The 57,671-nt window shown below is 42.4% G+C and carries 44 protein-coding genes, 1 pseudogene and 1 riboswitch (1 of these 46 only partly in view); of the genes and pseudogenes, 26 read left to right on the forward strand and 19 right to left on the reverse strand.

The annotated features are described in order from the left end of the window. Positions 1 to 1,879: the 3' portion of a COR domain-containing protein gene (locus tag ACEYW6_RS18330; protein WP_412980851.1), read on the forward strand. Its footprint begins 1,085 nt before the window's first position; 1,879 of the gene's 2,964 nt are visible here — the last part of the coding sequence; the start codon falls outside the window, past its left edge; its stop codon occupies positions 1,877 to 1,879. A gap of 357 nt (positions 1,880 to 2,236) precedes the next feature. On the opposite strand, the gene ACEYW6_RS18335 is transcribed toward ACEYW6_RS18330, so the two are convergent. After that, positions 2,237 to 4,528 carry a glycoside hydrolase family 65 protein gene (locus ACEYW6_RS18335; RefSeq protein WP_412980852.1) on the reverse strand — a complete coding sequence of 764 codons (2,292 nt, stop codon included), beginning with the start codon at positions 4,526 to 4,528 and terminating at the stop codon, positions 2,237 to 2,239. A 695-nt stretch (positions 4,529 to 5,223) separates the two neighbouring features. Here ACEYW6_RS18335 and ACEYW6_RS18340 point away from each other — a divergent pair. From ACEYW6_RS18340 to ACEYW6_RS18350, 3 genes are all read left to right on the forward strand, one after another. After that, positions 5,224 to 5,403: a hypothetical protein gene (locus ACEYW6_RS18340; protein ID WP_412980853.1), complete on the forward strand. Its 180-nt coding sequence runs from the start codon at positions 5,224 to 5,226 to the stop codon at positions 5,401 to 5,403. A 169-nt stretch (positions 5,404 to 5,572) separates the two neighbouring features. Further along, the gene (purH, locus tag ACEYW6_RS18345) at positions 5,573 to 7,093 is read left to right on the forward strand and encodes a bifunctional phosphoribosylaminoimidazolecarboxamide formyltransferase/IMP cyclohydrolase (protein ID WP_412980854.1); all 1,521 of its coding nucleotides are present in this window, start codon (positions 5,573 to 5,575) and stop codon (positions 7,091 to 7,093) included. A 700-nt stretch (positions 7,094 to 7,793) separates the two neighbouring features. After that, a complete protein-coding gene (locus tag ACEYW6_RS18350) occupies positions 7,794 to 8,408 on the forward strand; it encodes an HD domain-containing protein (protein ID WP_412980888.1) in 615 nt (204 codons plus the stop codon). A 3-nt stretch (positions 8,409 to 8,411) separates the two neighbouring features. Here the strand turns inward: ACEYW6_RS18350 and ACEYW6_RS18355 are convergent. Continuing rightward, positions 8,412 to 8,812: pseudogene (locus ACEYW6_RS18355) on the reverse strand (biotin/lipoate A/B protein ligase family protein); the annotation flags it as partial. A gap of 86 nt (positions 8,813 to 8,898) precedes the next feature. After that, positions 8,899 to 9,378 (reverse strand): YbjN domain-containing protein, encoded by a 480-nt coding sequence (locus tag ACEYW6_RS18360; RefSeq protein WP_196511289.1) that lies wholly within the window; start codon positions 9,376 to 9,378, stop codon positions 8,899 to 8,901. A 529-nt stretch (positions 9,379 to 9,907) separates the two neighbouring features. Next, positions 9,908 to 9,993: riboswitch (Fluoride riboswitch) on the forward strand. 85 nt (positions 9,994 to 10,078) lie between these two features. Between ACEYW6_RS18360 and ACEYW6_RS18365 the strand changes: the two genes are divergently transcribed. Then, positions 10,079 to 11,710, forward strand: coding sequence for a cation:proton antiporter (locus ACEYW6_RS18365; protein WP_412980855.1), 1,632 nt, complete (start codon positions 10,079 to 10,081; stop codon positions 11,708 to 11,710). A 54-nt stretch (positions 11,711 to 11,764) separates the two neighbouring features. Further along, positions 11,765 to 12,178 (forward strand): fluoride efflux transporter CrcB, encoded by a 414-nt coding sequence (crcB, locus tag ACEYW6_RS18370; RefSeq protein ID WP_412980856.1) that lies wholly within the window; start codon positions 11,765 to 11,767, stop codon positions 12,176 to 12,178. A gap of 76 nt (positions 12,179 to 12,254) precedes the next feature. On the opposite strand, the gene ACEYW6_RS18375 is transcribed toward crcB (ACEYW6_RS18370), so the two are convergent. The 5 genes from ACEYW6_RS18375 to dpdE all read right to left on the reverse strand — a co-directional run bounded on the left by ACEYW6_RS18375 (position 12,255) and on the right by dpdE (position 18,814). Then, complete coding sequence (locus ACEYW6_RS18375) at positions 12,255 to 12,593, reverse strand: DUF190 domain-containing protein (RefSeq protein ID WP_412980857.1); 339 nt, start codon at positions 12,591 to 12,593, stop codon at positions 12,255 to 12,257. Between the two features lie 159 nt (positions 12,594 to 12,752). After that, positions 12,753 to 13,136 (reverse strand): fluoride efflux transporter CrcB, encoded by a 384-nt coding sequence (gene crcB / locus ACEYW6_RS18380; RefSeq protein ID WP_412980858.1) that lies wholly within the window; start codon positions 13,134 to 13,136, stop codon positions 12,753 to 12,755. A gap of 64 nt (positions 13,137 to 13,200) precedes the next feature. Next, positions 13,201 to 14,151, reverse strand: coding sequence for an AAA family ATPase (locus ACEYW6_RS18385; RefSeq protein WP_412980859.1), 951 nt, complete (start codon positions 14,149 to 14,151; stop codon positions 13,201 to 13,203). A 62-nt stretch (positions 14,152 to 14,213) separates the two neighbouring features. Further along, entirely contained in the window at positions 14,214 to 15,308 is a 1,095-nt protein-coding gene (locus tag ACEYW6_RS18390; RefSeq protein WP_412980860.1) for a DUF4350 domain-containing protein, read from the reverse strand. 194 nt (positions 15,309 to 15,502) lie between these two features. Continuing rightward, the gene (gene dpdE / locus ACEYW6_RS18395; RefSeq protein WP_412980861.1) at positions 15,503 to 18,814 is read right to left on the reverse strand and encodes a protein DpdE; all 3,312 of its coding nucleotides are present in this window, start codon (positions 18,812 to 18,814) and stop codon (positions 15,503 to 15,505) included. Between the two features lie 383 nt (positions 18,815 to 19,197). Between dpdE and ACEYW6_RS18400 the strand changes: the two genes are divergently transcribed. Both ACEYW6_RS18400 and arfB read left to right on the forward strand, forming a co-directional pair. Further along, entirely contained in the window at positions 19,198 to 19,452 is a 255-nt protein-coding gene (locus tag ACEYW6_RS18400) for an RNA-binding S4 domain-containing protein (RefSeq protein ID WP_190895528.1), read from the forward strand. A gap of 46 nt (positions 19,453 to 19,498) precedes the next feature. Beyond that, on the forward strand, positions 19,499 to 19,915 hold the full coding sequence (gene arfB / locus ACEYW6_RS18405) for an alternative ribosome rescue aminoacyl-tRNA hydrolase ArfB (protein ID WP_196511281.1): 417 nt from the start codon (positions 19,499 to 19,501) through the stop codon (positions 19,913 to 19,915). A 331-nt stretch (positions 19,916 to 20,246) separates the two neighbouring features. On the opposite strand, the gene ACEYW6_RS18410 is transcribed toward arfB, so the two are convergent. Next, a complete protein-coding gene (locus tag ACEYW6_RS18410; protein WP_196511294.1) occupies positions 20,247 to 20,801 on the reverse strand; it encodes a pyridoxamine 5'-phosphate oxidase family protein in 555 nt (184 codons plus the stop codon). Between the two features lie 134 nt (positions 20,802 to 20,935). Continuing rightward, positions 20,936 to 21,460, reverse strand: a complete 525-nt coding sequence (locus tag ACEYW6_RS18415) for a DUF937 domain-containing protein (RefSeq protein WP_412980862.1) — start codon at positions 21,458 to 21,460, stop codon at positions 20,936 to 20,938. A 292-nt stretch (positions 21,461 to 21,752) separates the two neighbouring features. Here ACEYW6_RS18415 and ACEYW6_RS18420 point away from each other — a divergent pair, with 292 nt between their 5' ends. Next, entirely contained in the window at positions 21,753 to 23,306 is a 1,554-nt protein-coding gene (locus tag ACEYW6_RS18420; protein ID WP_196511279.1) for a YcjF family protein, read from the forward strand. A 192-nt stretch (positions 23,307 to 23,498) separates the two neighbouring features. Continuing rightward, a complete protein-coding gene (locus ACEYW6_RS18425) occupies positions 23,499 to 25,265 on the forward strand; it encodes a protein kinase domain-containing protein (RefSeq protein ID WP_412980863.1) in 1,767 nt (588 codons plus the stop codon). Positions 25,266 to 25,394: 129 nt separating this feature from the next. Here the strand turns inward: ACEYW6_RS18425 and ACEYW6_RS18430 are convergent, their stop codons facing one another. Continuing rightward, entirely contained in the window at positions 25,395 to 27,524 is a 2,130-nt protein-coding gene (locus ACEYW6_RS18430; protein ID WP_412980864.1) for a tetratricopeptide repeat protein, read from the reverse strand. 194 nt (positions 27,525 to 27,718) lie between these two features. Here ACEYW6_RS18430 and ACEYW6_RS18435 point away from each other — a divergent pair, with 194 nt between their 5' ends. The 5 genes from ACEYW6_RS18435 (at position 27,719) to ACEYW6_RS18455 (ending at position 33,417) form a co-directional block, all read left to right on the forward strand. Then, positions 27,719 to 28,420 (forward strand): rhomboid family intramembrane serine protease, encoded by a 702-nt coding sequence (locus tag ACEYW6_RS18435; RefSeq protein WP_412980865.1) that lies wholly within the window; start codon positions 27,719 to 27,721, stop codon positions 28,418 to 28,420. A 197-nt stretch (positions 28,421 to 28,617) separates the two neighbouring features. Continuing rightward, positions 28,618 to 31,266, forward strand: coding sequence for a PAS domain S-box protein (locus tag ACEYW6_RS18440; protein WP_412980866.1), 2,649 nt, complete (start codon positions 28,618 to 28,620; stop codon positions 31,264 to 31,266). A gap of 120 nt (positions 31,267 to 31,386) precedes the next feature. Beyond that, a complete protein-coding gene (locus ACEYW6_RS18445) occupies positions 31,387 to 31,659 on the forward strand; it encodes a hypothetical protein (protein ID WP_412980867.1) in 273 nt (90 codons plus the stop codon). 104 nt (positions 31,660 to 31,763) lie between these two features. Then, positions 31,764 to 33,098, forward strand: coding sequence for a GTPase family protein (locus ACEYW6_RS18450; protein WP_412980868.1), 1,335 nt, complete (start codon positions 31,764 to 31,766; stop codon positions 33,096 to 33,098). Positions 33,099 to 33,210: 112 nt separating this feature from the next. Next, on the forward strand, positions 33,211 to 33,417 hold the full coding sequence (locus ACEYW6_RS18455; protein ID WP_412980869.1) for a hypothetical protein: 207 nt from the start codon (positions 33,211 to 33,213) through the stop codon (positions 33,415 to 33,417). A gap of 101 nt (positions 33,418 to 33,518) precedes the next feature. On the opposite strand, the gene ACEYW6_RS18460 is transcribed toward ACEYW6_RS18455, so the two are convergent. Continuing rightward, a complete protein-coding gene (locus ACEYW6_RS18460) occupies positions 33,519 to 34,751 on the reverse strand; it encodes a DUF4336 domain-containing protein (protein WP_412980870.1) in 1,233 nt (410 codons plus the stop codon). Between the two features lie 153 nt (positions 34,752 to 34,904). Here ACEYW6_RS18460 and ACEYW6_RS18465 point away from each other — a divergent pair, with 153 nt between their 5' ends. From ACEYW6_RS18465 to ACEYW6_RS18475, 3 genes are all read left to right on the forward strand, one after another. Next, positions 34,905 to 35,381, forward strand: coding sequence for a hypothetical protein (locus ACEYW6_RS18465; protein WP_412980871.1), 477 nt, complete (start codon positions 34,905 to 34,907; stop codon positions 35,379 to 35,381). 174 nt (positions 35,382 to 35,555) lie between these two features. After that, positions 35,556 to 36,521, forward strand: a complete 966-nt coding sequence (locus ACEYW6_RS18470) for an acetamidase/formamidase family protein (protein WP_412980872.1) — start codon at positions 35,556 to 35,558, stop codon at positions 36,519 to 36,521. A gap of 64 nt (positions 36,522 to 36,585) precedes the next feature. Then, a complete protein-coding gene (locus tag ACEYW6_RS18475; RefSeq protein WP_190895513.1) occupies positions 36,586 to 37,206 on the forward strand; it encodes an rRNA large subunit pseudouridine synthase E in 621 nt (206 codons plus the stop codon). A gap of 46 nt (positions 37,207 to 37,252) precedes the next feature. Here the strand turns inward: ACEYW6_RS18475 and ACEYW6_RS18480 are convergent, their stop codons facing one another. Next, positions 37,253 to 38,014 (reverse strand): hypothetical protein, encoded by a 762-nt coding sequence (locus ACEYW6_RS18480; RefSeq protein WP_412980873.1) that lies wholly within the window; start codon positions 38,012 to 38,014, stop codon positions 37,253 to 37,255. Positions 38,015 to 38,093: 79 nt separating this feature from the next. Here ACEYW6_RS18480 and ACEYW6_RS18485 point away from each other — a divergent pair, with 79 nt between their 5' ends. Continuing rightward, positions 38,094 to 38,354 carry a hypothetical protein gene (locus tag ACEYW6_RS18485; RefSeq protein WP_230966159.1) on the forward strand — a complete coding sequence of 87 codons (261 nt, stop codon included), beginning with the start codon at positions 38,094 to 38,096 and terminating at the stop codon, positions 38,352 to 38,354. Positions 38,355 to 38,550: 196 nt separating this feature from the next. Here the strand turns inward: ACEYW6_RS18485 and ACEYW6_RS18490 are convergent, their stop codons facing one another. From ACEYW6_RS18490 to ACEYW6_RS18500, 3 genes are all read right to left on the reverse strand, one after another. After that, positions 38,551 to 39,783, reverse strand: a complete 1,233-nt coding sequence (locus ACEYW6_RS18490) for a diaminopimelate decarboxylase family protein (RefSeq protein ID WP_412980874.1) — start codon at positions 39,781 to 39,783, stop codon at positions 38,551 to 38,553. A gap of 69 nt (positions 39,784 to 39,852) precedes the next feature. After that, positions 39,853 to 41,658 carry an asparagine synthetase B family protein gene (locus ACEYW6_RS18495; protein WP_412980875.1) on the reverse strand — a complete coding sequence of 602 codons (1,806 nt, stop codon included), beginning with the start codon at positions 41,656 to 41,658 and terminating at the stop codon, positions 39,853 to 39,855. Positions 41,659 to 41,663: 5 nt separating this feature from the next. Beyond that, on the reverse strand, positions 41,664 to 42,287 hold the full coding sequence (locus ACEYW6_RS18500; protein WP_412980876.1) for a DUF3859 domain-containing protein: 624 nt from the start codon (positions 42,285 to 42,287) through the stop codon (positions 41,664 to 41,666). Positions 42,288 to 42,521: 234 nt separating this feature from the next. On the opposite strand from ACEYW6_RS18500, the gene ACEYW6_RS18505 reads away from it, so the two are divergent. The 5 genes from ACEYW6_RS18505 (at position 42,522) to ACEYW6_RS18525 (ending at position 48,105) form a co-directional block, all read left to right on the forward strand. Next, entirely contained in the window at positions 42,522 to 43,553 is a 1,032-nt protein-coding gene (locus tag ACEYW6_RS18505; protein ID WP_412980877.1) for a VOC family protein, read from the forward strand. 198 nt (positions 43,554 to 43,751) lie between these two features. Then, a complete protein-coding gene (locus ACEYW6_RS18510) occupies positions 43,752 to 44,429 on the forward strand; it encodes a hypothetical protein (RefSeq protein ID WP_412980878.1) in 678 nt (225 codons plus the stop codon). An 82-nt stretch (positions 44,430 to 44,511) separates the two neighbouring features. Then, positions 44,512 to 44,721 carry a hypothetical protein gene (locus ACEYW6_RS18515; protein WP_412980879.1) on the forward strand — a complete coding sequence of 70 codons (210 nt, stop codon included), beginning with the start codon at positions 44,512 to 44,514 and terminating at the stop codon, positions 44,719 to 44,721. Between the two features lie 64 nt (positions 44,722 to 44,785). After that, positions 44,786 to 46,450 carry an FAD-dependent oxidoreductase gene (locus ACEYW6_RS18520; protein WP_412980880.1) on the forward strand — a complete coding sequence of 555 codons (1,665 nt, stop codon included), beginning with the start codon at positions 44,786 to 44,788 and terminating at the stop codon, positions 46,448 to 46,450. Positions 46,451 to 46,707: 257 nt separating this feature from the next. Continuing rightward, positions 46,708 to 48,105 (forward strand): sensor histidine kinase, encoded by a 1,398-nt coding sequence (locus ACEYW6_RS18525; RefSeq protein ID WP_412980881.1) that lies wholly within the window; start codon positions 46,708 to 46,710, stop codon positions 48,103 to 48,105. Positions 48,106 to 48,128: 23 nt separating this feature from the next. On the opposite strand, the gene ACEYW6_RS18530 is transcribed toward ACEYW6_RS18525, so the two are convergent. After that, complete coding sequence (locus ACEYW6_RS18530; RefSeq protein WP_412980882.1) at positions 48,129 to 49,559, reverse strand: hypothetical protein; 1,431 nt, start codon at positions 49,557 to 49,559, stop codon at positions 48,129 to 48,131. A 623-nt stretch (positions 49,560 to 50,182) separates the two neighbouring features. On the opposite strand from ACEYW6_RS18530, the gene ACEYW6_RS18535 reads away from it, so the two are divergent. Next, the gene (locus ACEYW6_RS18535; RefSeq protein WP_412980883.1) at positions 50,183 to 51,049 is read left to right on the forward strand and encodes a GNAT family N-acetyltransferase; all 867 of its coding nucleotides are present in this window, start codon (positions 50,183 to 50,185) and stop codon (positions 51,047 to 51,049) included. 175 nt (positions 51,050 to 51,224) lie between these two features. On the opposite strand, the gene mfd is transcribed toward ACEYW6_RS18535, so the two are convergent. Then, positions 51,225 to 54,758: a transcription-repair coupling factor gene (mfd, locus tag ACEYW6_RS18540; protein ID WP_412980884.1), complete on the reverse strand. Its 3,534-nt coding sequence runs from the start codon at positions 54,756 to 54,758 to the stop codon at positions 51,225 to 51,227. A gap of 240 nt (positions 54,759 to 54,998) precedes the next feature. Here mfd and ACEYW6_RS18545 point away from each other — a divergent pair, with 240 nt between their 5' ends. After that, the gene (locus tag ACEYW6_RS18545) at positions 54,999 to 56,327 is read left to right on the forward strand and encodes a hemolysin family protein (protein WP_412980885.1); all 1,329 of its coding nucleotides are present in this window, start codon (positions 54,999 to 55,001) and stop codon (positions 56,325 to 56,327) included. Positions 56,328 to 56,381: 54 nt separating this feature from the next. On the opposite strand, the gene ACEYW6_RS18550 is transcribed toward ACEYW6_RS18545, so the two are convergent. After that, a complete protein-coding gene (locus tag ACEYW6_RS18550) occupies positions 56,382 to 57,563 on the reverse strand; it encodes an aldo/keto reductase (protein ID WP_412980886.1) in 1,182 nt (393 codons plus the stop codon). Positions 57,564 to 57,671 lie beyond the last annotated feature (108 nt).

Below are 57,671 nucleotides of genomic sequence, written 5' to 3' on the forward strand. Positions count from 1 at the left end.
ACTGATTGTGGGAGAAGGTGGTGCAGGTAAAACTACCCTAGCCAAAAAAATTCAAGACCAAAAATATACATTACGGCAAGATGAAATTTCCACCGAAGGGATTGATGTTATTCAATGGAAGTTCTTGCTCGACAATGACAGAGAATTTCGGGTCAATATTTGGGACTTTGGTGGTCAAGAAATTTACCATGCGACCCACCAATTTTTCCTCACGAAACGCTCTCTTTACGCCTTAGTTGCTGATACCCGCACAGAAGACACAGATTTTTACTATTGGCTAAATGTGGTTGAATTGTTGAGCGGGAATAGTCCTTTGCTAATTATAAAAAATGAAAAGCAGGAGCGCAAACGAGAAATAAACGAGCGAGAGTTCCGGCGCGAATTCACTAATTTTAAAGAAACACTGACTACAAACCTTGCCACTAATCGCGGTCTGCTAGAAATCCTAAAAAAAATTAAGCATTATATTAGCAACCTACCGCATGTAGGAACAGAACTTCCCAAAACCTGGGTCAAGGTGCGGGAAGCCTTAGAACACGACTCCCGCGAATATATTAGCTTGGAAGAATATTTGAGCATCTGTCAGAAACATGGTTTTACTAGACAAGAGGACAAACTCCAACTCAGTGACTATCTGCATGATTTAGGTGTATGCCTTCACTTTCAAGACGATGACTTTTTAAGAAAAACCGTGATTCTCAAGCCCACTTGGGGTACAGATGCCGTTTACAAAGTCTTAGATAATCCACAAGTCATTGAAAAACTGGGTCATTTTGATCGCAATGATTTAAAAAACATTTGGCATGAAGACAAATATGCCGATATGCAACCAGAGCTATTGCGGCTAATGATGAAATTTAAACTGTGTTACGAAATTCCTAGTCGTCCTGGCACTTATATTGCACCTCAATTACTCTCTGTCAACCAACCTGATTTCTATTGGGATGAATCGAACAACCTAATCCTGCGCTATAAATATGACTTCATGCCGAAAGGTATTCTCACCCGCTTTATCGTTGAAATGCATTCTTTGATTGAACAACAAACCCTCGTTTGGAAAACAGGTGTTGTTCTCAGCAAAGATAAAACCCGTGCCGAAGTGATTGAATATTACCATCAACGAGAAATTAAAGTCCGTGTAGCAGGAAACCGCAAGAAAGAACTGTTAGCAGTTATCACCCATGAACTGGAAAAAATCCATAAGTCTTACGAACGTCTGCAATATCAAACACTTGTTCCCTGCAACTGTGAAAGCTGTAAGGGTATTCAAATGCCTCATTCTTATCCTTTAAATGTGTTGTACAAATCCCTGAACTCGCAAAATTATCAAATCCAGTGCCAGGACAGTTTTTGTATGGTAAATGTCCTAAGACTGATTGACGATGTTTTAATAACACCACCAAATGTACAAATCCCCATGTCTAAAACTGTAACCAGAAATCAAGTTTTCATCAGCTATAGTCATCAAGATCAGGAGTGGCTTACTAAACTCCAGAAACACCTCAAACCAATGATTCGCAACCAAAATCTGGTTGTGTGGGACGATACCAAAATTCAAGCTGGTGCTAAGTGGCGTGAAGCAATTGAAAATGCTTTGGTAGCAGCAAAAGTGGCAGTATTGTTAGTCAGCCCCGACTTTTTAGCATCAGATTTTATTGCTGATAATGAGTTACCCCCATTATTAGATGCAGCTGAAGCCGAAGGACTTACGATTATTTGGATACCGTTGAGTTTTAGCAGCTATGACGAAACAGAAATTGAAAAGTATCAGTCAGCGCACCCTCCCAATCAACCTTTAGACAGCCTGAACCCAGCACAAGAGAATAAAGCTTTGGTGGATATTTGTAAGAAGATCAAATTAGCAGCAGTCCCTCAGTAGAAAATAGCTACGGTGTACGCACAAGTCGAAAAATCTTCTACCCACATTTTTATCAGAGTCCACTCGTAGGGGCACTGCCCATACGTGTCAACTTAAGGTGAAACCCATCCTAGAAGCAGCTTTTAGATATTGTCTCGTTGTCTTGTTCCCAGTCTCCGACTGGGAATGCCGTCCTAGAGGCTCCGCCTCCTTTGCTGGCGGCAGAGCCGCTTTTGAGTTGCATTTCCAGCCCAGAGGCTGGAAACGAGATTTGAAAAGGCTTTTAGCTTAAGTTGACACGTATGGGGCACTGCCGTGCCCCTACGGGTGTACCTCACGTAAACGAGAACCGCTATATCGCTTCTACTAGTGAAACTCTTAGCTATCGATGAAAACTTCATCTAACTCGAAGATAACCTCACTAATTTTCGAGTGTGTATCTGCCAAGACGGGAACTTTAACTTCTGCTTCAGCTTGTAAGTCGAAGTCATACCACTCGTTACGCCATTGCAGGCGAAACTTCAAACGCGTCCAGTTAGGTGGTAGGTTGGCACAGGCAACGGGGCCAAACTGAGTCATCCGAATCCCGCCAAATCCGAAAACTACTGCTTGCCAAACTCCTCCTGCACTGGCGGCGTGAATTCCTTCGGCGGCGTTGAGTCTCACATCCTCTAAGTCTACCAAGGCCGATCGCAGAAAGTGTGTATAAGCTTCGGTTGGTTGATTGAGGTCGCAAGCTAAAATAGCGTGAATGGCTGGGCCTAGTGAAGAACCATAGCTGTGGTCGGTGCGCTGGTTGTAATAGTCCCAGTTGGTGGCGAGGGTGTTATAGTCGTAGCGATCGCGCAATAAATACAAAAGCATCAATACATCTGGCTGCTTGAGAATCTGCTTTTGGCTTGTAGCTTCAATTCCTAACAAACCTTGCAATGATTTGCTGCGCGGTTCGTAATCAGCAAGGTTAACGTCTTCTAACTGGAAAAAGCCTTCAAATTGCTCAATTAAACCCGTTTGGGCATCTTCATTGACAAATAGACGCTCTTGGATTTCCGCCCATCGGTGCAGACGCTCTGTGGTTAAATTGAGTTGTTGTACCAGTTCTGCTGAGGTTTCAGGGTAAGCTTGTTTGAGCCAGTCCCACAGCGCCAAAGCTGACTGCAAATGCCACCGTACCATCAAATTGGTGAAGGCATTATTATCGACGCGATCGTGATTTTCATCAGGGCCAATCACATCTAGGATGTCATAACTGTGCCGTTCTTGGTTCCACTGCACCCGACTTTCCCAGAAAACAGCCGTATCAAGAAGAATTTCTGCGCCATAATCGCGCATCCAGTCATCATCGTTAGTAGTTTGCCAGTAGTGTAAAACGGCATAGGCGACATCTGCGGTGATATGCACTTCAATGTCACCGCACCAGATGCGGATTAATTCACCGTTGGGAGCTGGTACCCAACGAGGAGTTACTTCATCGCCAGTAGTAGCACTTTCCCAAGCAAACATGGCTCCTTGATAACCTGCTTCTTGAGCTTTGCGTCTAGCTCCTGCTAAGGTGTGGTAGCGGTAGGTGAGCAAGTTCCGCGCTAGGGCTGGTTGAGTTAAGGTGAGGAAGGGGAGGATGAATATTTCCGTATCCCAAAAGATGTGTCCGCTATAGGCAAAACCAGAGAGGGTTTTGGGAGGGATACTCACCCGACTATCGTGGCGCGGTGTTACAGCTAATAATTGGAAGAGATTGTAACGGACGCTCAATTGAGCCAAGCGATCGCCTTCTATAATAATGTCACTGTCTTGCCACACTTGATCCCATGCAGCAATGTGAGCTGCCAATAGGGTAGTATATCTGGGTTCATCAGCGAGTCTTTGTAAGGCAGCAGCAATGGGGATTTCTGTTTCCCGTGAAGTAAACAGGGTAACAATCTTTTCGACAGTCACCGTTTTTCCTGGGTATAACTCCAAGGTAGTTGTCAAAGTGGGAGAACTAGAAGCATTTTCGATGCATACGGGTGTAGTTTCGTCACCATCTACCACTAACTTAGCAGCCATACCAAGTTGAATACCTGAGTGGATAGTTTGACTATTGAGCCAGATAATCTGATCTATGCCACCTTGGTTTAAGGTTTGCCAATGTTTAACACCTTGGGTATCTGGTTCACTGTCAAATTCTGCTTCGACAGTAATTTCACCCTCAAAGTCTACGGATGTAATTTGAGTGCGAATCGCCAAAACATGTTGATCTGCTAAACTGGTGAAACGCTGGAAGTGAAAATCTAGGGTATGACCATGAGGACTACGCCACCTCACATCACGGCTAACTAAACCCAAACGCAGATCAAGCCGACGTTCGTAGTTGAGAATCTCGCCACTTTCCATGCTAAAGCGAACGCCTGCTACTTTCACCACCAATGGCAGCCAGTTGGGACAATTTACCAGTGCAGTATGAGTAATTGCCACATCATCATAAACACCGTGGATGAGTGTGGCTGGGAAATCCTGGGAATACCCTTCCTCAAAAGTACCCCGCACTCCTAACAACCCATTACCAAGAGTGAAGACGGTTTCTTTATGATGTAACTGCGTCGGGTCAAACTCCGTTTCAATAACGTTCCAGTCAGTATTGTCAATTAATTGCTGATTGTGCTGAGAATTTTGAGTGGAGACGTTGAGCATGAGTAATAAAACCTATGTCTAGGGGCTGGCTGTGGGCAGGATGCAGTACAATTAGGAGAAATCTTTAAGTGATTAACTCTTTTTCTCTAGCGCCTAGACTTGAATTTAGCCTAAACACAAAAAGAAGACATTCCTATTAACACTAACGTTTCATTTTTCATCTGTCTACAGTTAGATTTATTGAAGAATGCCAGTTAGAACTCATAAATCTCAATTAACTAGGAATTGATTCAGCTTTTCATCAATTTCTTTTATATTTATCAGCTTTACAATACAATCCATCGCGCTGATAAACAGGCAATGTTCGCTTAAATTATTTTGTTTGTTATTTTTAATTAAAATTCCCGAAAAGTGAATTAGTCATTAGTCATCAGTCAATGGTCATTGGTACTAATGACTGATGACTAATCACTGTCCGTTCGCTCATTTTGAGAAGAGGAGAGGAATTAATGCCATAAGGGGAAAGGAATAGAGCAAAATTAGCAACCCAATGGTACTAATAACGCCATTTCCCGATAGTCTGGAGGACATCTTCGGGAGATGGGTGCAAAAGATGAGCAATGAAAAAGCACAAATAAGTTTGGAGTGGATTGATGATATTCCAGTGATAGTGGAGTGGCTTGTTCAGATGGAGATTTCCAAACTGATTGACCAAAAACTGAACAAGCCACATGGAAATCATCAAGGATTAAGCCATGGGCAACTCATTCACCCAAGCAGATCATCGTTTGTGTGCAGTGGAAGCCTGGGTGAAGGCACATCAAAAGATTTTGGAGTTGAGTACAGGATGGTTGATAAGAGAAAAAGATGCCAGTGATGACCGCTTGGCACGAGCAGATACCAGTAGTTTTAGTTTAGGCGATCGCAAATATTAGAGACTAAGCCTACTTAGTCCTTATTTCCAGCATTTTTGACAGTGCTGATGGAGGATGTAAGCATATAAATTACACGAGTCAATATTATTCCTCATGGTCTTGAAGTGAAGCAAGGCTTATGTAAAACTTGAGATCCTTCGCTTTCAGCCTACTTTTAAGGAATTGATCAATGGCGCGTCTAGCCCTGCTGAGTGTATCTAACAAAACTGGTTTAATTGACCTCGCCCGTAGCTTGGTTGAAGAATTCGACTTTGATTTAATCAGCAGTGGGGGAACAGCCCAAGCACTCAAAGATGCGGGACTCCCTGTTACGAAGGTTGCAGATTACACAGGTTCACCAGAGATTTTAGGTGGTCGAGTCAAAACCCTACATCCCCGAATTCATGGCGGAATTTTAGCGCGGCGAGATGTTCCCCAAGATATTACAGATTTAGAAAATAACCAAATTCGCCCGATTGATTTAGTGGTGGTGAATCTTTATCCTTTTGAGGAAACGATCGCTAAACCAGGGGTAACATTAGCTGAAGCTGTTGAACAGATTGATATCGGTGGGCCAGCAATGTTGCGGGCATCATCGAAAAACTTTGCTCATCTCACTGTATTATGCGACCCAGCACAGTATGACGAGTATTTGGAGGAATTGCGCCAAAATAACGGCGTAGCATCCCTAGAGTTTCGGCAAAAGGCGGCATTAAGAGGATTTTCGCACACTGCTAGTTATGATCGCGCGATCACATCTTACCTCGCAGATGCACAGCAATACACTCTTAGCGGCACACAATTACAATCTCTGCGTTACGGCGAGAATCCCCATCAACCCGCTACCTGGTATCAAACTGGCACTACCCCAACAGGATGGGCAGCTGCGACAAAACTCCAAGGCAAAGAACTTAGTTACAATAACTTAGTTGATTTAGAAGCAGCACGCCGAATCATTGCTGAATTCACTGATACCCCAGCAGCTACAATTATCAAACACACAAATCCGTGTGGTACGGCACTAGGCAAAACGATTGTGGAAGCATATCAAAAAGCCTTCAATGCTGATTCTACTTCTGCCTTTGGTGGAATTGTCGCACTCAATCGCCCGATTGATGCGGCTACAGCCAGCGAGTTAACCAAAACATTTTTAGAATGCGTGGTTGCACCAAGTTGCGAAGCCGAAGCTCAAGAAATCCTGGCTAAGAAATCTAACGTGCGGGTTTTGACTCTAGCTGATTTGAGCAGTGGCCCTAAGGATACAGTGAAAGCGATCGCAGGTGGTTTCCTTGTCCAAACCGCCGATGATATTGTTGCTGATACCAGTCAATGGCAAGTTGTCACTGAACGTCAACCCACACCAGACGAATTAGCCGAATTGCTGTTTGCGTGGAAAATTTGCAAACACGTTAAATCTAATGCCATTGTTGTAACAAGCGATCGCACTACACTAGGAGTAGGTGCTGGTCAAATGAACCGCGTCGGCTCAGTTAAAATTGCCCTCGAACAAGCTGGAGAAAAAGCTAAAGGTGCAATTCTCGCCAGCGATGGATTCTTCCCCTTCGATGATTCTGTGAAAACAGCCGCAGCCGCAGGAATTACAGCCATCGTCCAACCAGGGGGAAGTTTGCGCGATAAAGATTCCATCAAAGCTGCTAACGAACTCGGTTTGGTGATGGTCTTAACTGGTGTACGTCACTTTTTACACTAAATTATTGCCCATTATGTGTGCAGTTCACAAATTGTCACATAGTTTACTTGCTTTTTGATTTAATTAGTGATATGTTTTAGTCGTGTGTGAGGAGCAAGTTAAAAATAAAAAGCGCCTGGAGTGGAAACACGGCAACACTCCCAGGCGCTTTTTAATTTGTCAAAAATTGGATTGTTTGTGCAATTTTAGAAATGTCACTCAATATACTTGCCATTTGATAGAAGTAGTGATATTCTCTATTTGTGTGTGAGGAGCAAGTTAAGAATAAAAAATGCCTGGGGTGGAAACACGGCAACACTCCCAGGCATTTTTTAATTTGCATACAGAAATTGGATTCCTTGCCATATCGATTAGAAAAATTTTGGCAATAAATAAATCGGCCATAGAGACGTACAAATGTAGCCCAATACTAATGTATTTGTAGCAGCAATTAGTGTGAAATGGGATCAGAAAGGAGACTGTCGGTGCAGTTTTGAAAGTGTCACTCAATATACTCGCCTTTTGATAGAAGCAGTGATACTATTTATTTGTGTGAGGAGCAAGTTAAAAATAAAAAGCGTCTGGGGTGGAAACACGGCAACACTCCCAGGCGCTTTTTAATTGGTATGCAGGAAAAATTCCTTGCAGATTTGCTGGAGTTTTTGAGATAATCAGCTACAGTCCAAAATCCAGTCAACCTCACCCACAATCAGAAATTCAGGTGCAAATCAATCGGCTGACTCAACAAATTCAGTTCATCATCGAAATTGATCGATTGAAACAGGTGATGCGCCAAACTCTACTTATTGATGGGTCACGCCGGGAAAATAGTGCAGAACATTCTTGGCATTTAGCGGTGATGGCAAGTGTATTAGCAGAATATGCTCCAGAGGGTGTTGCTATATTTCATGCCATCAAAATGCTGCTAATTCACGATTTGGTAGAAATTGATGCAGGTGACACCTTCTGCTACGATATGCAGGGTAATGACAGCAAAGCAGAACGAGAAGCACAAGCAGCATTACGCTTATTTGGACTTTTGCCAGCAGATCAAGGTAGCGAGTTGCGTTTGCTTTGGGATGAGTTTGAAGCAGGTGAAACACCCACCGCTAAATTTGCCGCAGCCTTAGACCGTATACAACCCTTGGTGCATAATCAGCAAACTCAAGGCGGAACTTGGCGCATTCATGGCATTAGGCGCGATCAGGTGATGAAACGGGTAGCGCCAGTAGAAACGGGTGCGCCGGAATTGTGGCCTTTTGTCCTGCAATTGATTGATGATTGTGTGATAGCAGGATACCTAAAAGAGACTTCTAACCTCAAGATTCAGGGCTGATACGCTAGGGTTGTGGATGTAACCTCGCCCAGCCGTACCCGTAATATAATTCTACGCCAAGCGATCGCCACCCTTGAATCAAAAACTCACAAATTTTTTCGTACACCTGAAGGCGACTATACAGCGTAAGTTAAATCACCTTGGTGTAGCATCGCCCGTCCACCAGTAGAACGCCGTACTAAATACAGTTTTTGCCCTTGCCAAGTTAAATATTGCCAAGATTCAGGGAATTGACGTTGATGATAGCCGAGAGAAATGACAGGTGGCGACCAAGTATAAAAGCGCAGAGTTGGCGGATGCTTTCCCGAATAATGCTGTTCTAGCAACCAGCGGTCAATCGCCATCTGCACATTGCCAGTCGCCTCTAGCAAAGGAATTGGTCGCCAAACCTGCTTGCTATGCATCCGATGCAGCAAAAGCCCAATCTAAAATCCAAAAGCGTTCGACTGAGCGCTCACGCCGAAGTCTAAAATCCAAAATCCAAAATTCCTTAAGTTGCACCAAATTCAGATTGTAAAGCTTCATCGTTATTATCAGCGATCGTTGCCACAACGGTAATCAGCCGAGACACTTCGCCAGGAGATAACTCCGCTAAGGTGCGTGTTGATATCACAACCACCCGGTTTTCAATAATACCGAAACGCGCTTCAAAAGTACTAGAGCAGTTTAACTCCAAAAGATACCGCATCAACTTAGGTTCATCTTTGGCAGGTAAATTTAGCACCGCAGACCAAACCGTTATGGTGTCTTCATCGGTTGTCCCGTTGAGTTGGACAAATACTTGCACACTTCCATACTTAAACTTCCAGAGGTAACCACCCTCTGGAGTGTGGCTAACCATCGCACTATCATCTTGTTCCAAAGAGTCAATGACATTTTCAATTACCTCCACATGGTTAATGCTTGTCGTCTCGGCGATTAGCTCATTAATGGATTCGTTACTAGTTAGGGTTTCTTGGTAGCTTGTCATACAGATTTTTTTCTCAAGATACTTGCTGTTTTATCTACACATACTTTATAACTTGTGGACGCAGTTAGTTTGAGCTTCCTTTTGGTCTACTTTCCAAATGCCTAAAGCATGGATCTGCGATCGCGATCGTGAACTTGCGATCCAAAAGCCTATTTCCAGTGGATTTCAGGTAACTCTGGGACACCATTTTTGTTTGTAGAGGCAATTGCTGAATCATCTATAACGATGTACTTCATTTACCCAAATCTTCCCCACCTCTGCCTAATCCCATTCTAGAATAGCTGAAGACTAATCAAGCTAATCAGCATCACATATCATGCGAGAGTGGCACTAGGAGAGAAAATATGCAGGCGATAGCCTTTCCGTCCTTCAAAACTAGCAGCGCAAATCAGTGAAGCATTGGGCTGGGGCTGATAATTAAATAGATAGTTAACAACCGCATCATTCGTATTTCTGTATGAAATTAGATCAGTATTAAGTTATTACTAGATATTGCATGACTTTCCAATAAAACAGTTTGGATGTAAAGTAATCACAAGGCGATGGAGCTCGCCACAACCGCCTTCTGGTTTTTACTTAATATTTGATCAAAAGGCTAATGGCTCCTACTTTTCCGGCTTGCTACGGAAGGGTAGAGCTATTAGCCTTAAGCTTCCGTCAGCAAGTCACGCTTGTCCATTCATGATTCTGAAGCTGCGTGATGTTAGAAAGTTTTCTTTTAATCTTGCTGATCGGCTTTTTCGTGGGACAAATTGCCCGACGGCTGAAAGTCCCTGCCTTAGTAGGTATGATTTTGGTTGGAATTATACTGGGGCCTCAAGTTGCTGACCTAATCAGCCCTAATGTACTGGCAGCGTCTGCTCCTTTGCGAACGATCGCTGTAATGGTAATTTTGATGAAGGCAGGCTTAGGTTTAGACCGGGAAAAACTTGTACAACAAGGAACAGTAGCACTGCGATTAGGATTTATGCCTGCGGCGTGCGAAGCCGTAGTCATTGCCATAGCTGCCATCTGGATTTTCCAGTTCGACTTTCCCACCGGGCTATTGCTGGGTTGTATCATTGGAGCGGAGTCGCCGGCTGTAATAGTACCGGGAATGCTGCGACTGAAAAGTTTGGGTTGGGGAGTTACTAAGGGTATACCCGATGCCATCCTCACTGGTAGTGCCCTGTCAGATGTGTTACTACTACTAGTATTTAGTTTGTTACTGAACTTTTTGGCACAAGGAGCAACTTCCAGGGTAACATTGCCTTTTGGCATCACCTTGAGTGCAGTTCAACTCCTTCCTCTTCAAATTATTTGCCAAATTGTTCTGGGAGTATTGCTGGGTTTAGTGACAGCACGACTCTTGGTGTTATTGCTAGCGAAGCAGAACTGGACTCAAAATGCGGTGCAGGATAGCCTAGTTGCAGCGAGTTTAGCGTTGTTGTTGGTAGTGCTGGCAGAGAAATTCCCCTTCTTCTCTGGCTATCTAGCAGTGATGGCAACAGGATTTTTCTTGATTGAGTTGGATGCTCCTTTAGCACGACGCTTGCGTTCTGGCTTCGATAGCCTCTGGGTTGTAGCAGAAATCGTTTTGTTTGTGTTACTAGGGGCAAGTATTCAACTACAAGTTTTAGAAAAAACTTTGCTATCAGGACTGGTGATTCTAGCAATTGGCACTCTGATTGGACGCGCTCTCGGATGGTATTTGTCCACATTAGGGAGTAACTGGAAATGGCGAGAGCGACTATTTTTGCTGCCAGGAAACTCTGCTAAAGCCACTGTTCAAGCGGCAATCGGGGCGATTCCCTTAGCACAGGGAATTCAGGGTGGAGAAACAATTTTGGCGATCGCTGCTTTATCTATCCTAGTTACTGCACCTTTGGGAGCCTGGGCAATTCCTACCTTTGCACCTAAATTGCTAGAGCGGGGCGAGGTTGATCCTACAAAGGTAGCGATCGCCCGTCGTATTGTCATACTAGCTGCCGTTGATACCTCCCCTTTGGCTAGTCAGGTATTGACTAAAGCTGCCGATCTTGCTCGTCGGAGTGATGGCGAGGTGATTGTATTGCACGTCATCCGCAAAACCAATCCCCAAGAAGTAGAGCATCTGCAAGAAAAATCACAACGAATTTTAGCAGATATCCGCCATAAGTTCATTACCGTTGCAGGTTCAGTACCGGGAGAAATTATCCGTGTTGCTCAGGACTATCGAGTTGCTGATATTGTCATGGGCAAGCGAGGACATCAGCCTTGGGATGAAGTTTTGGTGGGTTCTGTCTCCCAGGCAGTACTAGAATCCAGCCCCATTCCCGTCATTCTAGTTGAAGATGAACGTATCCATAAATAACTTAATCTGCTGAAATATGGTTATTACGAATTACGCGAAACGGTACTAGCGATCATGCTGCAAAATCCTGCGATTCGTACCCCTGTTGGTATCAGTCTCGGTGCAATTGCTGGCGCACTCTCGCGCTATTATCTCGGTTTGTGGTTAACTCAACTTTTTGGTACAGAGTTTCCCTATAGCACGCTGATCATTAATGTCAGTGGATGTTTTATCATGGGGTTTTTTACGACGCTGGCATTGGGACGATTAATAGCAATTCATCCTGATATTCGGCTATTAGTGACCACAGGTTTTTTAGGGTCTTATACCACTTTCTCAACTTATGAGTTAGATGCAGCTAAGTTGTTGCAACAACGCAGCTTAGAAATTGATTTGGTTTACTGGCTTAGTAGTGCTGTTTTAGCAATTTTTAGCCTCCTATTAGGGAATGCTCTAGCTGAATTTATTCGGATCAAAGAGGAATCGTGACTAATCAAAATCAATGGAAACAACTCAATATTTACTTTTATCTATTTAGTTAGTATATTCTCAAATTAATGAAGCTCTAGGCTTTAGAAATAGTTATAGGTGCGTGATGAACCACTTTCACTGTATCCTGAATGACTATACCCCCAGTTACCATTTGTTGTACAGTTGGTAAAATGGAGTCAATCGCCTCTGCTGTATCGATAATTGTCACCACCATTGGTAAATCAGAGGATAACTCAAAAATTCTGGCAGTATGCAGCTGTTGATTTTTTCCAAAACCTGCTACTCCGCCAGTTACAGTAGCTCCAGCCATTCCTCTACGTCGGGCTTCCTCTACTAAAGCAATATAAACGGGCTTTCCATGCCAGTGATCCGACTCACCAACATAAATTGTTAAACGCTCTAGGGTATTCATACACTCCCCCTTGCTAAGATTATGTTAAATTCTTGTCAAACCTAATCTAAACTTTTTATTCTCAGCTTTTTGTCTAGAAAATAAGACTTTACTTTCAAACTTGGAGAAAAATTCTGACCAAAATTTTAAGTTTTAACATAAATTAATAAACCACGAACTTCATAGCATCTTTGCTATGATAATTCCCATTTCTATACTAATAAATCCCAAGACTGGAGTACCAGACCAGTAAAGTAGTGCAGCTTTATAGTCTCTAGTTCGTAACAGGTTTGAGGTATCTAAAGCATAGGCTGAAAATGTAGTATAAGAGCCTAAAAATCCTACTGCAACTAACAAATATAGACTAGGATAAATTGCTAGCTTTGAAATGAGGGTAGCAAAAAAGCCCATCACAAAAGTCCCTGTAAGATTAATAAATAAGGTTCCATAGGGAAATGCTGTCCCAAACCAACGCCCAAAAAATAAAGTTAGGTAATAACGACTTAGGGCACCTGGAACTGCTCCCAAGCTAATTGCAAGAGGAACATCAATTGCAGAGTTCATAGAGGTCAATAATCCCACAAACCTATCTTACTAAGAATATTTTATTAATCTTACAAATAATTTTTCACCTTGGGACTGATACTTGATTAATTACCGATGCAATTACTGCATCCATTTGTAAACCATCCAGCATTGCTTCTGGTTTCAAAATCAGGCGATGACGTAACAGTGGCGATGCAACTGCTTTAACATCATCTGGTGTGACAAAATCCCTTCCAGTTAACCACGCTAAGGCTTGAGATGTCTGCAACCAAGCACCGGCGGCGCGAGGTGATGCACCCAAAGTTAAATCAGGATATTGACGCGATGTTCTAACCAACGCCAACAAATAATCAACGATCGCTTCTGATACTTTAACTTCTTTGACTGCTTGTCGTGCTTGCAAAATGTCGGCTACTGTTGCAATTGGTTTCAAACGGCTAATATCCAAACGCCGGGCTGCAAAACCCGCCTGACGATTCAGTAACATTTGCTTTTCAGCAGCTTGATCGGGGTAATCTACCACTAACTTAAATAAAAATCTGTCTAACTGCGCCTCTGGTAAGGGATAAGTCCCCTCAAATTCCAGGGGATTTTGGGTTGCTATCACCCAAAATAAATCTGGTAAAGGCAAACTTTCACCATCCAGCGTTACCTGCATCTCTTCCATCGCTTCCAGTAACGCCGCTTGTGTCTTCGGAGGAGTACGGTTGATTTCGTCAGCTAGCAGCACTTCGGTAAATATTGGCCCTTTTTTCAAAGTGAAATTGCGGCTATTCAAATCAAAAATATTTGTGCCAGTAATATCTGAAGGTAAAACATCTGGTGTTAGTTGAATCCGGCGAAAATCTCCTTGGATTAACTGCGCCAACACTTTTACTAAAAGGGTTTTCCCTGTTCCCGGTACTCCTTCCAAAATTACATGTCCACCGGCTAGCAGTGCTACTAAGAGTTGCTGTATGAGGCTAGATTGTCCAACAATTACTTGATTAAGACCTTGACCAAGACCAATTAAGATAGGATGTGTTTCGCTCATATTTTTATTGATAAATAACTAAAGCAGAGTACAATTCCAAAACAATAATTACGAATTACGAATTACGAATTACGAATTAATCTAATGGTTCGCCATTTCCCCAACCAGCTTAACAGTTCTCGTTCACTGATGGGTTGTTTGCGAGATTGTAGCTTTAAAACTGCATCTAATTCTGCTGCACTTGCGCCTGTTTTTTCTATCCAGAAATTAATTAAGGCTTGGCGTTCTAAAAGTACTTGCCCTAATCCCAAAGCTTTTTGGAGTTGTAGTTGTTCTTGTTTACCCACCATCTCTACAACAAAGTTGGTGGTATCAGCTTTCTGCAACACTCCCGCTAAAGCTTGGATGTATGCTTCGTTGTTATCTGCAACTGGTCTATCTAACGCTACAGGCTTACCAAAGCGGCGATTCTGCGCCCAAATTAGCACTAATAGTAAGATACTTACCTGTATCAATATTGGAAATAAAGGAGTTTTGGCAAAAAAACTAAATAAATTTCCTTCGCTTTCTTTCTTTCTGACATCGGCATCTTTATAGCCGTGGATGTATTCATCGACTAATACTGTGTTGCCTTTTTCAGTTACTAAACTGGCTAGATACTTGAAATTACTTAAATAATCTTGGTAGGCGTTGGCGGCTAAATAAGGAGTGGTAGAAAAAATCACCTTTCCCTGTTTGTAATTTTCTTCCCAGACAACAGCACCAAAGCGATCGCCTAAATCAACTTGCTGGGAGTTAGCTTTTTTATATCGTCTACGTGTATCAATTTTAATGTCACCTTGGGGAGATTTTTGCATAGTGCTAAACTCCGCTTCTGTAACCCGCCCCCCAGCCCCCAAAATTACCAAAGTATTCCCTTTTTCTACCCATTCACGCTCTTGATTATCCAGTGTCGTCTCCCTTGGATAGCCGCCTACCTGTAGGAAGGTAACAGGGTTTTTCTCTGGCTGAATATCACTAAAAGGCTTTTGCCAGCGCTTGATAGAAATTCCCTGCTGTTGCATAAAAGCATACCAAGCACCATAGCCATCGGAGGCGCGGTTATAAGTAGAGCCAGTGTTAATTTTAGTATTATTGGGAGCTGCAAACAAACTCAGTAAAACGATCGCAGCGAGTGCGATCGCTCCCATCCAAGCAAGGCGATTTGAACGTTTCATTTTCGATCACTATAATGACTTCGTTTCAGTATCACTAGTGCTAATACTTACTTATTTTTCCGATAAAGTCAAAAATATAGTTAATTTTTTTACACCAGTTTTCATTGTAAGTTCCAAAAAACCCCACCCTCTGTAAAGAGTGGGGTTTATACGGTAACTAAGGCTATTTAACCGCACATAAATAATATCAGATATCACTCAAATTGCATAAGCGATCGCCCCGATACAACAATAAAACCAACAGAATCAAGCCTAATCTGGGGCTGGCGAATTCCTTGCAGAATGGCTGCATTTAAAGCAGTTTCTATCTTCAATTCTTCAGCTAATGCATTATCCCAACTTTGCTGGTTCAGACGCAGGCGTAATTGTTCTACTCTATTGGCTAATTTCTTTTCGGCGACCTTAGCACAACTTTGGCACAATTCAATAAAATCGGGACGATTGGAGAGCAATTCGGAAGAAGTGTTACGCACTTGATAGCAAAAATTTTGCCATTTACTAGGGTCAACAAAATCGTCAATAATTCCTAAGCGCTCTTTTGCTAGATTGTAATCTCGTCCTTGATTATTGTTTTTATCTTTATATGGACGTTGCAAAATACTTAAGAGAGCTTTATCTTCAACAACACGTATTGGCTCATTGCGACCATCAACATAGATTGTTTCTATAATTGGTGGAAATAGAGCATCAACACGCCGCTGCAAGTTTTTGAATTGAGAATTATCTAATTTGTTATCTAGTAAAACTTGTTTGGCTATTCTTAAATTTGCCTCGACTACATAATTGCATTGAAAACCGAACCACTCCTTCCCTTCTTTCGCGTCCCAAGATGCATCAGTGCGCCACAGAGCAAAAGCTTCACCTCGGTCATCCCAGTTTATATAGTTCCAGAGTGCTTCGACAAATCCTTCCCCAACTCGAAAGAGTTTAACACCAGGATTCTGGTTTGCCACTCTGCGATTATAAGTACCAAATTGGTCTAGATAACTATCAGCAAAACGGTTTTTTAACTCATTTATGGGAACCAATGTCCGCGTTGTGGGTTGATAACGTCGCATCTCTGGTGAGTCGGGATTATTGAGTCCTCTGAATCCCAGCGCGTCACAAATCCAGCCTTCAATGGCTCGTTTCATTTCTAGATGACAAGCATCGTAATTATCTAGCTCTTGAAAATACTCGGTGGCAATTTCATCGTTAGCGTCAATTTCATCTAGAGCATTTTGTTCGCTAATTTTTGCTATTTCAGCTTCAATTTGCTCTTGAATTGACGGCATCATCTCTAACAATCCAGCCGCGCTTGATTGAAACAAAACTGTTTCTAATTCTGCAAGTTTTTCATCCACATAAAACTGTAAACTTGCAATTGATTGTTGGAAAATACCAAACCCATTTTTTAATACTTGATACCAAGCATTATGAGGGCTATCTTCCAAATAGGGGCCAATCAATGCACAGGATTGGACACCAATTTTGCTGCCAATGCGGTCAAGTCTGCCAATTCTCTGTTCTAATTGATTAGGCGACCAAGGAAGGTCAAAATGAATTAACCAATCGGCAAACTGGAGGTTACGCCCTTCTTCTCCAGAGCGATCGCATACTAAAATAAAGCAGTTTGGGTTATCCTTGAACCTATTTAAGCCTTCTTCAACCTTGTCGGGTGGTTCTCCAAATTGATGTTTGGCTACTGTCTCTGCACCAAAGGTATCAGACAAATACCGGACAATTTCGCCACAAGTTTGCACAAAACTGGTAAATACAATAAATTTGGGCAGAATATCACCAGTAATTGGTCTCTTGATTCTCTGCTGTATCCTTGTGATGAATTCCTTTTGATTCTTCCGAACGTTTGCGGGAATTTTGAAGTATGTACCTAGCTGATTCAGCAGCACAGTTTTCAAATTTTCCGTCCGTTCTCCGTCCTCTTGAGGTTGACGAATAACTTTTAGGAAGGATTGCAGAATCTCTTCTTCCCCTGAGAATTTTGGGGTTGTAGTTAAGATGCGAATATCATCTTCTTTAAACTCCTGGATGAGTTTAGCATGAGGTTTACCAGTTAAACGGGCGGTAATTACCTGCTCTAAAATGCCTAACCAAGTACCAGAAGCTAGGAATAACAGTAGAAAAATTCGCTGATATTGCTTGTCACTAGGAGCAACACTACGCCATTGATTGAGCAGTTCGTGAATATCAAGCGATCGCTCGTCCAAATCATACTCTTCTTTCGGCGTAAAATTGCGGTCAAAGATCACATCTTCCACCGCAGCGCGACGGTTGCGAAGCATTCGGCGGTGTAGTCGATAGGTATCGCTGACGTGGACACGAATTGCTTGGACGATTTGCTCTTGCTCAGTAGAATTTGCTTGTAAGCAATTTTCTAAATCATCCGCCAGCTTCAGTAAATACTCATCCTCAGCAAAGAGGTTTCGTAGTTGCTGCAAGTTGTTTTTGAGAACCAGAGGTTCCGCACCTTCTTTAAAAGAAAGGAGAACTTTACCAACTTGCTGACGGCTTTCCACTTTGGCGCGAAAACCTTCTAAATCACCAATTTTATAGGTTGTTGGGTCAAGCAAGTGCAACATTGCCAGAAAATCCTGCTCATGATTGAGCACAGGAGTGGCGGATAATAAAAGTAAGCGATCGCTTTTATGAGCAAGTTCTTTGCAAGTCTGAAAACGCTGGCGCACTGTTGCATCCTTTGAGATCGCCATTGCTGCGATATGATGGGCTTCATCTAAAATTAAGCAGCCTATCTTCGCTTTCAGGTTGATTTTATGGATATCTTCAACCGCCAGCACCGCTACCCGTTTGCCAAAATGGGAGATGTAAAACTTATTTTCTAACTCAAGCCGCCATTGTTTGAGCAAATATTGCGGAACTAATACCACCGCATTTTTTTTCGGTTCATCGAGAAGGAATTGACGCAGAATCGCCCCCGCTTCGATAGTTTTTCCCAGTCCCACCTCGTCTGCTAACAAGTAGCGCTGAATTGGGTCTTCCAGTACCCGCCTGACTACTTCAACTTGGTGAGGATAAAGATTAATATTTGCCGAAATCAGTCCTGTCATCCCGCGGCTGACAGCGCGTTGCTTAATCAAGGATTTGACGAAAGCCAATCTTTTATCGTGGAAGTAAGGCGTTTCGTGACCCTTCATCGCCAGAGTTTCGATGGGGTCTGTATTTGGTAGATTACAACGAACGTAAATGTCTTCTTCTGAAGCGATCGCAGTTTTCTTGTCTGGTAAATCAATTTGATACATTTCCGTATCTTCATCCCAGATGAAAACTCTGCCAACTATCCATTTATCCTGGATTTGGGACTTAATATAGCATCGAGCCTGGGGTTCAAGCTTGACTTGAGAGAGAGAATTTAAAGGTAAAGTTTTTTGAAGACGCTGCCCTATAGAACAGAAATACTCAACATTCGCATTGGCATCAGATATTTCGGTAACTTTTCCGATACCCAAAGAGTTATTCTGGGACTGTACCAATAAACCAAGCTTAATCATAGATCCAGTCCCCTGAACACACTAAAAGAACCTTCCAGACTAGTTTTTTAATCCATATCTGGCAGTTTTGTCGATCAACATTATAGATAATAAACCGATATTACAGTTTTTCGTTTTAGCGATATCTAGGACGGGCTACGCCTATGCTCCACCACGCAAAGTTGTAAAATCAGCCCAAAGGTTGATTTGCGTTGTGATTATTGTACTAGTTTTTAAATGTATCGGGACGCATTGGTATTGTATTGTAGGGTATTGCCAAAATTATTTCGCTACCAATTAATGAAATACTGTACTTAGCTGATTATATGGTATATGGCGTGATAGATTCACACTTTGGCTTGATAACGCCACGATACAATTAAGGTGATGTAGTTTTATTTACTATGAAGAAAATCAGAGACAACACAATTAAGTTAAATCAATATTTAAAGTTGATGGGTATAGTGCCAACTGGAGGCCAAGCCAAGCTGATGATTCAAGGTGGCGATGTCCAAGTAAACGGTATGCTGGAAACCCGACGAGGGCGGCGACTAGTACCGGGCGATAAAGTAACAATAGAAGGAAAAACTTTAGAGGTGAATTTGGATAACAATGAAGACCAAGACCTAGTAATCGATTTTCCCGAACAAACTGAGTAAAGGATTTTATCCTAAATTGAAAAGTTCTTGTTTTGTCTTGTGAGTAATGCTGCAAATTTCCAACAAAGTTATTATCCCACAGAGTGAGATTGAAATTAGTGCGATTCGTTCGCAAGGAGCGGGAGGCCAAAATGTGAATAAGGTTTCCACGGCGATTCACCTGCGCTTCGATATTGCGGCTTCATCATTACCGGATTATTATAAAGAACAGCTTTTAAAGCTGAGTGATCGACGCATTACCCAGGATGGAGTTATTGTCATTAAAGCGCAGGAACACCGAAGCCAAGAGAACAATCGGGAGTCAGCTTTGAAACGACTTCAAGAACTAATTCAAAGCGCAGTTGTAGTGACGATAAAACGCAAACCCACGAAACCAACTCGCAGTTCTCAAAGAAAGCGCCTTGACTACAAAACTAAGCGCGGACAGGTTAAGTCTAACAGAGGGCAGGTGACAGATTGTTGATTATAAATTAAAGTTTTGCACTCAATTTCTTTGAAAATATTACCAACGAACTAAGACTAATTCCTTCTATTGACTCTGGTCAAGTTTATAACTTATTTGGTTAGCTTGAGAGTAGCAATTATAGAAGGGTAAAAAAGATGAATAAGACATTACTAACGATTTTGATGCTTGCGCTCTTACTCTTATTCATCATCTCTCCCTTTGCTGCCCTTGCTAGTCTAATGCTAATAGTGTTAGTTTCAGCATTTTTATCTTTACTAGGAAACTTGTTCCAAGTAATAATTGGTGGTGACACCGATCCTAAAAGGTCATAAAAGTAAAATTATCAAATTTAAAATAATTTACTCAGTGGTGTGGCTAAACCGTCAATGCTGACAAGATTTTTCTGCTGTTGATATTCTCGAACTCCCTCTTGGCCTTTTTTACTAGCCCAGTTTACTAAAGTCTGGCGCTGACCTCGATATTCATAGAGTGGTACGCCAAAACCACAGGAAGTCTGTACTTGGTCAATGTCAGCGATGATAATTTGACGAGTTCCAGGAATCGGCAAAAACAAAGAGTACATGGATTCCCAATCTGGGGAATCCGGTAAAATCGTCTTTCCTTGACCGTAAAGACGGAGGATACAGGCAGGTTCTTCAAAGGCACAAAACATGAAGGTTATCCGCCCATTTTCTTGCAAATGGGCTGATGTTTCGTTAGCGCTACCTGTGAGATCGAGGTAACCTACTCGGTTGGGAGAGAGGATGCGAAAGCATTCTAAACCTTTAGGAGAAAGGTTAATATGACCCGTAGGACTCAAGGGTGCAGAACCAACAAAGAAAAGGTGTTGGGCAGCAATAAAGCCTTGCAGTTCCTCAGTAATACAGTCAAAAACTTTAGCCATAGACTGTCTGAATATCTATTTGCAAATTTCCCATATTCTCAGCCTATGTCTTAGTTAAACATCTAGCAAGGCCGAATTGCCGATGTCTGACGACAAGCGGCTACAAGTGAGTGAAGAGTAGAGGTTAAGAACTGTTACCGACTCATATACCGACTAGCCATTTGGATAGCATCAGCGATATCGACATCACCATCGCCATCAGCATCCAAGAAAGAATTCAGTACAGGATTACCGCCACCTTGGGGATTTTGAGCATTTGCACCTGATTGCAAAAAATTCAGTACCAAAGGTACTGCTAAAGGCAGCAATTGTTGAACTATACCAGCATCCAATCCAGTCCGCTGCGCAGCAACCTGAGCTACCTGTTGTTGTATCTGAGGAGAAAACAGCGAATTAACGGCTTGGGGGTTAGGTGAAGTACCAGCATATTGATTTACTAGAGTTTGTGCAGCTTGATTACCATCTGTGGCTTGCTTTTGTTGTAAAGCAGAACGCACTTGACTACCCACAATTGACAAAACTGATTGGATGGTAGAGGGATCTGCGCCAGTGCGATCGCTCATCTGCTGTACAGTGTTCACAATACCTCCCAGTTGACCTAAGTTCCCCTGTAGATTAGGATTAGCAACCGCACCAAGAATTTGATCGAAAAGTCCCATAAGTCTATTTCTCTTTCCTTGTTCTCAAAAATCTTGCCAAAACTGGCGTAAGTCTACTAAAAAATTAGCAGACGCGAACTTCATCATGAACGAATAAAATATTAAAAGCTACTAGCTTAAGGATGAGAAATCGGTAGAGCGATATTAAAGTGAAACGGGATCAAAACCTCAAGTTTTACCCTCAAAGGTTCAAATTTCGCAAAAGCTGCTTCTTACTACTCTGGTAAATAATACTGAAACTATTAAGATCAGAAGCATCTGCCTGCTGAATACCCATTAATTTTTCTCAACCATGCCTCTGTCACGGATAGTAACGCTGATTGTTGGTCTGATCGTCATTTTGGGGCTAGCCCTATGGCTAATTGATTCCCTATCGCGCCTCTATTGGCAATTGTCCTATTCGCCGTTGCTAGGCAATTTGCTGCTGTTGCTGCTGATTGTCCTCATCGGAGCCTTGGTTGCCGCTTTTGTCTATTATGTATTAGTGATTCAATCTGGGGAAAAGCGATCGCGCCGCAACCCAAAGCGAGTAACTCCAGCCCAAATTCCTGCTGGCAAATCTGACGCTGCTTCTACAACTCTCCAAGCTGTGCGCCAACAGGTAGCGCAAATTCAAGATGAAGTAGCACGCCAGGCTTTATTAAGTAAATCACGAGAGATTGAAGCCAACCTAGCACGGGGTGAAATTCAAGTAGTGGTATTTGGTACGGGGAGTGCTGGCAAAACTTCCCTAGTTAATGCGATTATGGGACGCATGGTCGGTCAGGTGGATGCACCGATGGGTACAACTCAGGTTGGGGAAACTTATTGTCTGCGGTTGAAGGGATTAGAACGTAAAATTTTAATTACGGATACGCCAGGAATTTTAGAAGCGGGTGTGGCGGGAACGGAACGAGAACAAATGGCGCGAGAACTGGCAACAGAAGCGGATTTACTGTTGTTTGTGGTAGATAATGACTTACGGCGTTCAGAATATGAGCCGCTACGGGGGTTGGCAGAAATTGGTAAGCGATCGCTTCTGGTGCTTAACAAAACTGATTTATATACAGATGAAGATAAAGAATCCATCCTTGCTAGGTTGCGTCAACGGGTACGGGGATTTATTGCAACTAATGATGTGGTAGCGATCGCTGCTAATCCCCAACCTGCACAATTAGAAACTGGCGAAACCTTCCAGCCGGAACCGGATATTGTCCCTTTGCTGCGACGCACGGCTGCTGTTTTACGCGCCGAGGGTGAAGATTTGGTGGCAGATAATATTCTTTTGCAATCTCTGCGATTGGGAGATGAAGCGCGAAAACTCATCGATGGCCAGCGTCGCCGTCAAGCTGACAAAATCGTAGAACGCTTTCAGTGGATTGGTGCTGGTGTAGTATCAGTTACGCCCATACCAGTGGTAGATTTGCTGGCTACAGCCGCCGTTAATGCTCAAATGGTTGTGGAAATTGGCAGAGTATATGGCTGTGAATTAAATATGGAACGGGGACGAGAATTAGCCCTTTCTTTAGCAAAAACGATCGCCAGTTTGGGCATTGTCAAGGGAGCAATTCAATTATTATCTACAGCTTTGCAACTCAATGTTGCCACCTTTATTATTGGTAGGGCTATTCAAGGCGTAACAGCAGCTTATTTAACGCGAATTGCTGGTAAAAGTTTTATTGAATATTTTCGTCATGACCAAGATTGGGGTGATGGTGGAATGACAGAAGTTGTCCAGCGACAGTTTCAAATTAATCGCAGAGATGAATTTATCAAGGCTTTTATTCAAGAAGCGATCGCGCGAGTGGTTAAGCCGTTGACAGATAAAGCTGAAGTAGTTGAACATGAAGAAGAAGCCAATAGTTAAACAATACAAAAATCAATGTGCTTACTGTTATTAGGTTCTTAATAAAACATTAAATTTGTTTACGCAAAAATACTTAAACTATGCAATTTGCATTTAGTCATTAAAACTCTAGTTATTTATTTCTAAAGTATTCCGGAAACAGGAGGTAATGTCAGAAAAATTAAATAAAAGGACTTACTGAGTAACCAGGTCATGACCCACCACATAATCGGTAAATTACTACAAGGGCGTTACCAAATTGTCCAAAGCCTGGGTGCAGGGGTGTTTGGACAAACATATATTGCTGTAGATGTAGATTATCCACAGAATCCCAAATGCGTTGTTAAGCAGATTAAAGTTAGCAATTATGAATCCGGCTACTTGGATTTGGAGATGCTGAGGTTACTGTTTCTGACTGAAACTGAAACCCTCAAGCTTTTGGGAAGCCATCACCAAATTCCTGAGTTTATCGACTGCTTTGAAGAAAACAAGCGATTTTATTTAGTCCAAGAGCGGATTGAAGGACATGCGCTGACTGCGGAATTACCTATTGATCAACAGTGGGGGTCTTTGTGGAGTGAAAGGGAAGTTGTAGAATTCCTGATAGATGTCTTAGGTATTTTGGAATTTGTTCACTCTCAAGGCGTTATTCATTGCGATATCAAGCCGGAAAACTTGATCAGACGCACTAGCGATTGCAAGTTAGTTATGATTGACTTTGGCTCAATCCAGTCTATCGATTTTGGCATAGGTGCAGAATTGCCGATTTATAGAATTCCCGTCACTTCATTAGGGTATATACCGCCAGAGCAATTTATTGGAAAAACACAGCCCAACAGTGATATTTATGCTTTGGGTATGATTGCCATCCAGGCTTTAACAGGGCTAGAACCACTACAATTAAAAGCTGATCCTTATACTAATGAAATTGTTTGGCGTTCTGAAAACACGCCAGTTAACGATTATCTCGCTGCTGTTCTCAGCCAAATGATTCGCTACGATTACCAAAACCGCTTCCAGTCTGCGAGTGAGGTACTGCGGGTACTCAAACAAATAATATGGGATCAGCCACCAGAAATATTAGAAGCAGATGATCAATTTCCTCTAGAGGCGGCGGTTGAAGATGATAATTCTCACAATCCTACATCTGGAAAATCATTCCCGTTATTCACAGGAATGAAAGTAGGACTGGCCGCTAATTCTTTATTGATGGGATTTAGTGTATATTCTTTAGTTAATACTGCACCTGCATACTCAGAAACAGACACTTTATCTCAAGCAAAAAAAGAATATCAAGCTGGGGATTTGCAAGAAGCGATCGCATTAGTTAAATCAATTCCCTCCCACAGCAATGTTTATCCAGAAGCGCAAGCTAAAATTGAAGAATGGCAAGACCAATGGCAAGTAGCTGCACAGCAATATCAAATAGCTCAAATAGCTTTTCATGAGAGCAAATGGTCAGATGTTCTTGAGGCTGCTGCTAAAATTCCAAATATTTTATATTGGCAATCTAAAACAGATAAACTAGTTCGGCAAGCTTCCATAAATATTGAAGTCCAGACGCAAGATTTATTAGCAAAAGCTTACGAAAGTGCCGAGATAAAAGATTTTTCTTCTGCATTACAATATCTGCGGCAAATTCCTAAAGAAAGTCGTGCAGGTGCTTTAGTTCAAGACAAGTTAGCTGAGTACAATCGAAAGCGCCAGATTAGAGCAGCCTACTTTTTACAGAAAGCCTATAAGAAAGCATCTATTAGTGATTTTAATCAGGCTGTAAAATTTCTCCAAAATATTCCCAACGATACTCTAGTTTATGCTCAAGCTCAAGTCAAATTGAATGAGTATACTCAAAAGCAACGTATACTGGCTAACAATCAAAAGGTAGCTTCTGCAAAAAGAACAAATTCATCCGTACCTAAAAACTCAGTAACTGAATATCTTCAAGAAGTAAATTATCTGCAAGAGGTGAATATTCGCTAGTTACAGCAATTTTTAGATGCATAGACTTGTTACATATAACAAACAATTTTTTATTGTCTATATATAAAAAGTATTTTTAATAATCCGTAATTACGAATTATGAATTATGAATTACGAATTATTAATGTACTAGGGTGCTGTCTGCGGTGGATTGGTGGAATTAGGCACTGGGATAATTGGCACAATTATAGGCTTTGGTTTCTCAGATTGCAGCTGAATCTGGGCTTGATTGCGAGCGTCTATTGCTTGTTGGTAATTAGGCTTGTATTTTATCGCTTGATCGTAAGATCCGATCGCATCTTGAAACCGTTTCAAATTTAGTAAAGCATTGCCCCTGCTATACCAGCTTTCAGAATGGTCTGGTTTATAACGGACTGCCTTATTATAAGACGCGATCGCATCTTCATATTTTTGCAAAATGTATTGCGAATTCCCCAGATTATACCAGAGTTGATAGTCGTTTTGCTTAAGTGTTGCTGCTTTGTTATAAGATTTTATTGCTTCTTCGTAGCGTTGGTTTTGATGCAGCGACCAACCCAGGTTATACCATGCTTGATAATTCCTAGGATTATATTTAATTACTTGGTTAAAAGATTCAATCGCTTCTGGATAACGTTGTAAATTGAGCAGTACATTACCTCTCGACAACCAAGCTTGATAATAATTTGGCTTGTATTGTACCGCTTTATCATAAGCGGTAAATGCATCTTTGTATCGTCGTATATTTACTAAAGAATTTCCGAAGTTATACCAAGCTTGATCGTAGTCTGGTTTTAAATCAACGACTTTTTCGTATGCTGCGATCGCTTCTTCATATCGGTTAGAATTTTGTAACGCTAATCCCTTTTTATACCAAGCTTCGTAATTATCTGGTTTAAATTCAATTGCTTTTTCATAAGATTTAATTGCTTGGTCATATTGGTTTAAATTACTTAAAGCTTCGCCCTTAGCATTCCAGATTTCCGAGTTTTCATTATTTAATTGTAAGGCTTTGTCAAAAGAGGCGATCGCTTCTTGATATCGCTGCAAATTTCCCAATACAAATCCTCGTCCACTCCAAGCTTCAAAATAATCTGGCTGAATTTGAATTGCTCTATCATATGCCGCTAGCGCCTCTTTGTATTTTTTTAATTTAGATAGAGTTTTGCCTTGACCATTCCAGGCTTGAGCATAATCTGGTCTAATATTCACGGCTTTTTCATATACTTCTAACGCATCTTGATAGCGTTGCAAATCAAACAGCGTACTTCCTTGCTTGGATAATTCTATGGCGTTATTTGAATTAATGTAATTTAAAATTAATATTGATGCTACTCCGCTGACTCCAATTAAAAATATTGTCAGTAAAATCTTCAACAATATACCTTTTTTCGGTTGATGTTTGTTTGTATTCTTTGCTGAAGAAATAGGAGTTAATGCAATTGTCTCAGCGGGTGGTTGTGTTAAATCTTTCACAGCTTGTAATGCTACCGTTGCCGAAGGATAGCGTTGTCGAAAATCGTAGCACACCATCTTATCTAAGAATTGAGCGAATTCTGGTGTTACCGTGGCTTGATTTTGCCAGATAATTTCATTAGTATCGGCATCTTTTACTATTTCCTCTGGTAATAATCCAGTCAGAGCTTGAATAGCAATTATTCCCACAGCATAGATATCACTGCTTAATTTTGGCGTACCATGAGCTTGTTCTCCAGGAATATATCCAGGCGTACCGATGGCAACGGTACCTTTAGTTGAGCCTTCGGGAGTGATCACCTGGGTAGTAATTTGTTTAACTGCACCAAAATCAATTAAGATTAATTTGCCATCTGGGTGCCGTCTGAGGATGTTTCGCGGATTGACATCACGGTGAATTACATTCTGTTGATGGACAAATTCTAAAATTGTCAAAAGTTCTTGTAAAAGTGAAATTACTTGGTCTTGACTGAGGGTTTTACCTGGAATTAATTCTTGACTCAGGTCATGACCTTCGATCAATTCCTGTACGAGATAGAATTCGGCGTTATCCTCAAAGTAAGCTAAAAGTTGGGGAATGCGATCGTGAGTTCCTAATTTATACAGAACTTGTGCTTCTGTATCAAATAAACGCCTAGCTGTCTCCAAAGTTGCCGGATCACTTGCCTGGGGTTTAAGTTTCTTAACGACACATGGAGGTGAACCGGGTAATTGGGTATCACTGGCCACAAAAGTTTCACCAAAACCCCCACCTCCCAAGTTACTAATAATTTGGTATCTTCCTACAAGAGTGTTTCCTAGCATCTCGTTTGCCTAGTTAAGTGCGATGCGATCTGATTTCAATCTTGCCACACGTTAAGGAGGATAGGGGGAGTGGGGAGTAGAGAGTAGGGAGTGGGGAGCAGAGGAGCAGATAGGAATATTTGGTGTTTCTTAATTATGAATTACGAATTACGTTAGCGTAGCGGGGCGAAGCCCATTATGAATTACAAATTAGTATGATTCCTATTAGTGATAATATCCGTTGCCGGACCAAACCGGTTATTAATTACTGGCTGATTGGTATTAATGTTGCCGTATTTTTATGGGAACTTCAACTAGAATTTAGTGGCGGGCTAGGTTATTTTGTTAATAGTTGGGGTTTGATTCCAGCGCAGATTAGTGGAGCAATTACAAATGCATTCTTCTTCAACAACTCTGCTGCTTGGATAATTGTAATTTGGCGAGCATTTTCATTATTTTTTGCAATATTTATACATGGTAGTTTTAGCCAGATATTAGGAAACCTGCTATTTTTGTGGGTTTTTGGCAAAACTGTTGAGAATATTTTGGGACATGGACGCTATTTAGGATTTTATCTAGCGGCTGGCGTAATGATAGGAGTAGTGCAAGTCCTGGCTGAACCGAGTTTGACAGTCCCATTGATTGGGGCGAATGGCGCGATCGCAGCTATTTTAGGAGCATATGTTATGAAGTTTCCTAAAGCAAAAATTGATACTATTTTGCCGCTAATAATCTTGTATATCCCCATCGAACTCCCAGCTTTTTTCTATATATTTTGGTGGTTTGTGCAACAATTATTTTATGGTATTGGTAGTTTAAATATTCCTCCCGTTGGCGTAAATCAATCGGGTGTTGTCTTCTGGGGGCAAGTTCTGGGATTATTGAGTGGTGCAGCTTTCATGCGTCTGAAGAGATGATTTATTACTAAATCACCGCTCGATGCAAAGCCTCTTATCGTCAGACATCGATCTGAATGTTAGAAGATATCTTTTGGCTAAAACTCCTATGTGCCTTTTGATGGATTGCGTTTTTTAGTTTAAAAATCCATACTGCTAATACTAGGGGATGCCTACTCTTCAAATCGGTATTGTTTAGTTATATAGCGGTGTATAAGATGCCAAATGTTGATAAAATTAACTTTAAAGTCACTGATGAATTAGCAGTTCTACGGCAGCGTGTAGCTGAGTTAGAGCGATCAGAAATATTTTATCAGCAAAGGCAAACAGCGCTGGAGGAGCAAGTAATAGAGCTAGAGAAAAAACTGGCACTTGCACTACAATATCCCCATATTCAAGCTGTTGAATATGATATCAAGTGGCATCTTGAACAAAAGACATCCACAGCTTTAAATGTGCCAACAGATGTAGCAGTCACTTTACAGCAACTCCAACAAGAAATTGCAGAGCGACAGCAGGTAGAAGCCTCCCTGAGGGAGAGTGAAGAACGGCTCAGGCTAGCCCTAGAGGTTTCCCAGATGGGCTTGTGGGATTGGAATATTGTTACTAATCAAGTCATCTGGTCTGAAAACTATGAAGTGCTTTTCGGTGTGCTACCGGGTAGTTTTGACGGCCCTTACGAAACGTTTCAGAAGTGCGTTTATCCTGAAGACAGGGAATCTGTGATGCAAGGGATCGCCTACGCTTTAGAACAAAAGACTGACTACAACGATGAATTTCGTATAGTTCGATCAGACCAAAGTACACATTGGATTTCTGCCAAGGGAAAATTTATCTATGACGATCGCGGACAAGCGGTACGAATGATTGGCGTTTGTATGGAAACTACTGTCTGCAAGCAAGCAGAAGAAAGTACTCGTGAACTCACAACCCAAGTGCAAGAACAGGCAAATATTTTAAATGCCATCCTCACCGCCTCAGTTGATCACATTTATATCTTTAATCGCAAAGGTTGCTATCAGTATGTCAGTCGTGATGCAGCTACGTTATTAGGCTTCAAGCCCCAGGATATTGTCGGAAAAACTTTGCAAGACCTGGATGTACCCGCAGACCTTATAGAACAGGTAGATAATCAACGACAAACTGTCATGAAAACTGGGCAGCCAATCAAGGATGAATGTAAATATGTTACTCCTGATGGCGTGCATTATTATGAATACATCCTCACACCATTACGAAATTCCGACCAAACTATTGAAGGCGTAATTACTGTTTCTCGTGATATTACCGAACACAAACGGGCAGAAAAAACATTACGCGAAAGTGAAGCCAGATTTCGGCGTTTGTTTGAATCCAACCTGATTGGGGTTGCTTTTTGGAATGTAGATGGCTTTATTCTTGATGCCAATGATGCCTTTCTCCAGCTAGCTGGCTACACTCGTGATGAGTTTGCCACCTTGGATAGAATTAATTGGAGAGAACTTACTCCTGTTGAATATAAGGATTTAGACGATCGCGCCCTTTTGGAACTGCAAACCACTGGAGTTTCCAAAATTTACGAAAAAGAATACATCCACCGCAACGGGAAGCGAGTCCCAATTGTTTTGGGGGTAGCCTTGTTAAATGACTCCAAGGATAATGGTGTGGCTTTTGTACTAGATATTACTGATCGCAAATCAGCCGAGAAAGAATGCGATCGCCTCCTCGAACGAGAAACCAAAGCACGCAAACAAGCAGAAATCGCCAACAAAATCAAAGATGAGTTTCTGGCGGTTCTCTCCCATGAACTACGAACCCCACTCAACTCCGTTTTGGGATGGTCGAAAATGTTGCGGACTCGCAAGTTTGATGAAAAAACCACTAACCACGCCTTAGAAACCATTGAACGCAACGCCAAGTTACAAACCCAGCTAATTGAAGATTTGTTGGATGTGTCTCGCATCCTCCAAGGAAAATTAAACTTAAATATCTGTCCAGTTAGCTTGGTAATGGTAGTTGAAGCAGCACTAGAGACAGTACAACTAGCAGCACAAGCTAAGTCAATTCAAATGAAGACTATATTTGATCCGACTTTGGAGCAAGTAATGGGCGATCCAAATCGGCTTCAGCAAGTTATATGGAATCTACTTTCCAATGCGGTAAAATTTACCCCAACAGGCGGACGGGTAGAAATTCGACTAATGCAAGTTGGTAACCAAGCTCAAATTAAGATCAGCGATACAGGTAAGGGAATTAGCTCAGAGTTTTTGCCTTATGTGTTCGATTACTTTCGCCAAGCTGATAGCACAACTACCCGGACATTTGGTGGATTAGGTTTAGGATTAGCGATCGTGCGTAAGGTTGTAGAGATGCATGGAGGAAAAGTTCAAGCCGAAAGTCCTGGAGAAGGATCAGGAACCACCTTCACTGTTGAGCTACCGCTTTTAGTCAGAAGTGAAGATGTTGGGCGTGAAAATAATCAGTTTTTAGATTGTGAGCCGGAATCCTCGCTCCTTTCGAATACACAAGTTTTGGTGGTGGACGATGAACCAGATATCCGCGACTTAGTGACCTTTATTTTGCAAGACTACGGTGTAGAAGTAACCGCCGTATCTTCCGCACAGGAAGCATTACAAGCGCTGTCTGAATCAATACCAGATGTTTTAATTAGCGATATTGGAATGCCAAAGACAGACGGTTATATGCTGATGCGTGAAGTGAGGGCGCGATCGCCTCAACAAGGAGGATTGGTACCAGCGATCGCTCTGACGGCTTATGCAGGCGAAATGAATCAGCAGCAAGCACTAGCAGCAGGATTTCAAATGCATATTTCTAAACCAGTAGATCCAGATGCATTGGTGAAAGCGATCGCTGATTTGATAAATTAGTCATTGGTCATTGGTCATTATGTGTTGGTATATACCGAGTGTTTCGTTGGCGAAAAAACTTTTTTATTAAAGGACTAATTTAAACCACGTTCCTTGTGGGCGTGGTATCTTGTCGACACAATGGCATTGTTAGTCGATGCAATCGCATTGTTAGTCGATACAATGCCATTGTTAGTCGATACAATCGCATTGTTAGTCGATGCAATGGCATTGTTAGTCGATGCAATGCCATTGTTAGTCGATGCAATGGCATTGTTCGTCGATGCAATCGCATTGTTCGTCGATACAATGCCATTGTTAGTCGATGCAATCGCATTGTTAGTCGATATCATAATTTCCCTTGCTACATTTTTCTACGGCGACAGTTCATTTAGGAATGTGAGACACCGCTAGCTCCAAAACGCGATCGCCCAAGTTTATACACTACTAACGGTACTGGTTATCCCTTTGAGAATCGCTATAAGATTAGAAAAAGGGTCTTCTACGTTTAGATGGAAATGACTGAGCAACGTGATGCTGACTCACCGTCAACTAATTCTCAGCAATTAAGTGAACCGACCAATGGAGCAACTACCAAATCGGTCGATAATTCCTGGACAAACCGCATTGGTAGTGTTTGGAATAAAGCAACAACACATCTAACGCAACTCCTACCCGTAGAACAACTGGCACAGACGGTTGTTGAATGGTTTAGCGTGAGCGAAACTCAGGTTGCAGAGATTTTAGAGAAAGTTCGAGCCGAACTGCCAACTACTGAAGCACTGCTGATTGGTAAACCCCAAGCCGGAAAAAGTTCAATTGTGCGGGGATTGACGGGAGTTTCTCCCGAAATTGTCGGTCAGGGATTTCGTCCTCACACGCAACACACCCAGCGCTATGCCTATCCTTCCAATGACCTGCCGTTACTGATTTTTACTGATACGGTGGGACTCGGTGATGTTAAACAAGATACTCAATTAATCATTCAGGAATTAGTTGGCGATTTAAAAAAGGAAACTCGTTCCGCCAGAATCTTGCTTCTGACGGTTAAAATCAATGATTTTGCAACTGACACGCTACGACAAATTGCTAAACAGCTGCGCCAGCAGTATCCAGACATTCCCTGTCTGTTGGTAGTTACCTGCTTGCACGAGGTTTATCCTCTCGATACCGTCGATCATCCCGCCTATCCACCAGATTATCAAGAAGTCAACCGCGCATTTGCCGCAATGCAGCAAGCCTTCGCAGGAATAACTGATCGCTCTGTACTAATTGACTTTACCTTAGAAGAAGATGGCTACACTCAGGTATTTTACGGCTTAGAAGCACTGCGAGATTCCTTAGCAGAACTACTCCCACAAGCAGAAGCGCAAGCGATTTATCAGCTATTAGATCAAGAAGAAACTGGGAAGCAACTTGGTAATCTTTACCGAGATGCTGCACGCCGCTATATTTTGCCATTTTCGATTATGTCTGCGACCCTTGCCGCTGTACCTCTGCCATTTGCCACAATGCCCGTACTAACTGCCTTGCAAGTATCAATGGTGGGACTGTTGGGTAAATTATATGGGCAGACAGTCACTCCATCTCAGGCGGGAGGTGTTGTGAGTGCGATTGCAGGTGGTTTTTTAGCACAGGCAATTGCGCGGGAATTAATTAAATTTATACCAGGATTTGGTAGTGCGATCGCAGCCTCTTGGGCAGCTGCCTATACCTGGGCACTAGGGGAAGCAGCCTGCGTTTACTTTGGTGATTTAATGGGAGGTAAGAAACCCGATCCCCAAAGAATTCAGTTGGTGATGCAAGAAGCGTTTCAAGCGGCGCAAGAACGCTTTAAGGGGATCAAACGTTAAAACTCAAGAATCCGTTTCTCAAAGCAAACTACTCAATGGATTTTCCACATAGCGCCCATAGGCTGCTATGGGTTGATAACTCGCAGATTCATATATAGCGGTTCCTATTCAGATGCGGTACAACATTACATCACGAGGTGTGGGGGCAGGCAGTGCCGTGCCCCTACGGGTGTACCTTGCTTGGACAGTCTTTGAAAACTCAGCAAATATTCAAGTGGGAATTGTAGCATTACTTGCGATCGCACCAAATAATGGTCGTGCTGAAATTGGTCATGTATGGTTTACTCCCGCAGTCCACAAAACTAAAGTCAACAGCTAGTACATTGTGGCGGAAATTTGCCTACCTTTACTTGTATGGGTTTTAGCTTGTCTCTCCCTCAAATATGTTTAAGTTAGGGAGAGGTTTATCGAACTCAGACTCTACACCTTCTCCTTTGCTGATGGCACAATGCCAAACTTATTTAAACCTGCATCGATTTCCCTAAGTGCTTTAAAATCCTCCTCTGGCAAAGGATAGCTACTACTGTTGAACAAACCCCCACTGACAGCAGGCTGCTTTTCCAAAAAAGAGAAAGCTTGGCGAAACTGATACGGTTTGGCTTTAATTGGTGAATCAAAGTGGCAGGGAATAATCCACTCGAAGTCCCAACTTGCAACTTTCTCAGCCCAGTCGATGGTTTCTTTTGGTGCGCGGTTCAGAATCAACGTTTGTAAAATTGGTGCGACAAACAAACGTCCATTCCCTTGCAGGGCCTCAAATGATCGCTGCCAATCTGGATGCCATTTAAAGGGATACAATCCAAAATAAGCTTTCCTTGAGCGTTCTGGTGCTTTCAAGGCATCTTGCAATACCTGACTCCATTGGGGGATATTTAGGGCGCTTGGTTGAAAGTACAAAGCAAACAACGAGATACGCTGCCAACCCTTACGGCGATTTGCCTGAATGTCTGCAACAATGTCAGAAGCACGATCCTTGGCATGAAATAGTAAAGGATATGGATCTAATAGGACGATCGCAGGTGGATCTTCTGGGATAGAAAGCACAGAATCTGTTACTAAAAGAGTATGCGATCGCTTGTGGAAAAAAGCAACTTCCGCAAACCGACCAGGGCCAAGCTCGATTGGGCCCAGCATCGCATAATCAAACTCGTCAGCAAAGGGTGTTTTGCTACTATCTTCTGGGAGTACTTGAGTTCGTTTCGGGGGTAAGCCAAGCCAGCTAAGGGGGAGATTTAGCGGGAAACTCCACTGATGGGGAGCTACAAACACCTGTGCAGTCGGAAAGTATCTGGCAAAGGGGCCGACGAAGACTTTGTGTTCTATACCGGAGATAGTTGGCAGGATGATGTACTTAACATTACCGTGTTCTGCTACCAACTCATTCACAAGCCGGATACACTCAGGGGTTGGTGCAACAGGCGCATAGACTAGAAGGCCCCCAGCTTCGAGCTTAACCACAGTCATGCGAATCGGTACAACAACGTAGAAAATCCCCTGAATCTGGTCAAAATTCCAGATTGTGTCCTTAACCACTTCTTTGCGGATTGTCTGTCGCCTGCCATATGGGTAGAGTGGTAGAACAGGCCATAATCTCCATGAAAAGTCTTTTGGATGTATCTGTTGTGTATTGACTATGCGTTCATCATCAGCCACTCTGCAACCCCCTCCAAATTCCCTGCTCAAATTGTTTTTATTTGCTATCCCCAAAGTTGGAGTTTAGCAAATTATTGAGATAATAATACTAATTCGTAATTCGTAATTCGTAATTCGTAATATCTTCTGTATAGTTGATTCACGATAAAAATTATGAGCAAATATAAAATTTTAAAACCTGATCAAAGTTATACTTTTAGTCAATACTTTTTGTTACCTAACCCAACAATAGATGTAGTAGCTGAGTTTGAGTACAGCGACGATCGCACAGAGCTACAATTACCAAGATACTTTGCTGATATTAGCTATTTAGAATTTTTACAAAATTACTTACAGCGCAATATAAAGCTTTTCAACCCGACGGCTGAGATATCAATTAGAGAATTTATGATTGCCCCTATCCTTGCTGAAATCTGCGCTCAAACAAAAGCTCAACTATATAATGAATATCCACTTCATGTAGATGGAAAATTTAAAGTTAGTTTGGATTATTACTTACATAAATCTAACTCCCTATTAGTGACTGAAGCAAAACAATCAGATATTAGAAGAGGCTTTACACAGGTAGCAGTAGAATTAAGCTGTTACGCATTTAATTTGTACATTTACCTAATGACTGATGACTGTTAACCATCAACAGTCAACAGTTAACAGTTAACGACCACAAGAGTGTTTATAGTTTTTTTGATAAGTGATTAGGCAGAGATGATATGACTTAAACAGACTCATGATACAGAGCAAGTAAATTGATTTATCGGGATTATTAATTTTTAATTTTTAATTTTGAATTCGGAGCGAAGCGACGTGACTCATTACATTTTAAAAGCCTCAAAAGAAACCGTTCATCTAGGTGGATTCTGCCATTTGCTAGAACCAGCACTCATTATTGACTCTGGAGATACAGTTGATGTGGAAACTTATAGTGGTTACTACGTTTACGACAAAGCACCACCTGAGTTTCTCACACCAGAATTTCTCGACATCTGCCAAAATCTTGTACCAGAACGCAAAATTGCTGGCGGGCCGCATTTACTCACAGGGCCAATTTATGTGCGCGATGCCGAACCAGGGGATGTTTTAGAAGTACAATTAGATGCGATCGCACCTAGTTTACCTGTCGGCTTTAATGCGATTCGTACAGGTTGGGGAGCTTTACCACATCAGTTTCCTGAACCTGCTTTGAGATTCATTCCTCTAGATTTAGCAAACAATATCGCTGAATTTCCGGCGGGTGCTGGCATCAAAATTCCCCTCAAACCGTTTTTTGGAATTCTTGGTGTAGCTACTCCAGAAACCTCTCGAACTTCTATCCCACCTGATTCTTACGGTGGTAATATCGACAACCGCGAACTACAAGCTGGTTCTCGTTTATTTTTGCCGATTTCTGTACCAGGTGCATTATTTTCTATTGGTGATGGGCATTCTGCACAGGGAGATGGCGAAGTAAATGTCACCGCCATTGAAACTTCCATGAACGGTAGAATTACCCTCAAACTTCGCAAGGATTTACAACTAACAACACCAATTGCGGAAACTCCAACCCATATCATTACAATGGGATTTGCTCAAACCTTAGATGAAGCCTTAGAACTGGCTTTGAAAAACATGATTGATTTTCTGGAACGCTTCACCAATTTATCACCAGAAGATGCTTATGTATTATGTAGTTTAGCTGTGAATTTCCACATTACTCAAGTTGTGAACAGTCCCCACAAAGGTGTGCATGGAATGCTACCTAAATCAATTTTTTCCAAGACGGTCAATTTGTAAGTTGCATTATGTAGCTCATTTTTTACACTGTTATGATGCCTAAGTTCTTGCATAATTTTGCCCAATGACAAATCATTACCGATATATTATTTTTTACAAACCTTATGGCGTTCTCAGCCAGTTTACAAAAGATGCTCCCACCCATAGCACCCTGAAAGATTATATTGATGTACCTGATGTGTATCCTGTGGGACGCTTAGACTGGGATAGTGAAGGGTTGCTGCTGTTAACGAACGATGGACAATTGCAACATCGTCTCGCCCATCCGCGTTTTGGTCATCAACGTACTTACTGGGTACAGGTAGAGCGAATTCCAGATGTAGATGCAATAACAAGATTGCAAACAGGTGTGGAAATTCAAGATTACCGCACTCAACCAGCAGAAGTTAAGCTGTTACCAACAGAGCCACAGCTACCTGAACGGACTCCGCCAATTAGATTTCGCAAAAATGTACCGACAGCTTGGCTGGAAATGACCTTGACAGAGGGAAAAAACCGCCAAGTACGGCGTATGACTGCGGCTGTAGGATTTCCGACTTTGCGGTTGGTCAGAGTCAGCATAGCCCACCTAAAATTAGATGACCTACAAGTGGGTCAATGGCGCGACCTCACCACATCTGAACTTCAATTTCTGCATAATTTTGGTAAATCCAAAGGTTTTCCTTCAAAGGCGAATGCTTTGTAACAGAAATTCGACTTCTATTGTGCACATTTGGGATGCGATCGCTATATCAACCAAAACTTTGAACAATATACATATCATTACCCGTATCGCCTACTAAAAGCAAGCTGCTGTCATCACTTTCTAAATTTTGACTGCCAGCAATACCCTTTTGCAGAACTTTAATTATTCTTTGGGGAGTGAAAGATTCCAATTCCACAAAGTTTCCACATTCTAACCATGCTAATTCTTCAGCAGATAAATTTTGACGTATTTCCTCAGGTAGGTGTTTAGCTGCTTGCGCCGACTCTGGAGAAGATTGAATGAACATTCCGCGTTTAGTAGCGATAATTTGACGTGGTGTTAGTCCGATATCAATAATCACAATCTCGCTATCGAGAAACCAATTAGCATTATTTCTCAAATGATGAACTAAACCAATTCCTCGTGGATTGCAATCATGCACTGCATAGACTTTTAAATCTGGATTGCGGCGCAGCATTTGCATTGTGGTGTCAAAAATGCTTTGGGGATATCCGGTAATGCTGAGAATTGCACAATTATTTTCAAAGTGAAAATTATTAGCAATTAATACTTGAGCAATGCTAGCACTATCACAAACGACTAATCTATCAAAGCTGTAAGCAGTCACATCAGGATTAACCGTGGCTGTTGTATTTTCCTGCTTTGAAGGAGGCAGGATTTTGAGAATTGAACCATTTATTTGCTGCCAACGGTTTAGCCAACCTTGGAAATCATTTTGAGAAATTAAAAACTCCTGTGTAAATTTAGTTTGTCGTAGCTGTCGAGTTCCAAAGTATATCGACAACATCCCTAGAATAACGGCGATGAAAAACAGACTAAACGAGTTATATATAATTAAGCTAGCGTAAATTCCTACAGCAAGAATTATGCATCCTATTATTTGTAAGCATCTAGCATATTCTTGGCGAGACTTAATATTTGTTTTGTTTGATGTAGATTTTTTATATAAAAATAATATGAAGCATGTATTAAATATAATAGATGCTATCAGCAAAGAATTAGTACCAAACAATAACGAAGCAAAGCCACCTATGAACCCTGGCACCCAAATATTAAAAAATAAATATAAAAACAACAAACCAACTATTGCAGTAGATTTTATTTTTATTCGATTATCTAATAAATAAAAAAGTTGTTTGGGAGTGAAAAATAGAGTGTTATTTGCAGAAATGTCAGCGATCGCCTTTGCAAAAAAAGGATCGGTAATCTTAACATTACTCATACTAGTCGGTTCAAAGGCAAACGGATGATTGCATTTTATACACCGACCTTGATTAGCTGTCCGGTCTTTTAGTTTATTGTCAGTTCCGCAGTTAATACACTTCATAATGGTTGTTGGATGTTAGTTATTAATTGATTTGTGAGCAAAACACTGTAGTCTTCTCGTTTGCGAATCAGACGGTGTGTGCCATTTTCTAGCAAAACTTCCGCCGGTTTGGGACGGTGTAAAAAGTGAGACGACATGGCATAACCATAAGCACCGACATCTAAAATGGCAACGATATCACCAATGTCTAGTGCCGGGAGTTGGCAATTTTTCCCTAGATAATCTCGTGAATATGTGGTATTACCACAAATGTCAGTAATGAATGGATTGTCTGCTTGTTTCCAAGTAATAATTTTTCGGTAGCTGCCGTATACTGTTGGTACTGAAAGATTAGCAACGGTGGTATCAACTCCGACAATCTGTTTTTCTCCTTGCCATTTTACAGAAACAACTTGAGCAAGCAAAGTTGCACATTCAGCGATCGCACTTCGTCCCGGTTCAATCACCAAATCAATTTTCCGTCCTAAACGAGTAATTCTCTCGGTTAACTCAGCCCCAAATATTTCCCAGTCAAAGGCTGTTTTGTTGTGGTGATAAGGATAGCCAAAACCACCACCAAAATCTAAATATTCCCAATCAGGTAACTGTTGTGCTGTGGCGATTACCGTATCAATCACCTGGGTAAAAGCTGCTGTGGCATTAGTTCCAGTTCCTCGATAGAAGTGTAAACCACTCAGCTTTAATGCAAACTTGCGAGTTAAAGCGATCGCATCACCAAATTCCTCTGGACGCACACCAATTCGGCTGTCTCCCGTAATTTCCGGCAAGTTGAGGCGTAAACCCAGCCGAATACATTTCTCTCTGCGTTTGGGTAAAACTTCGCAACACAACTGCAACTGAGCAAGGCTATCAAAATTGAGAGTTGTAACTCCCCAATTCAGGACTTGTAGCATCTCAGCCCGATTCAAATTGCTCCCACTATAAACAATTTCACTAGGATCGAAACCAGCTTGCAATCCCAGGTAAATATCTCCTGGGGTATTAGCATGAAGTCCCCACCCAAAAGAACGAAAAATTTTTAACAGCGCAATGTTGCCATTGGTAACGCTGGCAAAGCGAAATTGCGTGCGCGGATAGCTGACTGCTTTGGTAATCCGCTCAATAGTTTCACCCAAGCGATCGCCATTATAAACATAAAGCGGAGAACCGTAGTTATTCAGTAACTCCTGAGCAAGTTTCCCGGAGAATGGGGGAGTAAGGCGATTTTGAGTAAACTTATTTAATACCATTTACCAAGCATCCTGATACAGCAAATTACGAATTACGTTAGCGTAGCGTTAGCGAGTATTCGAGCGTCATTACGAATTACGAATTATCTTGTATTTTCTCCATAGCCAAGGATGTAACCAAAACGGATGATCCCAGGACTGTTTACTTAGTTCTTCATTTAAAACATGCGATCGCCAAAGTTGCCAGATAATAAGTAACCAGAGTGTTTCACCAATCCGACGGCCTTGAATAGCTGCTCCTAGTTTGCCTTCAACGATTTGTGCCGCAATGTGAGGATAAAAGTGATTGTTGGCGCGAAGTATTTCTGGATTTAGCCAGATACCCAGTTGATGCCAAAAATCATTTAAACACCAAGAAGTTAAGGGAACCCCCATACCCCGCTTTTGTCGCCAGACAATTTCCGGTGGGAGCCAATTTTCTACAGCCCGTTTGAGGATATATTTTTCACAAGCTCCTTGTAAACAGAGTTCTCCAGATAGGCGGAATGTCCATTCTGCTAAAGGCAAATCACAAAAAGGCGATCGCACCCATAATCCATGAGCAAACCCCAATGCAGTCGCACGGGGATGGATATTCTGTGCTCCTTTGAGCATCAAACTGGCACGGCGGAGGCGATGCAGCAAAGATGGACATTCATCTTGATCGAGAGCCGCCAACAGCCAATCTTCGGGATGCAAATTTTGTATCTGTGCATATACCTCCGGCTGATAAACTTGAGATTCGTATCCCCCAAGACGGTGAAAAGTGCGGAGATATTGCTGGATAAAAGTTTCCTGTCCGGCGGGATTTTCTGCCTGATAAACACCTGCGGCAATTAAAGGTTTGTTAGTCCAACCAGCAAACAATTGATCTCCACCTTCGCCGTTAAAAATTACCTGAGTTTCCTGACTCGCTCTCTGAGATAAGAGATACAACGGAACACACACGCCATCTCCAAAGGGCAAATCCAATGCTTGTACAGTAGGAATCAGGGCATTCTTGATCGAATTTGGGGTTACAGCAACTTTACTAAGCGGAATTTTGAGAAACTGGGCGACTTGTTCAGCATAGGGATATTCTGGAATCCCTGCATCACCAAAATCTAAAGTGTAGGCGCGGACTTTCACCCCTGCTTTTACCAGTAGCGCCGCCACCACTGAAGAATCGAGTCCGCCAGAGAGAAACACCCCAACAGGTTCATCCTTTAAATCGCAAATATGTCGCCCAATGGAGTCTTTAAGGAGAGTTTGCAATTCGGTAATTGCTGTAGCTTCATCTGTTAACTGTTCTGGCGCTTCCCGCCACGAATGGATATTCTTAGATTCAGGCGATCGCAGACTACCTAATTGACAATCACTCTGCCAAAATAATTCAGTTCCCGCAGTCACTGCAAACACTCCATTGATGGGAGTTAAGGGTGTGGGAACGTAAGAAAAACAGCTATAGCCATATAATCCAGGAATGCTAACTTCTGAATGCTGCAAAATCGGTAAGAGTAATTGCAGTTGGGATGCAAACCAGATCACTTGTCCTTGCTGAGTCCAATACAAAGGCACTTTTCCGAAAGGTTCTCTTCCCAAAATTAGGCAGTTGTTTTCTTGGAGACTTACCCAAGCATCGGGTGAAGTGAGTAATCCTGATGCGGAGATAGCAGCAATTTGATTTTGTTGCGATGGGAGATTTCCATCGATTCCTATATAAACAACATTCCAGATTTTCAAACCTAACCCCCTAACCCCCTTCCCTAGTAGGGAAGGGGGAAAATTCAAAGCCTCTTCCCTTTTAGGGGAGAGGTTTGGAGAGAGATTTTCCAGAACACTATTTAACAGCGCTTCCAACTCCTGTTGAGCGCCGTAACCCCAATAGCCAAGAAAGTGATGCGGGATGTTGTCCATCTGGACTATTGAACTTCAAAGGTTTCATCGCTAATCTGCCGACCTTCTAGGAACATCTGCACCTTCCAATTGCCAACAGTTGCAGACGGATTAATAGTGTAGCGACACTGGGTATCCCAGACAGACGTATTAATTTCGCGGGTTTGATAGTTGTTTTGCTTGACAATTTGACCACTTGGGTCAATCCAATTACAGGAGAGAGCCAGCTTTTGACCCAAGGGTGCATCCTTTAAGGTGACACGATACAACACTTCTGGATTGGTTTGGCGAGAAACTGTTTTCAAGTCACCGCCATTATCTTGTGTCAAAGTGATGCGGTCTTGTTGAGTAGAAACACGAGAAAGTGTAGAATTTTGCTGCTGCATGAAAAATATTGTAGATGCGAGCGCAACCACTACAACTGCCACAACTCCAGAGGTAATCCATCGATTCCGGCGTTGCTGTATTTCCAGTGCTTGGCGGCGATTTAACTGAATCAGCGCTTCATCTAGTAACTCTGGCGGTAAATTCAACTCCTGTAAAATTTCTCTAACCTGCTGTTGGTCTAATTCCGCTTCCCGACGCACTTGCAGACCTTCTACTTCCGTGACTATTTGTGATAATTGCTCTTGAGTCAGTCGCTGCGTCATAGCTTAACTCCTGTTAAAAAAACTTTATAGCGATCATTGATTACATCCAATCAGAAGAATTTATGATTCAGTCACATCTCACTTTTGTAGGTACATCATAAGCTACAAAATAAAGTTGTTGCTTTTCGGATTCTTTAAGAGATACTTTTGTAAACACAGACGCAATTCATCGCGTCTTTACTCCTCACTCTTGTACAGACGCGATTCATCGCGTCTCTCCTAATTCAGCACTTTATGACTCAAGAACAACAAACCGCTATTGAAGGTATCTATGAAGTTTGTATCGGCATCCCAGAGCCAATTTCTGCAATTCAGTATTGGGAGCAATTTGGCTATCGCATTGGTGAAGTGGGTGAATTAACCGCAGATGTAGCCTATCAATTATATGGGGTGAATTCGTCCTTACGCTCAATCCGCCTCTACCACCAAAATTCAGATCATGGTTTGATTCGGCTGATGGTTTGGCAAAACCCCACGCATCAAGGTTTGGGAATAGCATCGATGAAAATTAAGGGAAATCGCTGGGCGACAAGCTTAACGGCAGATGTGTTAAGTATCTTAAATCATATAGAAGATGCAAAAGCCGCAGGTTTGCCTATTAGGCACACTAACCCTTATTGGGAAGTCATCTACAACAAAGAGAGGAAAAGCCGTCCTTTTATTGAGCCAGCAGTTGGGGTGCGAGAAATGCTGCTACTGCAACCCTTGACTCGACAGGTTTTATTTCAACGTTTTGGCTATGCACTGCCGCATTACGGACAAGTTAACAATAATGCTGCACTCAAGACTAGTCAGTTTACCCACATGGGGATCATCGTTCAAGATGACAGCAAAGAAACCCTGAAGTTTTACGAAGAAGTTTTGGGTTTGCTGCGTGTGCGTGATGATGTCGAAACTAGCTATGAGTCTTCGCCAGCAGGCCGAGATATTTTTGACCTTAACCCTGGTGAAAAATTTATTGTTACTACCTTTGATGATCCTCGTTCTTCTAAGTCTGACTTCATGGCTGCACGCAGCGGTAGACTTTACATCATTCGATTCCCAGAATCTATTAATTTAGAATCGCGCTTTGAGGCAGCCCAACCAGGTAGCTTGGGTATGTCTTTATATACCTATCGAGTGAAGGGAATACAGGAGTATTGCGATCGCATCAAAGCAAGTACTGTACAAAAAGTTACAGACATCATTAGTAATGAGTTTGGCGAGATGAGTTTCTCTTTTGTTGCGCCAGATGGCTACTTCTGGAATTTACTAGAAGGTAATTAACTAGTGCAAGAGCGTCGTAGACATCGCTAATTTCTTCAAGAGGAGTTATTAAAAGTTTTTACGCGTCCTCCCCCTGTTGCCAGTTGTCGGGGACAATGCGAAAAAACGCGATCATACTTTCTATAGCTCAAAAAAGTTTTATTTTGTTGTATTTTAATTGAAAAGGCTGGACATTCTCTACTAAAAATCAGGTAAATTATGCTCCGCTCATCCACTACATGGCTTGTTCCGGTAGCGTTGACTGTAATAAGTTTCGGGTCAAATTTCCCAAGTGCAATTGCACAGACACAATATCCATTTGAAAGTACTTACAATTCACAAACGACCCTTACACCCATTACAGAAAACGTTTTAAGAATAAAAAGTCTTGGAGAAAACGTTGATGCACCATACGGTCTAACTAGACTTACAAATATAAGCTATGGTAAATTAAACCCGAATACAGGTGTGATTGTCATTGAGCCAGACCCAGCGGAGTTTGGTCTAGAGAACTTACCGTTTGGCAATCTGACAATTTCTGGTCAAGGAGAAGATAGACTATTTGGAACTGTCAGTGGTAGTGCCATACTTGATTTCCCAAATTCTGTGGGAAGGGTGACTAATACTATATCTATTACTGGTGGCGCGGGCAGATTTAGCGGTGCTACTGGGACGCTCCTTCTTTTGGAGAACCTTACACTCAATAACCCAGATATAACCGCTCCTGTAAAAGGTTTGCCTCTAATCTCAGGTTCAGTTCAAACGTTTCAAACAGTTCCAGAGGCAAGTCAGATCATAGCGCTTCTTTGTATGGGAGTGATTGGTTTTTCTGGATTGAATCGTCGGCGCAGTTACGAAAAAAAGACAAAATATTCTCAAGCTCATTCTGGAACATAGTGAATCACCTAAAGCTGATTCGTGCAATGCTGATGTTAAACGTTCTTCCAAAGTCAAATAAAGTGCAGGGAGATGAAAAAGTATGGCTGAACATCCATTTCATGACCAACTGAGTTTAGAAGAACAAACTGAAAAACTCGGAAAGCAAGCAGTAACCTTGGGTTTGATTCCAAGCTTTGTAGTGCATTACTTTCCCGATACCTGGGTATTTTATATACCTAATCAAAATCAATCCGAACCGTTGACACCAGAAGAGGCATACTTTCGTTTAAAACAACTGGTTAAACAGTAGATATTCTGACGACAAATTTTTGAAGATAACGGCTAGGCACTGCAATTATTAAGTAACACTACTTATGGCGAAACCTGCAATTTTAACCGTCGATGATGATCCAGAAGTGTTGCAAGCAGTGTCACGAGACTTGCGGCATCAGTATGGCGATCGCTTCCGCATTGTCCGGGCAGATTCTGGTATTACTGCTCTAGACGCGGTGCAGCAACTCAAATTGCGGAATGAAGCAGTTGCTCTATTTTTGGTGGATCAAAGAATGCCTCAAATGGGAGGTGTGGAGTTCCTTGAACAGGCAAAAGTCATCTTTCCTAATGCGAAACGTGCTTTGCTGACGGCGTATGCAGATACGGATGCTGCCATTAAATCAATTAATAGTGCCAGACTTGATTATTACTTACTCAAGCCCTGGAATCCGCCAGAAGAACGGCTATATCCGGTTTTGGATGATTTGCTAGATGACTGGCTAGCTGGATTCCGCCCACCTTTTGAAGGGATTCGAGTCATTGGTAATCGCTGGTCGCCTTTTTCCCACCAGGTGAAAGACTTCCTGGCACGTAACCAGATTCCATACAAGTGGTTAGATATTGAACTGGAGCCGGATGCAGAAAAATTAGTAGAATACGCAGAAGCCGATGGCAGACAGCAATTGCCCCTGGTGCTGTTTCCCGATGGTTCCCGATTAATTCAACCATCTAATTTAGAGATTGCGGCTAAAATTGGACTGCAAACCCAGGCAGAACGCCCATTTTATGACTTGGCGATCGTGGGTGGTGGCCCTGCTGGACTGGCAGCCGCCGTCTATGGCGCTTCTGAAGGATTGAGTACAGTTTTAATTGAGCGTGAGGCTCCGGGCGGGCAAGCAGGCACGAGTTCACGCATTGAAAACTATTTAGGGTTTCCTGTTGGCTTGAGTGGTAGCGATTTGGCCAGACGGGGAGTCACTCAGGCGCGACGATTTGGGGTAGAAATTCTCACTCCTCAAGTCGTAACCGGAGTTAAGCTGCAAGATCCTTATCGGGTTCTGCAATTGGCGGATGGCAGTGAGATTAGTTGCCATGCACTTTTAGTTGCAACTGGCGTTTCCTACCGCTGGCTAAATGTCCCAGGAGCCGAGAAGCTCAAGGGAGCAGGAATTTATTACGGTGCTGCCATGACTGAAGCGATCGCCTGTACCAATGAAGAGGTTTACCTAGTAGGCGGGGCAAATTCTGCCGGACAGGCAGCAATGCATTTTTCTAAGTATGCCAGCAAAGTGATCATGTTGGTGCGGGGTGAGTCGCTTTCATCGAGTATGTCGCAATACTTGATTGACCAGATTGCGGCTACTGCAAATATCAAAGTTTGCACAGGTTGTAGCGTTGTGGAAGTGAAGGGAGATGAAAATTTAGAAGAAATTGTGATTGCCCATGCCAAAACTGGACAAACTGAAACCGTGCCAGCGCGATCGCTTTTTATCTTCATTGGTGCTAGCCCTAAAACGGATTGGCTCGATGGTGTTATTCAACGCGATGCTCAGGGGTTTATCCTCACAGGGCCGGACTTAATGCATAATGGCAAATCTCCTCAAGGTTGGCGTTTGGAACGCTCTCCTTTCTTACTAGAAGCCAGTGTTCCTGGCATCTTTGCAGCTGGAGATGCGCGATCTGGGTCAATTAAGCGGGTGGCATCCGGTGTGGGAGAAGGTTCCATCGCCATTCAATTCGTTCATCGCTACCTGAGCAATGTTTAGCTAATTCGTAATTCGTAATGACGCTCGAATACTCGCTAATGTAATTCGTAATTAATGACAAACTACACAAAGCTTACTCAGAGAAGTTTTTCATCTTTTAGTCTATTCTTGAAACAATACTTTCTTTCACATTTGGTATTTAGATCAATTCTCCAAAAGAATACTACAGGTGCCAGCTACAAAGCCCAGGTTACATCTAACTCTCTTAATTACGAATTACGAATTACGAATTACGAATTAGTATAGGGGGTTCATTAATGTTATGTATTGAAGAATTGATCAACTTAGACCCGTTTCAACGGCTTCCTCAAGAGCGCTTGGAGTGGGTCTGCGATCGCGCTCAAACAGTTGAACTCCCTGCCGGAGAAGTATTGACCCATGAGGGAGACCCTGGACGCGGCTTATTTATCCTAGTCAAAGGTAAAATTAAGCTTACTCGCCGCAGTGAAGGAGTTGAAATTCCCATCGGGCAACACGAAGCTCCATCCTTTTTTGGGGAAATTCCAGTACTCACAGATGAACCTGTACCTGTGACAATGCGGGCATTGACAAATTGCAACCTCTATGAAATTAAGGCAGAGGACTTCCGTAAACTGCTGCATGAATGTCGTGATTTTGAGCGGATGGTCTTCCGCATTATGGAACGTCGGCTTCGGGGGCTAGAGTCCTTTATTCGTGGGCGGGAAAAAATGGCAGCTTTAGGGACACTTGCCGCCGGTCTAGCTCATGAACTCAACAACCCAGCCTCAGCCCTCGTTCGGACGTTAGGGGAAATGCCAGCCGCCATCCTGGAGCTACAACGAATGAACTTAGTTTATGGGCAACGCAATGTTGAGGAAGCGCATACTCAAGACTGGTTGAGACTGCGCGATCAAGGCTATGATGCGATTTTGAATAATCGTTTAGATCCGGTGACACTAAGCGATCGCGAAACCGTGTTGCTGGAATGGTTAGAAGACTATGGTGTAAAGCAAGCCTGGAAATTAGCGGAACCTTTAGCGGAAGGTGGTGTTGAGGTTGAAACCCTAGATCAGATGATGGAACGTTGGCGCAACGATGATACTGAATTACGAGAAATGGGATTGCACTGGCTATCGCTCTCATTTGAAGTCATGTCGATGATTAAACATGGTTTGCGAGGAGCCGAGAGGATTTCTGAACTTGTGCAATCGATGAAGTCTTATGCTTACCTCGATCAAGGCATTCAGCAAGAAGTAAATATACATCAAGGTTTAGAAGATACATTACGATTGTTTGTTCATAAACTTAAGTGCGACATCAAAATACAACGCAATTACGATCAACATCTTCCTAAAATCCTTGCCTACGGCAGTGAACTGAATCAGGTGTGGACGAACTTAATTGACAACGCCATTGATGCAATGAATGGTAAGGGATTGCTGGAAATTACAACTTGGCATTGCGATCGCTTTGCTCATATTGACATAATCGATTCTGGCAGTGGAATTCCACCTGAAATTCAAACGCGTATTTTCGAACCCTTTTTCACCACCAAATCAGTGGGGCGTGGTTCAGGACTCGGTTTGGAAACCGTTCGCCGGATTATAGAAAATCGTCATCATGGTACGCTCTCATTTGAGTCGCAGCCAGGTAGAACTTGTTTCACCATCTGCTTGCCTTTGCCAAATCAATGAACCTATCCCACCAATTGTGGAGATTAGCGATCGCCTTTGCTAGAGCTTAAATCATCTGCACTATTTAGAGAATCACTACTATCTAGTTGATTTGGCAGTGTATTTGAAGCGACTACACTATTAGCTAGTTTTTTTTGCAATATATTTAAACTATCTACATCGCTTGATAATTCATTAGTAACTGGTTTATATTCAGAGTTCTCTCGATTAGCGCCTGCTATTTCTTCTGCTTTGCCTATAAAATCCTTTGCAAGTCTTTCACTAAAACCAACAACGAATGCTATTACAAAAATTAAAGACCTTTGTTGGTCTTGAGATGATTCTGGATTGGTAGTTGGATTTAGCTTAAAGACACTTGGATTAATAAACATTAGTATTATTCCAGAATTAATCAAAGCTAAAAACAAAACAGCAAATGCTCCCCCGATCATTGGTTTAAAAGCACCAACAAGGAATGGAGTTAATGGGTCAGAATATTTCTTCTTCTGAAATTCTTCAATTCTGATTAAAATACTGATAATACTACCTAATGTTCCTGCCGAAATAGCTAAACTTAGTTGGAGCAGAAATTCATTATACTTCGCATTCACAGATTGTCTTTTGCTATATTGTGCATTTAATTCAGCAAGATTACTATTTAGTGTGGTTAGCTCTGTACTCTTAAATTCTGCATTTTTTTGTGATATTATACTTAGTTCTTTAATTTCTTCTTTACTTTGTTTCAATTTACTACCATCATTTATGGAAGTAGAATTTATCTTTTCTGATTGATTATCTTGTTCAGCTTTATTTTGGATTTGCTCAACCCGGTTATCTGTATATTTTTGAATCTCTTTTATTTCATTTTGTAATAATTTTTTGCTGACGTTATAATTATTGTTGTTGTAATAATTAACAATTTCTGAGAAAATCCAAAGTCCGGCAATAGAAGAAGAAGTAATTCCTCCATATATAAAAACGGCACTGATAAGCCCAAAAATTACTTTAGTTGTCGTTGATGGTGAACGGTGGACTGATAGAAATGGATTGATAATAAATCCTGTGAGAGGATGTTCATATTTGCAAACAATTTGTTCAACATCAAATCTAATAGCTTGAGCAATATTGATATTCGATGATGATTCACGCAGAGCTTCTATTGCAAATATTAAAGCTTTAGAGAGTTCAGTAAGTTCTATTTGAATTTTATCCCGATTGTCAGGTATAACTATTCTCGGTATTTTGTCCCACCAAATCTTTTGTGGTGTATTTCTATTGATGAGTTTTTGAAGTCTATTAAACAAGATAATTATTTGAGATATTTCTTTTCCGGCTGCTATCAATCCTTCTTGTTTAATTGGATCTACAAAACTATTTAGATTGTTTTTATAAAAATCTTTTATAAGTGCCTGAATAAGTGTTCTACTTTCATCTAAATTCCAATCATTATCAGTTATCTTTTGATTAGAAATCATTGTGCCTCCAATTATTTTCTAAAGTTTAGAAGTGTTGAATAGGGCTAGTACAGCAAAGCGCAAATCCAGCTAGCTTGAAAAGATAAAGGTAGGGAAACTTCCATCACAGTGTACTAGTGAATATCTTTAAGCTCATCCCATCTCCTAAAAGGAGATGGAATAACACGTGCATACTGATGACGGTTGACGGTTAACAGTCATCAGTCAACAGTTAACGGCGGCAGGGCGGCTATCCCGGACACCCTAAAAAGCAAGTGGACTTCCCGCCGCCTTGGTGAAATAGTTTGAGGAAATTTGCCAAGATACTCAACCACTTTGTTTTTGCTTAGTTGCTGCTTGTATCGATCATTCACTTTTTAGCATGGAATATACAATTGGTCAGTGAATAGTACACTCAAGGGTACTTTTGGTATAGACGCATTCGCAAAGTGTCTGTCTGCGGCACGCTGTGTGTACCCCTCCAGGGAAACTGCGCGTAAGCGTCCCGCAGGGAACTTAGAGAAGTTGTTTGTCGCCAAACATCACTGCGGTTATTCTAGGTATAACCAGCTTTACAAGTGGCATTGCTACTATTCCCAAAACCGCTTATTCGGTAAACTGAATTGGACACTCAAGAGTTTTTTGTGCCTACTTTGAGAACCCTGCAACCTGGAGATGAAGTATCGCTAGAAGCATTTCTCTTGCAACACACCGATACTTCTATGTTTTTGCGCTCTAATTGGCGAACTGCGGGACTGCTTGATGAAGGCGCAAGATTTCAAGGAACTTATGTAGCGGCATACATAGATGAAACTATAGTGGCAGTTGCAGCCCACTTTTGGAATGGCATGGTAATAGTCCAAGCCCCTGTACATTTGCCAGAGGTGGTGCAAGCAGTTGTGGCACAGTCAGGGCGTGTCATCTCTGGAATTAGTGGGCCAGCAGCACAAGTTGAAGCGACAAAAAGCATTTTGGGACTTAGCAACCGACCAACTCAGCTTAATGAGCCTGAGATATTGTTTTCTCTGACACTGCGAGACTTGCAAATACCTCAAGCTTTAGCAGCGGCAAAGTTGCAGTGTCGTTTGCCACATCCAGAAGAGTTGGAATTACTCACCGAGTGGTGCGCTGCTTATAATGTGGAAACTTTAGGACAAACAGATACTCTCAGTTTGCGTCCAGCTTGCCGTGTCGTAATTGAAGCACGTCAAGCTATGGCTATGCATTGGGTTTTGCTAGCAGGAGATACTCCAGTTTCTTACTCTGCCTTTAATGCCAGCCTGCCTGATATTGTGCAAATTGGTGGAGTGTGGACACCGCCAGCCCTGCGGGGTCAAGGCTACGCTAAAAGTGTGGTAGCAAGCTCGTTGCTAGATGCGCGATCGCAAGGAGTAGAACGCGCTATCTTGTTTACAGGTCATAATAACCAATCAGCCCAAGCCGTTTATCGAGGAATCGGGTTTTTACCTACTGGCGAGAAGTATGGTTTAGTGTTATTTGAAGATACTTAGGCTTGAAAAATATTGACTTAAACACAGATATAGCAGCTTACCCATTCCCCCTTTTCCATATCCTGTGAAAAATTAGGTTTACAAAAGGTAATGTATGCGACGAGCTACGCCTACGCAGACTTCTTTCCGAGAGCGATCGCCTGTAATCCTAATTAATAATGCTGATTGCTTTTGATTAAACAACAGCCGCCTCTGGAATCGCACCTTGCATTCTCCCGAAAGCATCAATCAAATTCTGCAATTGTTGATCTGCTTTAAAAACTCCTAACCCGCGCACTGTAACTTTACCAGGAGAATATACAAAGCGCGTTTTGAGATTGTCTGGTAAATTCGCTGCTAACAAATTCCAAGCTGGTTCTTCCATTGGTGTTTCTAAAACGACGTGCTGCTTGTTTTCTGGTTTAATCCGGCTAAATCCGAGTTTTTTCGCTAGCTGTTTGAGTTCCATGACTCGCAGAAGTTGATTTGCAGACACTGGTAAAGTACCATAGCGATCGCTCCACTCGGCAGCAATCTGCTTTAATTCTGATTTAGATTTAGCTGTCGCCACCGCCCGGTATGCACTCATCTTTTGATCCAAATCGGTAATGTAATCTGCTGGGATAAATGCTGTCAGGTTGAGGTCAATCTGGGTATCCTCCACTTTCGGTATTTCTTGTCCTCGGATTTCCCGTATTGCTTCTTCCAGCATTTCCATATACAAATCAAAACCGATGGCATTCATTTGACCAGATTGTTCTGCACCTAGCAAGTTACCTACACCTCTAATTTCCATGTCGCGCATCGCTAGCTGATATCCAGAACCTAGCTGAGTAAATTCCTGAATTGCTCGTAATCGTTGCCGTGCCGCATCAGATAATTGCCGTTGCTTCGGATAAAATAACCAAGCATGAGCTTGGATACCTGCACGTCCCACACGACCGCGTAATTGATACAACTGTGCCAATCCAAAGCGGTGAGCATCTTCAATCAAAATCGTGTTGACTCGCGGAATATCTAAGCCAGATTCAATAATTGTCGTACAAACAAGGATGTCTGCATCGCCATTACTGAAGGTGAGCATAGTTGATTCTAACTCGCTTTCATCCATTTGACCGTGAGCGATCGCAAATCTAGCTCCCGGTAAAACTTCTCGTAAATTGGCTGTTGTCTCTTCAATTCCGTCCACTCGCGGAACTACATAAAAAACCTGTCCACCTCTATCTAATTCTTGACGAATTGCAGTGCGGATACTTTCGGAATTTATTGGTGATAGATGGGTTTTAATCGGTCGTCTGGTTGGGGGTGGCGTGGTAATCAAACTCATTTCCCGAATTCCCGACAAGGACATATACAAAGTCCGGGGAATGGGTGTGGCGGAGAGGGTTAGCACGTCCACTTGAGTTTTCAAGCTTTTAATTTTTTCTTTCTGGTTTACCCCAAATCGCTGTTCTTCATCCACCACCAACAGTCCTAAGTCCTTGAATGATACGCCTTTTCCTAAAATTTGGTGCGTACCAACCACTACATCTAATTCACCCGTTGCCAATCGCTTTTGAATATCACGGCGTTCTTCAGCAGAACGAAAGCGGTTGAGCAAACCGACATTTACGGGGTAGGGTGCAAAACGTTCTTTGAGTGTATGGTAATGCTGCTGTGTTAAAATAGTAGTTGGCGCAAGGAGTGCCACTTGTTTACCGGCGGTGACTGCTTTAAAAACAGCACGAATCGCCACTTCCGTCTTCCCGAAACCGACATCGCCACAAACTAAGCGATCCATTGGGCGCTCGCTTTCCATGTCTCGTTTCACATCTTGTACAGCTTTCAGCTGATCCGTTGTGGGTTGATAGGGGAAAGAATCTTCGAGTTCCTCTTGCCAAGGCATATCACCTGGGAAGCTAAAACCTTGTTGTTGCGATCGCGCTGCATACAGTTTCAACAAGTCCACCGCCAATTTTTTGATGGCTTTACGGACTTTATTCTTCGTATTTTCCCAAGCTTTCCCGGTCATCCTGTTGAGTTCCGGTGCTTTATCACCTGCGGCGCGGAATCGAGATAAAGCACCTACTTGATCGGCTGCGACTCTGAGTAACCCATCAGCATACTGCACCACCAAATAATCACGGGTTTCGTTATTAATCGTCAAACTTTCCAGCTTGACAAATTTGCCAACACCATGATTTCTGTGAACCACATAATCGCCTGGACGCAGCTTATTGGGATCAACTTGCTTAGAAGTAGCTTTGTGGCGCTTACGGATATAGCCGGGAGTCGCCAAGGAATGTTGCCCAAAAAATTCTCGATCTGTAACGATTACCAATCGGTATGTAGGCAGGATAAAACCTTCTAATTCCGCAAGACCAGAATATTTTAGGGCTATGGGAATATGGTTAATTTGGAGCTTATCTATTGCTTGGTAGTCGCGGGGATTGGGTATAAACTGAGCCGGACAATCATGTTCTTGCAATAGAGAGACAGAACGCGAAGGTTGAGCAGAAAGCAGCCAAATAGAGAAATTGCGATCGCGTTCTTGGCGGATGGTTTCAGCTAGTTTAGCAAACTGGTGCGGTGTGACTGGAACAGGTCGGCTGGCAAGATTGATCCCATCATTTTCTTCTGCCAGTTCTGAAAAATATAATGTTTTAAATTTTGCAACGTCAGCCAGACACTGATCAAACGACCGATGAATTTTTGGCAGGTTTAATTCTTCGCCAGTCCCCAGTCTCCACTGTTCCTCTGCATTTTCTACCCAGCGATCGCTATGAGCATGACACTGTTCTGGCTCATCAATGGCAATCAGGGTATTTTCTGATAAATAGTTTAGCAGGGACGCTGGTTGCTCGAAAGCCAACCCCAAAAAGCGACGACTACCCTCCAAGAGTGATGAGTTCTCAGTGCTAAGTTCTGAGTCAGAATTTAACTTATCACTCATAACTCCCAACTCAGAACTATTTTTCAGTGCCCCCATGACGATGGGAGCAAAGCTAGTGGGGGTAAGAATTAACTGATCAACTTTGTCGAGGGCGGAACGTTGGGTTGCTGGGTCAAATTCCCGCATTTGCTCGATTTCATCGCCAAACCATTCCAGCCGGACTGGAAACTCAGATGAGACTGGGTACACATCAACAATATCGCCCCGCCGGCTCCACTGTCCTTCTGTTTCCACCAGAGGTACTCGTTCGTATCCCAGAATAGTTATTTTCTCACTGAAGCTATTCAGGTCTAATTCCATCCCCCGCTTCAATGTAAGACAGAATTGCCCAAAAGCTTCTGGTGGAGGCAAATGAGGTTGCAGTGCCCCTTGAGTAGCCACAATTGCCAAAGTTCGCTTAATTCCGGGATTGGGCAAAGTGTTGTTCAGTTCTGTCTCTCCTGTCTTCTGCCCTCTGTCCCCTGTTACCAAATCTGCCAGTACCTGCATTTGCCCCCAACTCATCTCAGTTTCCGGGTCAAAAGGTTCGTAGGGAGAAGCCTCGGAGGTGGGGTAAAAATGTACTGTTTGCCATCCCATTGCCTCCAGTTGTGCATAAACGCGTCCAGCTTCTTCCAGAGTGGCGCAAACCACAAACAAATCCTTGCCCTGAGACTGCGCCAAAGCCGAAGCCACCAAACCCTTGGGGAGTCGAGGAATGCCATTTAACCGCAATTCTTGTTGTCGGTTTAGCTTAGAAATAAATTCAGTGGTGAGCGGCGATCGCGCTAAGGCACGCACAATAGAAGAAAATGACATAAGTACTACTAGCGGTGGGAGTCTTTGTGGGTCAGAAAATTTTGAGGCAGTTTATCTCAACTATTTTAAAAGTGTTAACAGCCTTCTTAGTTCTTTCGGTGGAAGAATAATGCACAGCGACTAATAAACTTAAGAACTATAACTACTACTTTGTGTACAGTCAAAGCATTTATCGAAGTACCTTTAATACTAGATACTAAGAATTGAGCTACGTTCGCTCTGATAAGCCGCAATTTAAACATGTCCTCCATCACTTTTGAAATTTTAATCATTTTGGTGCTAGTTATTGCCAACGGCGTGTTTTCTATGTCTGAGATGGCAATTGTCTCAGCACGGAAAGTTAGGCTACAGCAGCTTGCCAACCAAGGAGATGCCAAGGCAAGGGCAGCACTGAAACTAGCTGAGTCTCCGAATCAATTTTTGTCTACAGTTCAGGTGGGCATTACCCTGATCGGTATCTTGACTGGTGCATTCGGCGGAGCAACTATTGCCGAAAAACTAGCAATCTATGTGGGGCGTGTACCTTTTTTAGCACCTTATAGTGAACCAATCTCCTTCGGGATAATTGTTTTAATCATTACGTATTTATCACTCATTGTTGGCGAATTAGTACCAAAGCGTCTGGCATTAAACAACCCAGAAAGGATTGCATCGATTGTAGCGATTCCAATGCGTGCCTTATCAGCGATCGCTTCCCCAATGGTCTATCTCTTAAGCGCTTCTACAGATTTGATCTTGCGATTACTGGGAATTACAGCTTCTACCGAGCCGCAAGTCACCGAAGAAGAAATTAAAATCTTAATTGAGCAAGGCACTGAGGCGGGAACCTTTGAGGAAGCCGAACAGGATATGGTAGAGCGAGTTTTTCGTTTAGGCGATCGCCCTGTCAGCTACTTAATGACACCCCGTCCCGATATTGTCTGGCTAGACTTAGACGACTCTCCTGAAGAAAATCGTCAAAAAATGGTTGATAGTGCCTATTCTCGGTATCCAGTTTGTCAGGGGGGACTTGACAATGTGCTAGGTGTTATCCCTGTTACCGACTTATTAGCCAGGAGTTTCCGAGGAGAACCGCTAGACTTGACAGTGGGATTGCGACAGCCCGTATTTGTCCCAGAAAGCACCCGTGGTTTGAAAGTTTTGGAATTGTTCAAACAAACCATCACTCACATGGCGCTAGTAGTCGATGAATATGGCGTGATTCAAGGATTAGTCACTCTTAACGACATCATGAGCGAAATTGTGGGTGATGTTCCTTCAACAGATGGACAGGATCAACCACAAGCTGTACAACGCGAAGATGGCTCCTGGCTTTTGGATGGGATGTTGCCCGTAGAAGAGTTTTTGGAACTTTTCGGTATGGAAGAGTGGGAATCTGAAGAACGCGGCAGTTATCAAACCTTAGGCGGTTTTGTGATCACTCATTTAGGTCGTATTCCTGCCGCAGCAGATCATTTTGAATGGCAAAGTATGCGAATTGAAGTGATGGATATGGATGGTAACCGCGTTGATAAGGTGCTAGTCGTACCTAAGGGAAATAAATTACCAGATACGACAAAAGCTGACTAGCAATGGTATGGTGCATGGGATTTACGATGCACCATACCCAATTTATTATGTGTATTATGTGCGAGATAGACGTTTGACCGCTTCACCCGCCAACAATTGATGTGCTTGTTCCAGAAGTTGGGGGATTTTGTCGGCGTGAGGATTGCGGGCGAGACATTGCCGCAAGTTTAATTCGTCTAGCCGATCAGCTTTGTTGCCGGGGAACCAGTGGCTACCATCGCCAAGCAGGTTGTAGCGCATTTTGGCATACTCTACCAGATCGTAGGCGATCGCTAAATTTCGCAGCCACAAAATTACCCGAATATTTACCTCACCAGGAGTTTCCTCAAAGGTTGGTAGATTTGTCTGCCAGGATTTTACCCAATCTTCTCCCAAAGTAGCGATCGCTTCTGACTCCAACCTTGCTAAAATCGGGGGCAAAATTTCTGATGCCCGATCTACTAATTCTAAAGTCTTCAGGTGTTCATCAAAATCTTGTGGTTTTGCTGCTCCCACACTCAAAGTATGCACCTCTTGATGACTCAAACAAAACAAATCATTAAACACAATTGGACTCAAAGGGGCGCAAAGATTTACTAATTTTTGTGGAGGTTCATACAACAAACCTCCTTTATTAGATGGACTAATGATAAACACCCCCATATCGTGGCGTTTAGCTGCTTCAATTGCCGCCCAATTCCATTGATTAATGTAGTACCAGTGCAGGTTCACATAATCAAATAAATTGGTATTAATTGTCTGCACAATTATATCTGTGGAACCATGTGTGGAAAAGCCAATAAATCTAACTTTTCCCTCAGCTTGCAACTGCTGCGCTACTTCTAAACAGCCACCAGGACGGATGCTATGGTCGAATGACTCAGCATGATTGATGCCGTGTAACCCTAAAAGGTCAACATAATCTAGCTGGAGATTTTGCAATGATTGTTCAAATGTCTCGCGGAATTCTTTCGCATCTGCCTTTGGGCTGACTTTGGTCTGAACAATCAACTTTTCACGGGGAAACTGAGGTAGAACTCTTCCCAATTGCATTTCGGAAGTGCCATAACCACGGGCCGTTTCAATATGATTAATCCCAACCTCGACAGCCCTTCTAATAGTCGCTTCCAGATTCGCCTGGTTATCAGCAGGAATTTCATTATTGGGAACATCTTCCCATTTGAACTGATATCTCATGCCACCGCAGGAAAACACTGGCATCTGTAATTCTGTGCGTCCAAATCGTCTATATAGCATCAGTAAATTGTGGATTGCTTACCAACTTAAAATCTCAAAACGACAGTCATTCGTGACTACAGTGCCACAATGATTACCTCTGTTCAATCTCTGACACTAGCAATATTC

This window comes from Nostoc sp. UIC 10607, from assembly GCF_047228265.1.
Taxonomy (GTDB): domain Bacteria; phylum Cyanobacteriota; class Cyanobacteriia; order Cyanobacteriales; family Nostocaceae; genus Nostoc; species Nostoc foliaceum_A.

Excerpts from the sequence above, each read along its gene's own strand:
- ACEYW6_RS18335 (WP_412980852.1), bottom strand. The coding sequence starts at position 4,528 with ATGCTCAACGTCTCCACTCAAAATTCTCAGCACAATCAGCAATTAATT.
- ACEYW6_RS18340 (WP_412980853.1), top strand. The coding sequence starts at position 5,224 with ATGGGCAACTCATTCACCCAAGCAGATCATCGTTTGTGTGCAGTGGAA.
- purH (WP_412980854.1), top strand. The coding sequence starts at position 5,573 with ATGGCGCGTCTAGCCCTGCTGAGTGTATCTAACAAAACTGGTTTAATT.
- ACEYW6_RS18360 (WP_196511289.1), bottom strand. The coding sequence starts at position 9,378 with ATGACAAGCTACCAAGAAACCCTAACTAGTAACGAATCCATTAATGAG.
- ACEYW6_RS18365 (WP_412980855.1), top strand. The coding sequence starts at position 10,079 with ATGTTAGAAAGTTTTCTTTTAATCTTGCTGATCGGCTTTTTCGTGGGA.
- crcB (WP_412980856.1), top strand. The coding sequence starts at position 11,765 with ATGCTGCAAAATCCTGCGATTCGTACCCCTGTTGGTATCAGTCTCGGT.
- ACEYW6_RS18375 (WP_412980857.1), bottom strand. The coding sequence starts at position 12,593 with ATGAATACCCTAGAGCGTTTAACAATTTATGTTGGTGAGTCGGATCAC.
- crcB (WP_412980858.1), bottom strand. The coding sequence starts at position 13,136 with ATGAACTCTGCAATTGATGTTCCTCTTGCAATTAGCTTGGGAGCAGTT.
- ACEYW6_RS18385 (WP_412980859.1), bottom strand. The coding sequence starts at position 14,151 with ATGAGCGAAACACATCCTATCTTAATTGGTCTTGGTCAAGGTCTTAAT.
- ACEYW6_RS18390 (WP_412980860.1), bottom strand. The coding sequence starts at position 15,308 with ATGAAACGTTCAAATCGCCTTGCTTGGATGGGAGCGATCGCACTCGCT.
- dpdE (WP_412980861.1), bottom strand. The coding sequence starts at position 18,814 with ATGATTAAGCTTGGTTTATTGGTACAGTCCCAGAATAACTCTTTGGGT.
- ACEYW6_RS18400 (WP_190895528.1), top strand. The coding sequence starts at position 19,198 with ATGAAGAAAATCAGAGACAACACAATTAAGTTAAATCAATATTTAAAG.
- arfB (WP_196511281.1), top strand. The coding sequence starts at position 19,499 with ATGCTGCAAATTTCCAACAAAGTTATTATCCCACAGAGTGAGATTGAA.
- ACEYW6_RS18410 (WP_196511294.1), bottom strand. The coding sequence starts at position 20,801 with ATGGCTAAAGTTTTTGACTGTATTACTGAGGAACTGCAAGGCTTTATT.
- ACEYW6_RS18415 (WP_412980862.1), bottom strand. The coding sequence starts at position 21,460 with ATGGGACTTTTCGATCAAATTCTTGGTGCGGTTGCTAATCCTAATCTA.
- ACEYW6_RS18420 (WP_196511279.1), top strand. The coding sequence starts at position 21,753 with ATGCCTCTGTCACGGATAGTAACGCTGATTGTTGGTCTGATCGTCATT.
- ACEYW6_RS18425 (WP_412980863.1), top strand. The coding sequence starts at position 23,499 with ATGACCCACCACATAATCGGTAAATTACTACAAGGGCGTTACCAAATT.
- ACEYW6_RS18430 (WP_412980864.1), bottom strand. The coding sequence starts at position 27,524 with ATGCTAGGAAACACTCTTGTAGGAAGATACCAAATTATTAGTAACTTG.
- ACEYW6_RS18435 (WP_412980865.1), top strand. The coding sequence starts at position 27,719 with ATGATTCCTATTAGTGATAATATCCGTTGCCGGACCAAACCGGTTATT.
- ACEYW6_RS18440 (WP_412980866.1), top strand. The coding sequence starts at position 28,618 with ATGCCAAATGTTGATAAAATTAACTTTAAAGTCACTGATGAATTAGCA.
- ACEYW6_RS18445 (WP_412980867.1), top strand. The coding sequence starts at position 31,387 with ATGGCATTGTTAGTCGATGCAATCGCATTGTTAGTCGATACAATGCCA.
- ACEYW6_RS18450 (WP_412980868.1), top strand. The coding sequence starts at position 31,764 with ATGACTGAGCAACGTGATGCTGACTCACCGTCAACTAATTCTCAGCAA.
- ACEYW6_RS18455 (WP_412980869.1), top strand. The coding sequence starts at position 33,211 with ATGCGGTACAACATTACATCACGAGGTGTGGGGGCAGGCAGTGCCGTG.
- ACEYW6_RS18465 (WP_412980871.1), top strand. The coding sequence starts at position 34,905 with ATGAGCAAATATAAAATTTTAAAACCTGATCAAAGTTATACTTTTAGT.
- ACEYW6_RS18475 (WP_190895513.1), top strand. The coding sequence starts at position 36,586 with ATGACAAATCATTACCGATATATTATTTTTTACAAACCTTATGGCGTT.
- ACEYW6_RS18480 (WP_412980873.1), bottom strand. The coding sequence starts at position 38,014 with ATGTTGTCGATATACTTTGGAACTCGACAGCTACGACAAACTAAATTT.
- ACEYW6_RS18485 (WP_230966159.1), top strand. The coding sequence starts at position 38,094 with ATGCATCCTATTATTTGTAAGCATCTAGCATATTCTTGGCGAGACTTA.
- ACEYW6_RS18490 (WP_412980874.1), bottom strand. The coding sequence starts at position 39,783 with ATGGTATTAAATAAGTTTACTCAAAATCGCCTTACTCCCCCATTCTCC.
- ACEYW6_RS18495 (WP_412980875.1), bottom strand. The coding sequence starts at position 41,658 with ATGGACAACATCCCGCATCACTTTCTTGGCTATTGGGGTTACGGCGCT.
- ACEYW6_RS18500 (WP_412980876.1), bottom strand. The coding sequence starts at position 42,287 with ATGACGCAGCGACTGACTCAAGAGCAATTATCACAAATAGTCACGGAA.
- ACEYW6_RS18505 (WP_412980877.1), top strand. The coding sequence starts at position 42,522 with ATGACTCAAGAACAACAAACCGCTATTGAAGGTATCTATGAAGTTTGT.
- ACEYW6_RS18510 (WP_412980878.1), top strand. The coding sequence starts at position 43,752 with ATGCTCCGCTCATCCACTACATGGCTTGTTCCGGTAGCGTTGACTGTA.
- ACEYW6_RS18515 (WP_412980879.1), top strand. The coding sequence starts at position 44,512 with ATGGCTGAACATCCATTTCATGACCAACTGAGTTTAGAAGAACAAACT.
- ACEYW6_RS18520 (WP_412980880.1), top strand. The coding sequence starts at position 44,786 with ATGGCGAAACCTGCAATTTTAACCGTCGATGATGATCCAGAAGTGTTG.
- ACEYW6_RS18525 (WP_412980881.1), top strand. The coding sequence starts at position 46,708 with ATGTTATGTATTGAAGAATTGATCAACTTAGACCCGTTTCAACGGCTT.
- ACEYW6_RS18530 (WP_412980882.1), bottom strand. The coding sequence starts at position 49,559 with ATGATTTCTAATCAAAAGATAACTGATAATGATTGGAATTTAGATGAA.
- mfd (WP_412980884.1), bottom strand. The coding sequence starts at position 54,758 with ATGTCATTTTCTTCTATTGTGCGTGCCTTAGCGCGATCGCCGCTCACC.
- ACEYW6_RS18545 (WP_412980885.1), top strand. The coding sequence starts at position 54,999 with ATGTCCTCCATCACTTTTGAAATTTTAATCATTTTGGTGCTAGTTATT.
- ACEYW6_RS18550 (WP_412980886.1), bottom strand. The coding sequence starts at position 57,563 with ATGCTATATAGACGATTTGGACGCACAGAATTACAGATGCCAGTGTTT.